Here is a 57,671-nt window from a genome sequence, read left to right as displayed (position 1 = left end):
AAAGATCGCCGCGACCACCCCGTGGTGCATGTGTCATGGCATGATGCGCAGGCCTACTGTGCGTGGTCCGGCACCCGCCTTCCGGACGAAGCCGAATGGGAGTATGCCGCCCGTGGTGGGCTCCTACGACGGCGGTACGCCTGGGGCGACGAACTCACCCCGGGTGGCAGACACATGTGCAATATCTGGCAGGGCGACTTTCCCCGCCACAACACCGCGGACGACGGGTACGTGGGCACCGCCCCGGCGAGGTCCTTCCCGGCCAACGGGTACGGGCTGTTCAATGTGGCAGGCAACGTCTGGGAATGGACAGCGAGCCCGTGGGCCCAGTCCCCCGGCCGACCCGCGCCGGATGTGTGGACCATCCGCGGTGGTTCCTACCTGTGCCATGACTCCTACTGCAACAGGTACCGGGTGGCCGCCCGGACGTTGAACGCCGGTGACTCCTCCTCCGGCAATACCGGCTTCCGAATCGCCGCCGACGTTCGCTGAGTGACCCAGCGCCACCACCGTGCCGAGATGCGACGCCGGATGTGCGACTGTGTGCGACTCCGTGCTTCTTCATCCGGCCCTGCCTACTGTGTGACCCACGACACCGCGCTGCAGGCCGATGTACCGCATGGACCAGTAAGGACGCTGATGCGACCCGATCGCGACACCACCACCCACTCCCGGTTCCGCTACGCGGCATTGGCCGCCGCCGTGGCGGTGGTCATCGGACTGGGGGCATCCACCCCGGCCGTGGCCGCCGTCCCCGAACTGACCAACCCCACGTTCGCCGATACCAACGGCGATGGCCACCCCGACGGGTGGGGCACCTGGAACCCTGCGGGCGCAGCCACCGTCGAGGCCGTGCCGGATGCCGGCCCCGAGGACGGGCCTGCTGTCTCGATCACCTCCGAGTCCGGGCCCGACGCCCGCCTGGCCCTGACGCAGCGGATCACGGTCACCCCCCAGACACCACGTGAACTGACCGTGACCGCCCAGGTCAAGGGTGAGGAACTCTCCGGGGGCTTCAGCATGCTGCGTGTGCAGGCCTTCGATGAAGACGGCGTCGCCGTCGTGCCCGCACGGCCCGGCCCCTACCTGACAGGCACCTTCGACTGGCGCACCTACGAGTCCCGCATCGAACTGCCCGCGGAAGCGGTGCAACTGGCCGTGGAACCGATGCTGGACCGCGCCAGCGGAACAATCTGGTTCGCCGACGTACGGATCGCCGAAACCGTCGACCAGGCGACCTTGACCGCCTCGGCCACGTCAGCCGGCCCGGTTCATCTGTTCTGGGAACTGACCGAGGACGACGACGATGCTCACGCGTATCGTGTCTACCGCACCGAGGGGAGCGAGGCGCCGGAGCCGTCCGAGGAAACCTTCGTGCGCGAAGCCCACGCCCTGACGACCGCGGACACTGGGGCCGAACCCGGCACCACCTACACCTACGTCGTCGTCGCCCACGCCGCCGATGGTTCCGTGATCACCACCACTCCCCCGGCCACCACCACGACGCCGGAGACGTTCGAGCGCGAGCAGGTCATCTCCACCCTGACCGCACTGGAGACCGAGGACGGTGCCAGGGTGGCCTGGTCCCTGCCCGATGATGCCTCAGCGGAGGGCCTCGCCTTGGCCACCGAGAACGGACGTGAGTCGGTGTCTGGCCAGCAGGGGGCCGTCGTGGTCGACGCCGCACCCGGCGAGCGGGTACGACTGCTCGCCGGCGACAGTGAGATCGCTACCGCCACGGTTGGTGCTGCCGAGCACCCAAGGTCGATCAGCGAGGACGCGATCGACCGAGTCCGCGCGCACCTGGACGCCGAGCAACCCACCGTCACCGGTGCATGGAACAACCTCATGACCCGCCTGGACGCTGGCGATGACGGCCCCTACAACCGCCCCGACGGCAGCGCAGGCCTCTACCGCGGCCGGGACGCCGCGTTCGCTTATCTGGTCACCGGCGACGAGCAGTGGGCGCAGGTCGCCTTCGACGCGGTGATGAGCGCGGCCGACTTCGTCGTCGCCCGCGATGTCAACATGGGTCTGGAACTGGGCCGGGCGAACTTGTTGTTAGCACCGGTCTACGACTGGGCCTACAACGGATGGGACACCGACCAGCGCGCCCAGGTACGGATCCTCATGACCCGGGCGGTCGACCTACTCTCCACCTATCACCACGACGCCCTGTTCGATACCGAGAAGACCAGTAACTGGGTCGGGGTGACCCGCGCGCCGGAACTGCAGGTTCTCCTCGCCGCGCGCGGAGATGGCGACTTCGGGATGTATGACGACCGGATCGCCTATGTCACCGACCAGGTCGCACAGCACTTGGACCAGGGGTACACCGACCACGGGTACACCCAGGAAGGCTGGGACTACCTGCACTACACCGGCCTGTACATGCTTCCCTCGATCTACTTCGCCCAGAGCGCCGGTCTCCAGGTGCTCGACCCGCACGTAGAGCGGCCGCAATGGTGGAACCTGGCGCTCCACGTTGCCTCCTCCCGCCCGGACGGCGATGTCGCCCAGTTCGGTGTCTCCGGTCCGAACGGGCAGGTGTCGGGGCTCTTCCCCCTGTTGTTCCCGCTCACACCGGAGGGCGCGCTCCCCGGGCTGCGCCACACCTATGACCACGTCCAGGGAACCGAGCATCCCCGGCCGCAGTTCGACCACCTGCACTCGATGTGGACGATGCTGTACTACCCCACCGAGGTCAGCAGCGACCCGGCGCAGATCAGCGCGCCGGAGGCGTTCACAGCGATCCTGGACGATGAGCCGGGGTTCTACGCCTTCCGCTCCGGGTACGCCGACACCTCTGATGCGATCATCGCCACCTCCAACCGGAACACTCAGCACCGCGGCTGGTCGGCCGCGGAGACGTTCTCCCTGTCCTGGATGGGGCACGGGACCACCTGGGCGACACTCGGAGCCCGCGCGGCCACGGAACCGAACCTGTGGAGCAAGCCACTGGTGGACGGGGAGTTGGAACCGTACCGTAATCAGTACGAGACACTCACCGGTGACGGCGTCACCCTGGAGTCGGTCAGTTACGCCGATCAGGGTGGCGGATATCTGCACCTGGACGGATCCGGAAACTTCGGCGTCAACCTGGCCGAGCGGCAGCAGGTCGTGGATCTCGCGCCCGGGCACGACGCCGATGCGATCGTGGTCATACGGGACCGGTTCGCCGACGATCAGTCACGGACGTGGGATTGGCAGTTGCGCCCCGAGCAGGGCGTGCGAATCGAGACCGCAACCGATCCCGGCAGCGGATCACCCGATTTCACCTTCAACGACGACGAGGGAGCGGCGCTGAGCGGATTTGTCCTGGGTCCGGACGCTCCCGAACTCGTGATCGATGATGGGACCCTACGGATCTCCACCGAAGGCGAGTCGGCCGACTTCCGGATCGTGCTGGCCACATCCGCCTCCGGACAGTTGAGCCTGACCGAGGCCGACGACGGCACGGTGGTCCTGGACGGCAGAGTGATCGACTTCGACACCCTCGACACCGGTACGGCCCTGCCCACCGAGGACAGCGACGACGGCGCCACCAGTGCCCCGGGCGTGGGCGTCCTGGGGACCACCCAGGGACGGGCCCATGGCCTGCGGGACGGCTACTTCGATGTGTCCATGAACATGTGGTGGGGCGAGAATGCGGGCACCTTCCGGTTGTACGAGAACGATGAACTGATCGCTACCGAATCCCTGGAGATGGACAGCCCGAACGCTCAGAACGCAGAGGTAAGGATCCAGGGCCGCCCGAACGGCGACTACGTCTACACCGGTGAACTCGAGAACTCCGCCGGCACCACCGCTACCCGACCCGTGACCGTAACCGTGCGGGACGCCGAGCCAGGCGTTCCGCAACTGAGCCACGACAACTGGAGCCGCTCGCCCGCCTTCACGGTTGATCTGAACATGTGGTGGGGCACGAACGCCACGGAGTATGTCCTCTACGAGGACGATGCGGAGATCGCCCGGGGAGCACTGGAGGCCAACACACCACAGGCGCAGCAGGTTCAGATCGCGGTCACCGATCGCGATCCGGGTACTTACTCCTATCGAGGCGAACTGATCAACGAGTTCGGCTCCACCACCGGCCGGACGATCACGGTGCGGGTCGATTCCTGAGCACGCCAAGCGGCGCCTTGTGCGGCGCGGCACGGATCATTGAAGATGATCTGATGATCCCGGCGGAGCGTCGCAACCATATCCTGCGGGAACTCCGGCTACACCGTGCGGTCCGCGTCGGAGAGTTAGCCCAGAAGTTCGGTGTCGCGGCCATGACCATCCGCCGCGACTTGGAACTGCTGGAGGCTGACGCACACCTCCAACGGGTGCATGGCGGCGCAGTCCCCCTCCGCCCACGTCAGGGCCGGACGAGCCGCCAGGGCACACCACCACTGGCGACCGTGGGTTTGGTGGTCCCGTCCCGGAACTACTATTTCCCCGAAATCATCCGAGGAGCTCACGTCGCCGCCGGCGAGTCGGGGGTGCGTCTGATCCTGGCTATCTCCGGGTACTCCCGCGAGGTGGAGCAGCAGCAGATCAGGCGCCTGGCGGCCACCGGAGTCGATGCGTTGCTGGTCACGCCGGCGGACACCGTGGCGGCGGATCCATCCACGTACCGACTCCTCAGTTCCCTTCCTGTCCCGGTGATCATCGTGGAGCGATCGCTGGACCGTGCCGATCCGGGCATGCCCCTGAGTTCGGTCCGTAGCGACCAGCGTCACGGCGCTGAGCTCGCCGTCCGGGAACTGGCAGAGCGTCACCATGACCGGTTCCTGCTGGCCTGGCGGGCCAGCCCCACCGCCGAGGCGGTCCGCGCCGGGGTGCGCCGCGCGGTGCGGGCCCTGCGGCCGCGCGGGCATCTCGCTGAGGTACAGATCCTGCTGGCTAGCGCCGACCCAGCCAAAGCCCTGCTGCGAGCGGGCGAGGTCCTTGACGCCGCGGTGGACCTGAACATCGGTGCGCTCTTGATGTTGCCGGACGAAGCCGTCATAGCCCTGCTTGAAGTAGCGCAGGACCGCGGCATCCAGATCCCCCAGGACCTGGAGATCATCGCCTTCGACGATGAAGTCTCCGCGCTGGCGCCCGTTCCGGTCACCGCAGTCTCACCGCCCAAGTTCGCCGTCGGGCACACCGCGCTGACCTCCTGCCTCGCGCACCTGAACACGCCAACCCCTGCAGGTCCGCAGCGCACCGCGCTGCTACCCACCCTCAGGGAGCGAATGTCCACCCAGCCCCTCGCTCAGCCACCTCCACGGACCGTCGACTAGGACCTCGGGGAAGGTGCCGTGATGACCGCGACGCTGCGCCTGTCCTTGCACGACGTCATCTACGAGGCCGCTGAGCACGTCAGGCCTGGCCTTGTCTGGCGAATGATCCGCAGCCAGGTTTCGTTCTTGCACTTCACGCGGAGCATCAACCCGCCCCCACTCCCCCGGGATGCGTTCCCCCAATTGAGCTCTGACGACCGGAATCATGACGCAGTCGAAGAACCAGAACGTCTTCGTCCTCGGCCTGGACGAGGCAAACCTCGAGGTCCTGCACGCCGTGCCCGGATCGGAGGACCTCACCTTTCACTACCTGCTCACCCCGGAGGAGTTGCAGGAAGTAGTGAAAGGTGAGCATCCCTGATCTGCTGGACCGTGCGGAGGCACAACTGGAGGCCTTCCCCGGCTCCGTCGATGCGATCGTGACCTACTGGGACTTCCGGGCCAGGATGATGGTGCCGATCCTGTGCCAGCGCCGCGGCCTGCCCACCGCCAGCCTGGACGCCGTCGTGCGCTTGGAGCACAAGTGCTGGAACCGCTTGATCCAGGCCCGGGTGATCGACGCCCTGCCGGCCTTCGGGCTTCTGGACCTGGAGGCCGAGCCACCGCACCTGCCCCGGGGAGTTGACTACCCGGAACATCTACGGCCTGGTCGATTCCACCTCCTACCCCGGCAGCGCCAGTTTCCAGCGCTACACCTACCCCTCCAGCGAGCCCGACCGCGTCGTGGAGCAGGTTGCCGGCGCCTCCCGCAAGGTGATCCAGGCCTCCGGTCTGGACAACTCCACGTTCAACATCGAGTTCTTCTGGGACCCCGGCACCAGCCGGCTTCGGCTGCTGGAGGTCAACGCCCGGCACTCCCAGGCGCACGCCACCTTGTTCGAGATGGTCGACGGCGTCCCGAACCACGCCGCGATGGTGGCCCTGGGACTGGGCCGGCGCGCGATGGTGGCCCTGGGACTGGGCCGGCGTCCGCACATCCCGGATGACAAGGGCCCCTACCCGGTGGCCGCCAAGTGGTTCCTGCGCCACTTCGCCGACGGCGTCGTGCGCCGGTGCCCACCGCGGAGCAGATCGCGCAGTTCGAGCAGCGCGTGCCGGGAACGAAGGTCGACGTCGTCGTGACCGAGGGTGTGACTTCAACTCCGTGCGCGGCCAGACCCTGTGGCAGATGGGCTTCTCCCGTGGCGACTGGGAAGCGCGCACCACCACCCGCACCGTGCTGACGTCCTCACCGACACACTTCCACCTGTACGCGGAGTTGGACGCCTGGCACGGGCCCGAACGCGTGCACTCGGCGATGTGGAGCCGGCAGATTCCGCGCGATCACGTGTAGCGGGAATCCCAGCGCGCCGCCGGGGCGGCGAGCAGATCCGCCCTCAACCATGATTCATCCGGCGCCACTGCTCCTCCAGGAATGTGCCGACCGCGGCCACGGCGTCATCCAGGTCCGTGAACACCTGGACCCCGGACTCGGCGTCGCCATCCACGCGCGCCTCGATCGAGATGCTCACCGCACTGCCAGACCGCCACAGACGCACCACGCAGGTGCCCGCCGGCCCTGCCGAGTGCTGCAAAGGCGCTGACCGAACCCCCATGCGGCCCAGTCTCACCAGGGACCGTCAAGGCAGTGTCACCGTTGCATGACCAGCCGCACCACGGTCACGAGCGCCGATCAGCTTCCTGCCCTCAGCGCACCACCGCCGACGGAACCAACGCGGCGGGTCGTTCCACCCGTGGCCCCACCTTGCCGAGGGCAAGGAGGTCCCGGAGCCGCGGCGCCGGCTCGACACCGAGTTCACGACGCAGGAGCAAGCGGTGCGCCTCGAACGCCCGCAATGCCTGGGCGCGGTTGCCCACCGCAAGATGGGCCCGGATGAGCACCTCCTGGGCGCTCTCGCGGAGTGGGTCCGCCTGTGCGGCCACCACCCCCACGTCGACCGCCTCCGCGCACCGGCCGGCACCGATCAGCCTCCGGCACATCTCCTCCAACCCGTGCAGCAGCCGTTGACGGAGCCGCTCGCGGTCGAGCAGCAACCATTCGTCGTACCACCCGGGCAGCAGCTCGAGGCGCTCGACGTCCCACGAGGGGTAGGCGAGGTCGTGCGGGCTGACGGTGCCGGAGATGATCCGCGCCGCCCACGCACCGAGCAGATGCGCATCCACCTGCACGTCGGTGGCCAGCCGCAGCGACGTCCGGGTCGCGTCCACGAGGTGCACCCCGACCGCGTTGACCCGCCACAAGGCGGTGCGCAGATTTCCGGCGGCGTGGACGTCATCGGCGTCGGGCCACAACTCCGCGGCGGCGAGATGCCGATCGATCATGCCCCGGTGCAGCGACACGAACGCGAGCAGGCGCATGCCGCTGTCCACCAGGCGGATCTCGGCGTCGTCACGGCTGACCCGGGGGTGGCCGATGAGATGGACAAGGGGCGCACCGGCGCAGGAATGGGCGGCCAATGCGCTCACCAGTCCGATGGTCATTTTTCAACCCAACCCCGTGCGCTCCCGAGAGGTAGCCACAGGCTACTCCTTGCGACAGTGAAGAAGTACTGGCCGATCGTCACCGGACCGTCACGGCACTCGGGCGCCGCGAGGGCGGGCGGGATGATCAGTCCGCTCGTGCGGCGACGATCCGCACCGTCACCTTCTCCGAACCGGTATTGGTCACCACGATCGATCGAGGACCACCGGTCACGAGCGCGTCCAGCAGGCCCGGGCTCGCGGCGGCGAATCCCCCGCTGACCGGCAGCGGGTCACCGGTGTCGGAGCCGTTGACCGGCCTCAGCGTCACCTCCGCAGCCTCCCCGCCGGCAGTCCGGGCCGTCAGCGCGAGCAGCACCGCCCTGCCGCCGGAGGCGAGCAGTTCGGCGGTCTGCTCCGGCGCAGTGCCGCCCGCCTCATCGAGTTGCAGGGTCGACTGCGCGACCGTCTCGGGTTCGATCTCGTTGCTGAGGGAGAGGCGTGGTCCGTCCTTGACCGTCACCCAGGTGGATACCGTGACCTTGGTCATCTTCTTTCCTCCACGTCTGCGCGCACGCGCGTGTGCCGCATCCCGAGAGCGTCGCCTCCGAACGTCACGGCGCCGTCACGCCGGCGGCTCCTTCTCGACCGTGATGACGCCGTGACGACGAGGTGACGCAGCATCCGGATCCTTACCCCTACCTGCGACCTTCGAGGAGTTGCTATGCCAGCCACGCTGACCTACCCGGGCGTGTACATCCAGGAGATCCCCAGCGGCAGCCGGACGATCACCGGCGTGGCAACAGCGGTGGCGGCCTTCGTCGGTTCTGCGCGCCGTGGTCCGGTGGACCGACCGATCGCCATCACCTCCTACGCCGAGTTCGAGCGAACCTTCGGTGGGCTCAGCCGCGACAGCGGCCTGGGCTACGCGGTGCGCGACTACTACCTGAACGGCGGCTCCCAGGCGGTCATCGTGCGCCTGGCCGGAGGTGCCCGGCCTGCGACCGTCGACGTCGACGGCGCGGTTACCCTTGAGGCGCTCGGCCCCGGCACCTGGGGCAATCGCCTCGAGGTGGAGGTGCAGCACGCCGTGAACGCCTCCGCCGAGGATGCCGCCCTGGTCGCCGCGGACCAGGGCGTGGCGGTGGAGGACCTCTTCCACCTGACCGTCCGCGAGGGTGACGTCACGTCGCCGCGGCTCGTCGAGACCTACCTCAATGTCACCCTCGCCGACGGCCCGCGACGGCTCGACACCGCGCTGCAGTCCTCCCAACTCATCCGGATCCAACCCGGCCTCACCCTGCCGGCAGACGTGGTCCCGAGCGAGCGTCACCGGGATCAGGATCCCGCGGCCTTCTACGCGGCGGGCGAGTCCGGCGGGGGCACCGACGGCACCGACTCGAACGCGCTGTCGCTCCAGGACTACATCGGGGGCGACGGCGACTCCTTCGTGGCAGACAAGCTGGGCCTGTACGCCCTGGTGGACGCCGACCTCTTCACGATCCTCTGCTTGCCACCCTCCAGACCCGACGGCGAGACTCCGCCGGCGTTGTGGAGCCCGGCCCTGCAACTGTGCGTGGAGGAACGAGCCATGCTGATCGTGGATCCGCCGCCCGGAAGCACGGTGGCCGACATCCGGGATTGGATCGACGCCCGCAACCTCACCGCGAACGGTCGCAACGGCGTCCTGTACTTCCCCCGCATCCGGCGCGCCGACCCACTGCGCAACGGAGCGATCGGCACCTTCGTCCCCTCCGGAGCCGTCGCCGGAGTCATGGCCCGTACCGACGGCGCACGCGGGGTGTGGAAGGCGCCGGCTGGACTGGAGGCCGGCCTCGTCGGTGCCAACGGACTCGCCGGCGTCCTCACCGACGGCGAGAACGGCCGGCTCAACCCACACGGGGTCAACTGCCTACGCACCTTCCGCGGCGTCGGCTCGGTCGTCTGGGGTGCGCGCACCCTCCGCGGTGCCGACCTCCTGGCCGACGAGTACAAGTACGTGCCCGTTCGCAGGCTCGCCCTCTTCCTCGAGGAGACGCTGTACCGGAACACGCAGTGGGTGGTCTTCGAACCGAACGACGAGCCGCTCTGGTCACAGATCCGGGCCTCGATCGGCGCGTTCCTGCAGGACCTGTTCCGCCAGGGCGCCTTCCAGGGCACCACACCCCGGGACGCCTACTTCGTTCGCTGCAACTCCGAGACCACCACCCAGTACGACATCGACCGCGGCATCGTGAACATCGTCGTCGGCTTCGCCCCGCTGAAACCGGCAGAGTTCGTCGTCGTGAGCATCCAGCAGAAGACCGCCGCCGCGCAGACCTGAGAAGGACGACGCCATGGCCCAGTTCACCGTCAACGCCACCCGATTCGACCCGTACAAGAACTTCAAGTTCCGGCTCAAGTGGGACGGGCGCTACGTGGCCGGCATCAGCAAGGTCAGCGTGCTCAAGCGGACCACAGAGGTGGTCACCCACCGCGACGGCGGCGACCCGAGCAGCAGCCGGAAGTCACCCGGACGCTCGGAGTTCGAGGCCATCACCCTCGAGCGCGGCGTCACCCACGATCTTGACTTCGAGCAGTGGGCGAACAAGGTCTGGAACTACGGATCCGGGCTCGGCGCGGAGAGCTCGCTGAGGGACTTCCGCAAGGACGTGATCCTCGAGGTCTACAACGAGGCCGGCCAGCTCGCCCTGGCCTACACGGTGTTCCGGTGCTGGGTCTCGGAGTACCAGGCGATCCCCGAACTGGACGCCAACGCCAACGTCGTCGCCATCCAATCGATCAAACTCGAGAACGAGGGGTGGGAGCGCGACTACGACGTCGCTGAGCCGTCGGAGCCCTCGTTCGTAGAACCCTGACGAAACCTCGGCGCCCGGAGGGTCTGGCGATGGTCACGGTCGACGAGTCATGGCTCCTGCGGGCGTGGGAGGCAGCCGGCGCGGTGCCGCGCGCCGCCCGTGGAGCGGTGTTCGCCACCGAGGCGGGCGTCACACCCGACCTCGACGCGGCCCTGGACCTGCCGGTCGCCGGGCTGACCGTCCTGCTCGCGCGCCTGTACGCCGAGCAGTTCGGCCCGACTGCCGCCGCCGTGCTGGACTGCACGGCGTGCGGACTCACCCTCGACGTCCAGGTCCCGGTCGAGTCCGTCACGGCGGACGACGGCGGCGCCCAGGTCACGGGACAGGTCACCAACGAGGTCACGACAACCCCGGGACGGCGGTGGAGCGTCCGGGTGCCGACGACGCGGGACCTGCTGGCGGCACGGGAGGAGCCCGACGTCGTCTCCGCCCTGCTGGCCCGTTGTGTCAGCGATCCGGACGCTCACCACAGCGCCGGGACCGACGTGCAGGCAGACCCGGTCGCCCTGACGGCCGATGCCGGGGCGCTCGACGCCGCCCTGGCGGAACTGGCCGGAGCGGCCGCGGCTACGGTGGAGGCCCACTGCCCGGAGTGCGGAGCAACCACGAGCGCCGCTGTGGACATCGCCACGTTCTTGTCCGCCTCGATCGATCGCGACGCACCGTCCCTGCTCGCTGAGATCGCCGACATCGCGGCAGTATTCGGCTGGTCGGAGGCCGAGATCCTGCGCCTGGGCCGCGCGCGACGGACCGCATACCTCGCGCTCGTGCGGGGTGAGCGACCATGACCGGTTTCCTGGCCGTGCTGGCCGCTCGCGCGGTCGGTGAACCGCCGGCGCTGCGACCCCGCCACGTCCACCGCTTCGAGACCGCCGCGAGTGCACCAGGCAGCCAACTCGCTCGCCCACCCGAAGAGCCTGCTCCCACGAACCTCACCGCCGCCGCGCTCGAGGCACCTGATCGCCGCCTCGTCGCCCCGCTCGGCGCACCGGACCGCCGCCCCGCCGCAGACGCCGCCCGGCAGCGTGACGTTCCCGCACCGGAACCTCCGGACCCGACCATCGGGGAGAAGCTGGTACGGCGCACGGCGCGCCAGGCCGCTGTCCAGGCACACGACCAGGCGGCCCGCACAGGCCCGGGCTCGGGGAGGTCCGCTGCGTCGCCGGCCCCTCCCGAACAGCGCACTCGAACGACCGGCACCGGCGATGCTGCGCCCGGCGCCACCGCCAAGCCGGGGCCGCGCGCCTCCCAGTCCGTGACCGGGCCTGCGCCCACCGTCCCAGCCACCCACGGCGCCGCTGCCGTCCCGCAGCCCGAGCGTACGGACTCGCCGCCGCAGGAGCTGCCGCCGCACGCCGCCCGTGCCCGTCCTGAAGACCCCGGTGCGGGCTCCGATGCTGAGGCCGCCCGCGAGCGCACGGACGCTGCCCCGCTGCCGGAGCCTCCTGACCCGGCAGCAGCACCACGTCCGCACACCCGCTACTCCCCCGCCCCTCCGGCCATCGACGTCGCCGCGATCCTGCGCGAGGAGGTCTACCGGGCGCTCGTGGCCCAGCAGGTCCTCACCGCCCGCGAGCGCCCCGTCGTCGCCGAGCCGGGCCACGCTCGCCATCGCCCGGCCCAGGGCGCTGCGGTGCTGCGCGCCGACCGGGTCAGCACCGTTCCCCAGGACGGCCAGACCGGTACGGCCGGCGCCCAGGCCCCCACCGTGCAGGTGAGCATCGGCCGCGTCACGGTGACCCGCGCTCCCGCTGCGCCCCAGCCCCGGGCCGCAGCCCCCGCGCGAGGGCTGGTCGACCATGCCGCCTACCTCGCTCGCCGCCGGGACCACCGATGAGCAACTCCCTGGCGATCGCCGCGGTGACGTCCTCGATCCGCTACGTCCTGGACCGCTCACTCCAGCGCCCACACCCGGGCCCGGTCGGTGGTGCCGGCGTCACGACCCTGCACCCGGGCGAACTCTCCGGAACCGACCTCGCCGGCGACGCCGGCCTCAACGTCTACTGCTACCTCGCCACACCCAACCACGCGTGGAACCTCACCGACCTGCCCACGCGCCGGGCCGATGGGACCACCGTGCAGCGTCCGCTGGCCGCACTCGACCTGCACTACCTCATCACCTGCTACGGCTCGGAGGCCACGCTCGAGACCCAGCGGCTGCTGGGCCGGGCCGTGGCAGCCCTCTCGGCCACATCGGTGCTGGGCCGCGACGTCGTCTCCGCCGCCCTCGAGCTGTACGCCGCGCACTCCGAGACCCCGTTCCTGGCCGACTCCGACCTCGCCGCCGAACTCGAACTCGTGAAACTGGCACCGGTCACGCTGTCGCTGGAGGAGATGTCGAAGCTGTGGGGCGTCCTGGATGTGGCCTACCAACTGTCGCTGACGTACCTAGCGACGGTCGTGCTGGTGGCCGCCGAGGCGTCGCCGAGTCGTAACCTGCCCGTGCGCTCCCCCGCGATCGCGCTGTCGACCTCCGGTCCCATCCACCTGCACGCGGTCACTCCCGAGGTGCCGGATCCGGCGAACGGCGAGCATGGCGTCCTCGTCCTGCGTGGCAGCCGGCTCCTCGCGCCACCGGGCGGGCAGACCCACGTACGGATCGGACCCGCAACCCTGCCCGTCGAGGACGCACGCGCCACCGCAGCCGAACTCCGCATCAGCCTCACCGACGCCGTCCCGGCCGGAGTACACGGCTTGCAGATCCTGCACCGGTCCCCCGCAGGCAGCGCAGATCCTGCACCGGTACGGACCACGTCGGCATCGAACGCGGTACACGTCGTCATCCGTCCGCAGGTCACGATCACCGCGGTCTCGGCGACCGAGGTCACCCTCGGTGTGCGCCCGTCACTGCGGCCCCGGCAGCGCCCGAGTGTGCTGCTGCGCCGCCTGTCCGGCGGGGCCGGCGATGACCAGCAGAGCCTCACCATGGAGTTCCCCCCGGTTGGTCCCGACCAGGACGCTGTCGCCGAACTGACCTTCAGCCACGGGGACCTTCCGGACGGCACGTGGCTTGTACAGCTGCAGGTCGACGGCACCGACAGCATCCCCACCGCCACCGATCAGACCTATGACCAGCCGGCCCTGACGTTGCCGCCGCCATGACGTGGGAGGAGGCGAACCGGGACGCGATCGTGGCCGAGCTCAGCCTCGTGCGGGCCCGGCTGCGCGGTGCTGCCTCGGCTCGCGGAGCCGGCACGGCGCCTTCAGGACAGAACCGGGCACCGAGGAGTGCGCCGGATGCGTCCGCGCACACGGCGCTAGCCGAGGCACGGTCCCGGCTCCACCGGGACTCGAGGTTGGACGAGATCGCGCAGGGATTCGGCCTCACCGAGTTCGAACGGTCGCTCCTGCTGCTCGCCGCCGGTCCGGAGATCGTCGCGGGAACCGCAGCCGATCTCGCGTTGTCCGGCGTGGATCGTGTGACCTTCGGTCTCGCCCTGTCCGTCCTTCCCGGCGCCCACTGGGGTGCGCTGACGCCCAGGGCGCCGCTGCGGTACTGGCGGCTCATCCACCTGATCGACCCGACGTCACCCACGCACAGCCCGATCGTGGCCGACGAGCGGGTGCTGCATCATCTGCTCGGCGCCGGGTATCTCGATCCGGACCTCGCCGCCCTGGCGTGGTCGCTGCCGAACCAGACAGAACTGCCACCGACCCTGGCCACGTCGGCCGCTGCCCTGGTGAGTGCGTGGGACCGCGGCGCCCTAGCCACCATCGCGGGACCGCAACACGCAAACCTGCTCCCGGTCGCCTCGGCGGCCGCCCACCGGATCGGCCATGACCTCTTCGTCCTCGATGCCGGGGACCTGCCGAGCAACGCCGAAGAGCGTGCCCGGCTGCGGCGGCTGATGGAGCGTGAGTCCGTGCTCTCCAGGAGCGCTTGGGCCATCGACGCGACCGGCACGGCGGAGCCCGCGGCCGCGCTACGGACCGTGCGGGACGTCGAGGCCCCGACGGTCGTGGTGCTGGACGAGGGCGGGTCCGTCCGGGGCGAGCCCGGTTCCGACGTGGTGCGGGTGCCGCGGGTCCCCGTGGCCGAGCGACGTGAGGTGCTCGCGGCCGCGTTGGCCGTACGCGGCGAGCACCACGACCGTGGTCGCAGCGTCGAGAACGGGGTCGACGCCAGTTCTGCCGCCGGCGCGTTCGACCTCGCCGTGCCCGACCTGCACGCAGCCGCCCTCGCAACGCGCCGCGGCCAGCCATTGTGGGAGGCGTGCCGGGAACGGGCGAGTAGCCGGTTCACCGGCCTCGCCGCGGTCATCGAGCCGCGGGCGAGCTGGGAACTTCTCGTGCTGCCGGAGGCGCAGGTGGAGCAGTTGCGCGCGCTCGTCGCGGCAGTACGGCACCAGGAGATCGTGCTGGACACCTGGGGCTTCGCCGGGCGATCGGCCCGCGGCCTGGGCACCGCGGCACTGTTCGCCGGGGCGAGCGGGACGGGCAAGACGCTCGCGGCCGAGGTCATCGCGACGTCGTTGCGGCGGGACCTGGTGGTGGTCGACCTCAGCCAGGTGGTGAGCAAGTACATCGGGGAGACGGAGAAGAACCTGCGGCGAGTGTTCGAGGCCGCCGAGGACAGCGGCGCGGTGCTCCTGTTCGACGAGGCGGACACCCTGTTCGGCAAGCGCACCGAGATCCGCGACTCCCACGACCGCTACGCCAACCTCGAGGTCGGCTATCTGCTGCAGCGGATCGAATCGTTCCCGGGCCTGGCGATCCTGACCACCAACGCGAAGTCGGTGCTGGATCAGGCGTTCCTGCGCCGGCTGCGGTTCGTGGTGAACTTCCCCTACCCCGATCCGGTAGCGCGGGAGCGGATGTGGCGCCTCGCCTTCCCTGCGGGCACGCCGCTGACCGGGGTCGACCCGGCCCGGCTGGCCACGATCGATCTGCCCGGCGGCGGCATCGCCGCCGCTGCGCTCACCGCCGCCTACCTCGGCGCGAGCCGCGGTGAGGTCACCGCCGAGGACCTCAGCACCGCCACCCGCTGGGAACTGGCGAAACTCGGGCGGTCCGTCGCCGGGCGGTGAGTGGCCGCGCCGTCCTTGGGCCCCTAGAGTCCACGGCCCGAGAAGATCTGCTCGATCTCGTCCTGCTGGGTGGCCGCGGTCTGCCGTATCACGGACTCCGAGGGCAGCATCTGAGGATCCCCGCGGGCCGCTCCCACGTCGGAGGCATGATCTGCTCGTACGGCCTGGACGGTGCGGTTCACGGCACCGTGGGCGAGGGTACGGAACGCGCGGAGGGCGATGGCCGAACTGTCCCCGAACCTGACCACATCCGCCTCCGGCGTCCTTCCGACGCGACCTCTGATCCGTGCGACCAGCGACAGATCGCGGTTCGGACCGAAGTCCTTGTTCGCCCTGGCCTCGCGGTAGATCAGCACGGTGTGCATCTCGTTGTACTCGGTGTTCGTCACTGCCGGAAGGCCCGCGACCGAGAGCACCGAGCTGATCATCGACCGGGGAATGACGTGCTCGGACCACAGACCCGGACGCGGGGATGGCTGATCCTTGTGGGGAGCCACGTTTCCCACCGGACCCGCACCTGGCTTGAGTGCGTCGGTCGTCTCCTGAGCGTCCGGGTTGATGCTGCCCCGGACCGCCCACCGTTCCCCCGCCGCCGTGAGTTCAAGGGTTCGTAGCCGGTGGCGCCGGCGGATCTGATCGAGTGTCGGCTGCAGGACGCCCGCCGCGACCGGTTCTGAACCGACCCGGTTCGCGGCGTCCACGGCTTCGGCCATACCGGCATCCAGCCGTGCTTGTTTCTCCTCGGCGCTGCCCTCATCGTCTGCGTCCTCTCCCCGCCCCGCTCCGAGGGCGTCGAGCGCCGCCCTACCCAGTCGCAGCGCCTGGGTGATCAGCCAGTCGACCGCCTGCTCCACCATCTGGCGCAGGCTCTGGATGATCTCGACGATCCTCTCCGGGATGTTCCCCAGGCCGACCTGGTTGGCCAGGAAGCCGATCGCCACGGGGATCGCGGCCGCCAGGGCCCGCTCGATCCTCTGTGCGCCCGGGGTGATGTTCCCCGCCGCGACGGCAGCGAGCGTCATCACGTACATGTTGACGATCTCAAGGATCTCTCGGAAGTACTCGATCGCCGACTGCACCGCGTCGAAGAACGCGACCACCGAGTTGACCACGGCCATCACCCCGGTCGGGTCCAGCATCGAGATCAGCCGTGCGGTGACCGCGGTGACCACGCGAGTCATGATCCACTCGCGCGCCTGGGACAGCACCGTGTCCCACAGCCCGCTCAGCCGGCTCACCACGTAGTCCCAGATCGCCGCCAGGCCCCGCTCCTGCACGCCTCGGATGAAGGTCCACGCCCCGGTGAGCATCCCGATCGCCTCGCGGACCTGCGCTACCCGCTCCTCGCCGATGTGTTCGCCGAGTTTGCGCCAGAGGAACTCGCTGCTCAAACCCAGGACCTGCAGCACCAGGTCCAGTGCGGAGGCGAGCGTCCACTGGGTGGGGACGGTGACCCCGATCTGCCCGAGACCGCGGAACAGCCACGCCGTGAGTCCCTCCAGCAGGTAGTTCCCGATGCGGTCGAAGAAGCCGAGGAATCCGGCCTTCAGCGCCTCCAGGAGGTTGATCAGGAAGGCGACCGGGTCCCGTTTGATGTCCTCGATAGCAGCGACGGTGTGGCTGATGATGCTGCTGAGGAGATCGCTCGGGAAGTTCATCAGCCGCAGTACGAGCGTGATCACCACCTCGATGACCACCCGGATGAACCGGAATATCCGGGAGATCGGGTCACCGAACAGGTCGACGATCCGCCTGAAGGTCTCCTGCGGCGTCAACAGGCTCTGCAGGGTGACGTTGTCCCAGACGCCGAGGAAGGTGGAGATGATCAGCGACGGCGTGATCCCGAGGGCGCTCATCTCGTTCTCGATGCGCGTCGCGGCGTCGGCGATGACGCCGGACTCCGCCAGGCTCTGGTAGGTCGCCGCACCACCGGGAAGCAACGTGATGAACCCCTTGATGAGGTTCTCCGCCGTCCTGGGCACGACGTCGCCGGTGAACGGATTCTGCTCGATGATCACGGTGATGAGGTGGAAGCCGGGGACCTGGTGCGCGTGCTCGCTGAGCCAGCCGAGCAACGAGCTCTTCACCAGTTCGAGCACCTTCGCGATGACCGTGAACGCGAATGACGCCACCCCCTGCACCAGCCCGAACGCCTGGGCGGCGAGGGTGGGCAGCGTGCTGAGCAGGTTCGGCAGGTTAGCGGGCTGGATCGCCGCCCACGCGGCGGCGAACAACGCACCGAGTTGGCCCAGCAGACCGCGGAAGGTCCCCACCTGGGTGTCCAGCCAGTCCGCCGTGGCCTGCAGCGTCCCCCGCTCGCGCATCTGCTCCACGACCGCGCCCTGGCCGATGAGTCGCAGGAAGTTCGCGAGGATCTCCACGGTCGGCGCCTCGACCTCGACTCCGCGCAGCGGATCGCGGTGCAGCACCTGCTTCGTCAGGTCCCAGACGGGTTTGATCGCCTCGATGGCCAGGAACGGCTCGGCGAGGTCGACGACGACGGCTCGGACGATGGCGATGACCCGGCCGGCCATCTGCCGGACGACGTTGCGCAGGTCGGTGCAGAAGGCGTCCAGGTAGCGCCGGACGATGGCCAGATTGGCCGCGATCCCGGCACTCAGGGTGAACTCATCGAAGGCGGCGGCGATGTCGGCGACGACGCGCCGGCGGGTCAGCCGGTTGGCCTCCAGCCCGGCGGTGAGGGCATCGAAGACGTGCCCGATCACCTCGGCGGCCTCGAGCACGGCGGCAACGGCGGGCCCGAACGGACCATAGGTCAGCAGCGTCTCGACGAGGGCGTTGCGCTCCACCGTGACGGCCTCACCCGTGATCGGGTCGCGGCCGATCACCTGCGCGACCATCGAGTACCCGGGCAGGTCCCGGGCTCGCGAGCGCACGCCGTCGAGCACCCAGTCGAAGGCGCCCTCTCCCACCTCTCCGACCGCGCGGAGCGCGGCCCCGCCGGCGCCGGCGACAGCACCCGCGGCATCGGAGACGAACCCGGGGACCAGGTCCCCGGCAGCCCAGCACTGCACCCCGAGCGGGGCGCAGGAGATGTGTCCGGCCAGGACGGCGGGAGGTCCGCGCGCCGACCCGGCACCGGTCAGCGCCGGCATCGCCTGCTGGCGCACGTGCACGAGTTCGTGCGCAAGCACCACCGCCCGGGCCACCGGACCGCCCTGCTGTGCCGCTCGCCCGAGCACGACGTGGTTGCCGAACGTGAACGCGTGCGCCTTCCGGGCTGCGGCGGCCTTCCTAGCGGCCGGCCCGTCGTGCACCCGGACTCCGGACAGGTCCACCCCGAGCGCCGGTTCGAACCGCGTGCGCTCGGCTGGTGGCAGTCTCTGCCCGGGCCCGAGGCCGGGGTCGGGTCGCGGGGCCTGCCGGGCCACCAGCGTGGGAGCACGATCGGCGCTGCGGGGAGTCCGCCCCCGCGCAAGTCTCGGACCGAGCGTCCTGGCCTCGCGTTCATGCCGGCCGGCCGGACCGCGCCACAACCGCGGCCGGACCTCTGCCCGCACCGGCACCTCGGCGGCGTCGTGCGTACCGACCACCGGGCTCACGGTCCGGCGCCGCACGCCCGCGGTGTTGGCTGCGGCTCGCCGGGGTCGCGGTGCAGCGGCCCGCTCCGGGCGCCGGACCGGCTCTCGCGCGAGGGTCTCCGGCATCTACTGGGCCCCCACGTAGAACCACTGGACGAACTGGCCGCCGGTCACCTCATCGTCGGTGGGCAGGTCCAACCGGGTGTGGCTGCCGTCGGAGGAGGCGTTCGCATGGGTATTGAGGTGCACCTGCGGGTCGTCCTGGCCGATGATCGCCCAACCGTCGATGATGAACCGGGCGAGAACCAGACCCTTCGGTACCGCCTCGGGGAAGCCGCGGTGCAAGCGCTCCACTCGCTCGCCGAACGTGAGCAGCCAGCCCCTGGTGATCTCGGTGGGTTGCCACTCGATGGGAGCCGTCTCGGTCCCGACCTCACCGTCGAGCCGGGTCGCTCGGAACCCGACCGGCTGGTCCGACCAGAACCGCGCTTCGCCCTCGGTGGGCCACGGCAGGTCGAACTCGACCCGGGCCACGGGCTTTCCCTGCACGCTCTCCTGCAGGACCGGCGCGTCCAGTTCGACCATGATCCCGCTGGCCAGCGTCTCGAGGGTGACCACCTCGTCGTTCAGGAACTCATTCCCGTCCCCGAAGTGCAGGTGCGTGATGTGGATCCCCGGTGGGCGTCCTCCACCGCCCTGCACCGCCCGGTGGGCGCTCACCCGGATCGGCGCGGGCTCGGCGCCCTTGCTGACGATGTCCAGCACATCACTCGGCTGCTTCCGGACGTCCGGCTGCCACCAGAAGGCGGCCACGCCGTCGGCTCCGGTGCGCGCCCGGGCCGAGGACGTCGCTCCCGTCCCGCTGAGGCTGCCCGGGTCCGCCTCACCCGGCTCTGCGGGGACGACGAGACCGCGTTCGCTCGCCTCGGCAGAGACCGCCTGCCCCTCGAGGGGCCCGCACGGGCTGTCCAGGACCACCCGGACCTCACGCGGAACCGTGGCACCCGGCTCGCGCACCTGCTGCCCGTCCCCACCGAGCAGGCGCAGGTCCGCGGTGGTCGCCAACCGCCCGAGCGCGTCCTGGACCGTCGTCGCCCCGGCCATGCCCTCGCAGGCCGGCTGCCAGCCCACCTGGGAGGCGAGGCTGCGCCGGGCGGTCACCCTCACCTGCGCCCCGACCGGCGCACCGGAATCGTCAAGCAGGACGGCGCTGAGCACGTGCGCATCGGGCGCACCATCGAGCAGCCAGCGCACCTGGGCGTGACCGTCGGAGTCGGTCGGCACGGGGATCTCGGAGGGGTCGCCGCTGGTCGGCGGCGCCCCGGGCCCGGGCGCTGAGGGGTCGGAGGCACGCAGGTGGTCGCCATCGGAGGTGAACCGCACGTTCGCACCGGCCACCGGCACTCCCCCGTTGCGCACGGCCACCCGCACCGGCTCCGGCAGCGGCTCACCGGGCAGCGACTCCTGCCCGTCCCCGCCGAGCAGATCGATCGTCACCAACTCGGTCAGCGGCGGGGTGAGGCGCCGACAGTCCGAGACCAGCGTCCACTGCCCGTCGGCGTCACCACCGGTCCGCTCCAGCACACCGACGACGGTGCGCCGCAACTCCGGACCGAGGGGCGGCTGCGCGGCGGGGACCTCGTCTCCCCCGGCGTCGGTCGTCGTCGGCCACTCGATCGTGCCGGACAGGGCCGAGACCCCGTACACCAGCCGCACCGTCCGCGCCGGGATGAGCCAGTAGTCCCCGACGCGGAAGTCGCCACCCCCGAACGTCACCTGGATCCCGTCCTCGAGGTCCTGCGCTGAGGGGCCCACCGGCGCCGGGCCGCCTTCCCAGCGCCGCACGAGCGGCGCCTCACCGAGTTGGCTCATGTCGCCGGCGGCCGGGTCCGAACCCGAGTTGCCGATCCAGGTCACCGGCAGCACGAGCCCGTCCGGAGCGCCGGCCGTGCCGAGCAGCGCCGGCAGGGCGCGCAGCTCACGGTCCCGGCTGGTGATCTCCACCACGTCGCCCTCACCGAAGGACAACTCCTCATCGCGGCCCTCGCGGTCCAGGTGCAGGTTGACGTCCGGCCCGGGCACGGTGGGCTCGGTGATCTGCCGCAGGGCGGCCACCACGCTGCCGTTCTCCCTGGACCACACGTAGTGCGCGGTCCCGTCACCCGCCACCGCTGAGACCTGGACCCGGTACAACTGGTTCTCCAGCCGCCGGTACCCCGCCGACGTGCTGATGAGGCACGGGTCCGACTCCGGGGGCACGTCCGCCAGAGTGGCGGTCATCGTCGGTGGGGTGCGGGTCAGCCAGGCCGCCCCGGCGAGGCCGGCGCACGCATCGGTGTCAGCGACCGGGTGCAGCACCACCTGCCAGACGACCTGGGTGCGGGTGGTGGTGTCCGGCCCGCCGAGCGCGGACTCCAACAGCGCGGGCTCCTCATCACCGGTGACCTCACGGGTCCAGACGTCCAGGACGACGGCGTAGCGGCCGTCGTCGGTCGGCTCCGCCAGGCCGGGCAGGTCCCCGACCGGGCGCAGGAACGGCTGGTCCGTCAGCGCCGGGCCGAGGCCGGAGCCCGGGACCTCCGCGAGGACACCATCGAGGTAGAACCGTCCGCGGGACAGGTGCAGTTCCTCCCACGCCGTACCGGCGGGCGGGTCCTGCGCGGCGTCGGTGAGGGCGAACGCCGCCCCGTCGGCCGGTCCACCGGCACGTCCGATGATGTCGCGGGTGCGCACCTCGTCGTGCCGGGCGGTGATGGCGCCCTGCTCGTTCCAGTCCGCGTCCAGGAGCACCCGACCCTGCTGGAGCAGGACCGAGCGGTACCCTGCGGCAGGGTCGAAGGTCCAGCGGCTGAGGTCTGCGTGCATGATCAGCTCCCGAAGATCCCGATCTCCGACCCGACCGGTAGGTACGGGCCGATCTGGCGTTCCGCTGCGCGCCGGCGCAACGGGCGGTACTGATGGTGGTGCGCGCCCATCTCGGACTCACGCTCGCCGCCCTCACGGATCGCCGGCGCGCAGGACGCCGAGAGGACGAGGTAGGCCGGTGAGGCCGGGTCGGTGGAGACGTACACCGGCTGCGGCGTGCCGTCGGAACCGTCGGCCGGGACGCACCGGTACCGGCGCGGCGTGTGCGACTCCGGACCGACGTAACTGAACCGCACGCAGCCGATCTGCCGGCGGGCCACCTCGACCCGGCCGTCCAGCAGGCAGTTCGAGGCCTCCAGGGACCTGCTGCGGACCTGTCCGCGGATCGTGGTGCCTTCCAGGTCGGCGTGCGCCCCCGGCAGATCGAGGGCCGCGGTGCCGGCGGGCAGGCCCTGCGGGTCCAGCACACAGTCCACCGCGCGCAGCAGCGGCACCGATGGGCCCGCCGCCACCGCGCCGACCGCGGCCCGTTCGAGTCGGACCTGCAGGGTCGCGTTCGCGGCCTCGGGTTCGGAGCGCACCTGCACCGATCCGGTCAGGGTGGTGTGCGCGATGGTGAGCGAGCCCAGGTCTCCGGGTTCGATGACCAGGTCCCCCTCGAGCAACAGTCCGTCCAGCACCAGGCTCGACCCTGGACCGCCGGTGACCTGCACCGTGCCGCGTAGGTGTGGGCGCAGCCCGTCCGGGGTGTACCGGCCCGGCGCCGGTGCCTCGACGTTCCCGTTCGGCAGCACCCGCTCGCGCCAGCGCGCCGCGACGAGGACGAGCCGGGTTCCGGGTGGTACCTCGACCGCCAGGTTCGCGGGGTACCGGGCACTGTCGGCGATCGAGACCGTCGCCGTGGCACCGACCGCAGTGCCTGCCGGGTCCGACCACGCCGCCTCGATCGACGTGAGGCCGGAGGCGACGTCGGCCACGGTCAGCGGCATGGCCGGGTCGGCGCCGGAGTCCACCGAGACCTGGACGTCCCGCGGCGCGCCAGCACCGGTGCTGACCGGTGGTGTCCAGGTGTCCGAACCGAGCAGATCCGTGTGCCGCGCGGTGCGCCCGTAGGGCCCGGCACCGATGTCCGCGGCAGCGCCGTAGGTGTACCGGACGAAGACTGTGCTCGGGACGTAGTGCGCGCCGTTGCGGTAGGCGCGCAGCCGGCCGGCGACGGCGTCGATCAGCACCTGCGGGTCGTCGCCGGGCGCGAGGTCCTCCAGGTGGCAGACCCGCAGCCGCTCCGGCCCCAGGTCGGTGCCGGTCGGTCCGATCCGCACCCCGACCGGCAGGGCGGCGGGGTCCAGATCGCCGGCGCGGGCGGTGCGCAGCAGTTCCAGGAGCCTCCGGGGACGCAGCGGCACCGGCAGGTCCTCCTCCTGTGCGTGTGCGGCGAGAGCCGGCTGCGGGCGAGGCGGGGCGAACAGCGGTGTCGGCCGGCCGAGGGGGTCGAGGTGGTGCCATCCGCCGCTCGCCCGGGTCCGCGACCACCCGCCCGCCGGTCCGCGCGGGGTCTCGGCCTCCGACGTGCTGCCCACTCCAGCGGCACCGATCAACTGCGCGTGCACCGGGAAGGGATACACGGCGATACTCCGGATCCCGTACCGGCCACGCCTGCGCGCCGTCCTTCGGACCTCGGCGGTGTGCATCAGCGGGTCCAGCGCCTGCGTGGCGGCGGGCGGGCTACGGACGGCGCCCCGCTCCAGAACGACCGCCGGACGAAGCGCCGCCACCGCGGCACGGCCCAGGCGTACGTGGTTCAGGTGCGTTGCCGCGACCAGGAGCGGGTGGTGCTCGACGGCGCGGGTAGGCCAGCCGGTGACGTCCCGGGTCACCTGTCCCAACACCCCCAGCGTCCCTTTCCGCCGCCGGTAGGCGACCGTGTTGGCCACGAGCGCCCTCCGGCTCATCGCCGTCCCGAGGTCGGGTGGCACGTCGCCGAGCCCGATCAGGTCCGCGAGGTAGGGCACGAGCCATTCCTCGCAGGTCTCGATGAACCAGCCGTCCCCGAGCCGGCGGACGTCCTCCTCGAGCACGTCCAACTCGCCTGCTACGGCTGTGAGCAGGGCGGTCAGCGGGCCCGGTGGGCCCTCATCCAGGTCCGGCTCCTGGGCGAGGTGGTGGACCGGCAGCAGATCGCGCAGCCGGGTGACTGTCTCACCGGTGCTCACAGCCTCATCACCCCCAGGTGCACGGCGCCGGGTTCCAGTCCGGCCACCTGCGCGGGCACGATCTGCGCCGGTGGGCCCTTGTCCCAGCGCGCCGGCAGTGCCCCGAGCACGTCGACTCCCGCCGACTGTTCGGCCGGTGCCCCGATCGGACTGGTCACGCGGGAGAGCAGCGGCAGGGTGCACGCCCGGACACCGGGCACGGAACGGATCGTCACCAGCACCCGGGAAGCCGTCACCGGTACGGCGAAGGGCACCGCGGGCACCGCGAAGGCCGACGCCAGGGCCGCCCGCACGGCGGCCTCGACGTCGGTGCGCACGTGCGCGTGCTCGACGGCGATGTCCACCCGGACGCCGAATCGCACCACGTCCCCGGGCAGGACCATGAATCCGCTGCCGACCTCCCGGGCCGCGAGCAGCGAGGCCGTCAGGTCACCGATCAGACCTTCGCCCGCCTTCTGGCCCCCCGCATCGAGGACGCTGACCACGACGACGTTTCGCCGTCCGTCCCACACCGCGTCGGCGCGGGCGAGGCCGATACCGGCGAAGGATGCGGCGAGGTCCTGGTGGTCTGTCACGGACACCGCACGCTCCAACGTCCGGGTGTGCAGGGGTGCCCTGGTGCGCGCCTCGCCGAGCCCTTCGGGGTCGGCCCAGGAGTGGGTGTGCGCGGGATTGATCACGTCCCGGATGCCGTACGGGCGCTTCGGCAGCACGCTCAACTGCCCGGCGTTCAGCGCACCGGGGGATCCGACGCCGACGCGGAAGGTGGCGCGGACGTTCTCCGAACCCGTGGGTACCCGTGCACCGTGTGCACCGTCGCCCATCGTCACCGTCACGGTGCCGTCCGGTTGTCCGCGGGCGGTGTACACGCGCTCGGTGGGGCCGGTCAGGTCGAGCGTCTCGACCTCTTGCCAGGTCACGTCATCGATCGAGATCTGTAGGGTGCTCTTCGTCCCGGACGGGGTCGGGGCACGTAGGTGTGTCAGGGGCCCGCGGCGCGGGCTCATCCGCTGGAACTGCACCCGGGCGTCACCACTACCGAGGACCGCGTCCCGGATCGTCTCCCCGTGCGTCGCCGCGGCGACGTTCCCGCGCACCCGGACCGAGGCAGGGTCATAGCGGTGGGTGAGTTCGTCGGTGAACCAGACGTCCATCCACCGGTCGTGCACCTCGCAGGCCGCCACGACCGTCGTCTCGGCCAGCGGCGGGAGCACCGCCCGGGCCGCGATCGGGTCCTGCGGCATGGTGCCCGGTGCGAACCCGGTCACCATGACGCGCCGGCCCACCGGCAGGGGCGGGTCGGTGGCCTCGAGCCGAAGCAGCCTCGGGGTGGCCTCCTCGGGCACGGGATGCAGCACCGGGCGCAGGCCTCCCGGAAGGTCCCGCGGCTCACAGTGCACCACGCTCCGGCGCCGCCCGAAGGTCTCCAGGTTCTCCCTCATGTCCACCCGGACCTGGGTCACCCTGCCGCTCGTCCCGAACCGGGTGGTCCCGGCCGGCGCGGCACGTTCCACCCCGTAGAGCTCGGTGTAGTCCGACCGCTCCAGCACGATCCACGAGCCGGGCACGATGCGCGCCTGGTCGCCGTCGACCTCGATGACGTCCGGGACAGCGGCGCCGTCCTTGCCGGGTGCGCGGGGATCATCGATGCCGTCCCACTCCCAGGTCCCGTTCTGCTGCGTGACGCCGGGCGGTGCGGTGCCGTCGCGGACCAGCAGCGCCGGATCCGGTGCCTGCGCCCCGAACAGCGCCGCCCGCCGCCCGAAGGTGTGCACCGTCACGTCCTCCTTGGGCGTCAGCGGGGTGCCGGACCTCCATCCGACTCGCCGCTGCAGGACAACCCGGGTCCAGCCCGCCGGGGCGTCCGGCGGCTCGTGCACCTCGATGATCATCCGGAACTCCCAGCGTTCGTCGTCGCCGCGTTGCAGCGCGGCGGTGCGGGAGTGGTCCGGGGTGCGCCCGAACCGGCGCCGTTCCTCCCCGAGAATGAGCACGACGTCACCCGGCTGCAGTCCCAGCGAGGTCCCGGCCAGCCACAGGTCCCGGTCACCGAACAGCGTGGTCGCCGGCTCGCTGGTCGCACCCGGGATCGCGTTCCACGCCACGTCCGCCTCCAGGTCCGCGCTCGTCTCGAAGACCTGGGGCAGTTGGTCCTGGACCGGGATCGACTGCACCGGTGTGCCGGCGGCCACGATGGTGGCAATGGGCGCGCCCGGGGCTTCCTCGAGGCCGAAGGCCAGTTCCGTTGCTGCGGCGACGCCCGGCCGCAGTTCGTAGCCGATCGTCCGGGCGAGCATCTGTACCGACTCTCGTTCGGTGGCGGTGCGCAGGTATCCCTCCTGGGCGATGCGCTCGGTATAGAAGGAAACGGTGTCGGCGACCACGGCGAAGGCGTCCAGCAGAGCGACAGCCGGATCGTCGGTCCCGTTGCCGGCCAGGGCCCGCACCGGGGGCGCCATCGCGGGGCCGCCGAGTGTGGCGAGCAACCGGGCCATGGCGTGGGAGTGCGGTGCGGCCCGCCAGACGAGCGTGTCCTGGGCCGGGGCGTTCCGGACGGTGGGCTCGGGGGCGAGCAGCGGGTCGCAGTCGCAGCCCCGGTCATGGCAGGTCATGTCCCACCTCGTAGCACCACATCGAATCGGCCGTTCTCGGGCAGGCTGGGGTCGCTTTCCGCCCGCAGCATCTCCCGCGGCTGCGCCTGGATCCGCCCCCGCTGGACGTCCTGGGCGCCCGGCCGGCCCATCCGCCGGAACCGCAGGCCGGTGTGCTCGGAGTCCTCGACGTCCACCCAGGTCACTCCCGGCACGGTCATGATCGCGGCGACCAGGTCGGAGACGAACAGGGACTGCCCGAAGGTGAAGTTGTCCGGGTGGAAGAACCCGCGACTGCCGGTCAGGGTCCGGGCGGACATCACGCGCAGCAGCGCGGCGCGCACGTCCGCACGCAGATGACCGTCGGCCACGCAGACCCCGACCACGATCTCCAGCGGGACGAAGACCGGCGGGGTGAGGGCGACGTCCACGCCGGTCATGCGACGCGCCTCCAGTAGCGCGTGGACCTCCCGGGTCACGGTGTCGTCGCCGGCATGGGCACCGGTGACGTCCAACGTCACCTCGTGGGAGTACCAGGATCCCGCCCAGCGGCGGCGGGCGATGGCGTCCTGCACACCGCTCACCCGGTTCGCGGCGGCGGCGTGGTCGGCGGAGGTGACGGCGCGCAGTTGCGAGCGGAAGGCGTACGGCGCGAGTTCGGCCACGGCCTGCAGCGGTTCGGGTTCCTGTCCGCCGGCGGCCGGCAGCGGGTTGCTCACCTGCACCCCGCCGGGGGCCGGGGTCGTGGCTGTGGACAGGATCGAGGTCAGCACGTCGGGGCCCACGTTGCCCGCCGCTCCCCCGCCCACGCGCACGTACGCGACGAAGGTGTCTCCCGCGGCCGGGCTCCGGCCGCTGATCCCGTCCCCGAACCGCAACTGCACCTGCCGGGACTCCTCCGGCTCGGCGACGAAGGCTGCGTCCAGGCGCGAAGAGGACAGCAGGTCGCTTGCCGCGCGCCAGGTTCTGGCGCCGTCGTCGAGGAGGATCTGGGCGCGGGCGCGGCGCGGATCCACCCGCAACGCCGAGGCGGCGCTCGCCGGATCGACCTGCTCGTCCGTCCACGCGACTCCGGTGGCATCCAGGTGCGGTTCGTACCGCCGGCCCTGCGGCACCTGCGCCGGATCGAGGGCCGTGGACGGCAGGGTGGCGGCATGCTCGGCGAGCACCACGTTGGCGAGCGCCCGTGCGGCCACACCGGCCGTGCCGTCGCTGCGGCGCCGGCTGATCGGCAGCGGGTAACGCAGCGCGTCGGCCGAGCCCCACCGGATCTCCAGCACCTCGGCCGGCCCGCCGTCTGCGGCGGTGGCGTACGGGTCCTCGCGGACCAACGGATCGGTGACCAGCCGCACCGCCTGCCGCCGTGCCTGCTCCCCCGTCACCGTCGTCTCGTCCTCGTCCACCGGTGTGAGCACCAGGACGTCACCGGCGGCCAGCCCGGGGTCGGCCCCAGCCGGGTGCGCCAGGAACGCCGTGGTCGTCCCCGCGGGCAGGCACGCCTCGACGTCGCCCCAGGAGTGCAGGGCGAGGGCGTTGCGTGCCGGGGTGAGGTGGGCGGCGTGCATGGTCTCGAAGACGGTGCCGCCCGCGTGCAGGGCATCGACCGCGCTCACCTCCCCGATCCCGGTGGGCAGGGTGGGCAGGGCGGCCACGGGCGTGCGCGCGGCGAGTGTGATCGCTTCGCCCATGGGTGCCTGGAACGTCAGCCAGGTACGGGCTGCACAGCCCTCGTGTACGCGGTAGTCCAGCAGCCGCGCGTGCCGGCGCACCGACGGGCGTCGCCGTGCCGTCGGCAGATACGCCTCCCCCGCAACGGCGTCCTGCCAGAGGGTCAGCCGGTCGCCCAGGTAGGCGAACAGTTCCAGGAGCGTGACGGCGGGATCGGCTGCGCTCGTGTCGCGCCAGTTCGGCACCAACTCGGCGAACCGGTCGAGCAGCCGGGTGCGCAGGGCCGGGTAGTCCCGCGCGAGGTAGTCCAGCTGCGGGGTGGTGCCCGGCGGCGGCGGGCACTCGGACCGGCAGCCGCAGTCGAGCGGATCGGGGCAGTCGACGGTAAAAGTGAACGGCTCCCGGGACAGCAGTTCGTCGAACCCTGGGGGGTACCCGTGGCCACCGGGACCCAGCAGCGCCAGCACATAGGTGGACCAGTCCCCGGACGATGAGGTGCGCACCACCAGCACCCCGTCGCGCCGTTCTGCTCCCAGGGCCTGTGAGACGAGCGTCCGATCCGCCGCCGAGACCCCTTTCAGTCCGGTCACCGGTGACGTGCCGGGACCGCCGGCGACGTCGAGGGCGGGGTAGGCCCACGTCACCCGGACCGGGTTGAGGCGCGGGTCGGCCCGCACGCCGCCGAGAACGCGGATCCGGTCGGTTCCCAGATCTGCCGGGACGGGGCCGTGCAGGAGGTGGACCAGCAGGGTCCGCTGCTGGGGCGCCAGGGGGACGTGCCCCGCGGTCCCACGGTGGTTGGAGAGGACCTCGACGATGTCGATGCCGTTGCGCGGTGGCGTCGCGGCGCGGACCAGCGCCCGGCGGGAGTCGAGGTCGGGGCCCCGGCCGGAGTCCGCCGCCGGGGGCGTCACGGCGAGGCCCCCGCCCCCGCCGTGACGGTCATACTGCGCCGCTCGGGGCCCGGTGCGTTGCCGCTGAGGGGCAGGTAGAGAATGGTCACCCGGAGGGTGGCCTCGTCGGCCTCCACCGCGACGTCCTCCACCCGGACCAGGTCGCCGAGTGCTCTCTGCAGGGCACCGTGCACGAGGGCCTTCGTCGACTCCGCGAGTTCCCCGCCCCCGGGTGCGAACACCAGGTTGTCGACGCCGCTGCCGAAATCGGGCCGGTTCACCCGTTCACCCGGCCGGGTGAAGATCACGACCTCGACGAGCCCCCGCAGGTAGGCGTCGTCGTCGGCCAGGGCGGTGCGCCGCTGCCGGGTGACCCGCAACGGGAAGGCGACATGGTCCGGAGGTGGGCCTCTCATCGCTGCCTCACGCATCCTGAGCGTCTGCATCCTGACCACCTCGCGGCGTTCATGTCGCACTCACCCGTGGCTGGACCACGGTCACGGTGACCGGGACACCGGTGGGGGCGCAGGTGGCCATCCCGGTGGCGATGACGAGCGGCTGCCCCTGGGAGGTGACGCGGGTGGCCGCCACGGTCCACATCGCGGTCACGCACGGACCACCGGAGTTGGGTGGGAACGGGCAGCCCGCGACTGTCCACGGCGCCGACATCTGTATGGTGGGCTGCTGGCCGACCAGCACCCGCGGATTGGGCACCGTCGGCGTGACCTGGCCCAGGTGGGCACATTGGACCATCGCGCCGACGTGGACCAGGTTCCCCGGCATTCAGATCACGTCCAATGCGCCGTTGTTCAGGGAGACTTTGGCGGCGTCGAGTGTGATCGAGGCCGCGCCGGAGGACAGTTCGATGCCTTGTGCGTTCAGGGCGAGTTTGACCGGGACCGCGACGGCCGGCGCGCCGACCTCCACGGTGATCCCGCCGGCGCCCGGCATGGTGTTGACGGTGACCGTGATGCCGTCGGCGGCGAACATGAGGATCTGTGGAAGCCCCGGGGCCGGCGATTCACCGGCCCCCCAGCGGCACCCGGCGAGTATCGGGTAGTCGGGATCGCCGTCCTCGAACTGCACCCAGCACGCTGCTCCCACCGGCGGCACCGCGAAGGTACCGACCTGATCGCCCGCGTACGGCACGCAGGGCTCAGCCCACGCGAGGCGGCCATCGCCGAGCACGGCAGGCACGCTGACCTGGACCCGCCCGAGCGTGAGCGGGTCGAGGTTCGCCTCGACCTTCCCGCGATAGGTGCCGTAGAACTGCCGACTCATGAGGCCGCCCTCGGCAGTACCGGGCTGACCGATCCGTGGCCTTCCCGGGTCAGGGTGAAACCGACGGTGTAGGCGCCCATCGTGAGGGTGTGCTCAACGCGCTTGGCATACCACAGGCCGTCGTGGTCCCACCCCGCCCCGCGCAGCCCTACCAGCCCCCGGGCACGCAACACCGACCCGTACCGGACACCATCGGCGCTCCCCTCGGCACTGACGTTGTCCGCGGCGACCTCGACCTGGCCCTGCGCACGGGCCTGGGCGGTGACCGGGTTGCTGCTGCCGTCCCGGAGCCGCCGGGTGCGGATCTGCTGCACGTTCGTCGCCGTGAACGGCACCGCGGCGAGCGGCGGGCGCAACGAGACGGGTGCGTGCACCGGTGTCTGGACGCCGGTACGCCGGTCCATGACGTTGCCGCTGACCGTGGTCGGGGCGCTGGCCTCGGTGCGGAATGAGATCTGCTTGACGTTCGAGTCGTGCCCGAGGTCGACAGCGAGCGCCGGCTGCGGCGCGCCGAGGCGCACCGGCGGTCCCCAGTAGAAGAGACTGGTTCCCGGGACCGGGCCGGGGGTGGCGTAAGCGACGTAGCCGTGCCGACCGGCGAGCGCGCTCAGGTGCGCGAGGTCGGTGCCGTGCTGGGTCGGGATCCGGTCGATCGGCAGCGGCGGATCCAACGACGGTGGCGGGATCACCTGGGGCAGCAGTCCCTGGCCCGCGTAGGGCGCGAGGATGGTCAGCACCGCCGGGTAGTCGTCGAGGCCCGCGTGCTCGACGTCCCGCTCCTCGCGGTCCAGGAGGTTGCCGAGGTCCTCGCCGGTGATGACCCAGGTGGACTTCCTCCCGCCGGTGCCCGGTTCGAGGCGGCCCTCGGTGACGATCCCGTCGAAGAGCACGTGCGGTACGGCGCCGACGGTGAGCACCAGGACGGCACGGGAGAACGCCGCCAGCGGTGAGGCACGGTTGAAGGGCGTCAGCACCGCCGGGCCGGCTGCGTCGAACACGATGGAGAACGCCGAACGCTCCTCGTCGCTCTCGGTGACGGTGACGGAGCGGACGCGATCGGCCAGCGGGAACGGCAGTGGCACCGGGAGCGTGTGACCGGCGAGGATCGTCAGGCGCAGGCCGCTGGTCAGACTCATCGCACGCCCTGTTGTGTGCACGCACCGGGCGCACCGGGGCGGCCCCGGCGGATGTTCATGGTGCGGCCCGCGGGAACGGGATGACCAGAACGTCTCCCTCGGTGCCTTCGGCGGTGAGTTCGTCGGGGTCGAGGGCGAGGTTCGCATCCGCCACCTGCCACGCGGCGAGCGGGTCGCCCAGGTACCGGGCCGCGATGAGGTCGAGTCGGTCCGCGGCACTGACGCGGTGCAGCGCGAGCGGCTGCACGTCCCGCGGGTCGGGTAGTCGCCGTCGTCGCAGGTAGCGCACGGTACGGCGGCCACCGTGCGTTTCGGTGATCTCGACCTCGCCCTGTTCGGCATTCTCGTACCGGCCCGCGTTCACGGTTCAGCCACCGACCATCTCGGCCGCGGTGCGGCCCGCACCGGCCACGGCAGCCGCGGAAGCCATCACCTCCTTGGCAACGAGGTGCGCCAGCGAGAGGCCGAAGGCCACGTGTGTGGGGGACACGTCGTCGTAGGTGAGCACGTCCGCGCTGATCTCCACGCTCGCCCGGATGGGCGACAGGCCCGGCGTGAAGGCCTGCTCGGTGACGGCGAGGGTCGTGATCTTGACCGGCAGGACCCGCCCAGGTCCCCAGGCCAGCACGGTGAGCGGCAACTCGATCGGAAGGAGTTCGATGGTACCGGCCAGCAGCAGCGCGCTGTTGGTGATGACACGTGCGCTGCTGGGGTGCAGGAGCATCTCCAGCGTGGCCAGTTGCGGGGCGATCCCTATCGCCGCCGCTGCGGGATCGGCGGCCTCCAGTTGGTCGGTGGCGTCGAGTTCGACGGTCAGGGACAGAGACTCCTTCGGCGCACCCCAGGTTCTGCCGGAACCCTCGGAGGCCGACTCCCTGCCCGCGGGCTCCAGGGTGCGGGAGAACTCATCTGGGTTGTACTGGAAGATGACGGTTCGGGAGATCGGGCTGACGGGGTCCACGGCCACGATCGCACCCCGCAGTGTTCGCGGCGCGCTCGTCAGGGTTCCCATGCCCCCACCCCACCCCGACCTCGTCACCGCCCTGTCACACCGACATCACGTGGTCATCATCCGGATCGGGAATCCTCAGCCCGCCGCCGGGGCTGCGAGCAGGTCCACCAACGGTTCGGGCGAGGATCACCGGACGGGACACGGTCAGGGCCGCAAGGGCGTCCCACAGATCCACGTGCCGCGACCCGCTGACATGAACCAGCAGCGCGCGACCGACCTGTCTATTCCACGGCACGAAGGGCTGCGCCGATGTCCAGGCGCATCGTGGCCCCGGCCCAGGAAACCTCGGCTGTCTCGGCGCCGAAAGGCAGATGTACCGCGGGATTGTCCAGGTGCGGCTCGACCGCCGGGTATCCCTCAGGGCATACGTCCGCGGGCCGGCCGTCGATGAGGAACGAGGTGTCGAAGGTGCATTCCAGGCGTGGGCCACCGGGCGGGACGAGAACCACGCCCGGGTCCTGCGGGCCACGCGGATGCCAGGCTAGTGCGCCCCGCTCCAGGTCTTGCACCCACTCCTCGAACGGTCCATCCACTGCAGTGCGGCCGACCACCGCTATCCAGGCGGCACCACCGTGCACCGGCTCCCACTCCTGCCAGGCGGTCTCCCCCGAGCGCACCGGGCGCACACCGGCGGGAGTGGCGAGCGCCACGTAGCCGGAGCCGCGCCGGGCGGCGATCCAGTCACCCTTCTGCACCCACTCGTCGACGTGCGCCACCGGCAACCACAGGTGGGTGGCGGCGATCGGGTCGGTGGGGGTGAACCGCTGCAGGTGCACCAGGGCGCCACGGTGCTGGTGGACCCGAGGTAGCACTCGGTGACCCGCCCAGGCGTTCGGGCGGGCGGAGTTGCCGGTGTCGGAGTTGGCCGGGTGAGTGATGAACACCTGCGTCTCGGGTCCCAGAGTGGCGCCCCAGACGTGCTCCTGCAGCCCGGGCAGACCCGAGCGATAGTCCTGCACGCTGGCGAGCATGACATCAGGGGTGCGCCAGATCCGCAGATCCGAGCGGTAGGGGCGCTCCAGCAGGTCACGTTCGAACGCCAGATCACCGCGGTAGACCTGCCGTGCCCACCACTGCTCCGGCTCGCTGCCGGCCAACTCCCGCAACACCTGGGGGATGCGGTACTTGTTGGCCAGTGCGAGCACCGTGGCCGGGAGCAGTTCCTCGTTCAGTGTGCCTACGCCGGCGATCAGCCGAAGGATCGGCGAGGTGTTCTCGAACCTGGCACTGCGCAGGCTGTGCACGTAGGCGCGCCCGTGCGCGGTGCCGTGGATGCCGCGCCAGGAGTTCGTGGCCAGGGTCAGCAGGGTCTTGTCCAGCAGCGTACGAGCCGCAGTAACCAAAGCCTCGTCTTGGCTGAACTCCACCAGGGTGGCCAGGGCCAGGGTATCGATGGCCAGATAGGCATTGGAGTCGAACTCCGAGTAACCTCCGCGCAGTTTCCGGACGAGCCAACCGGCGGCGCGGTCCCGTCCGACCCGGGAGTGCGCGGATCCGGTGCGCTGCTCGACGGCGAAGGTACTGTCGGCGAATGTCTGCCCGGCCAGGTGCTCGGCTGCGTGCCAGACCAACTGGTGGTTCTCCGTGAAGTAGCACATCGCGTCCAGGCCGGGCTGGGTGATCCAGTACTTCATCCCGACGAGCGCCTGGGCTACCGTCTCCCGCAGGCCCGGTTCCCATTGCGCGGCGGGGATTCGGTGCCAGACATGCAGCAGTGCGAGGATCTCGAAGTCGGCGCAGTCCCCGCGACTGGTGATCAACTCCAGAGCTGCTGCCAGGTCGCGGCGCTGCACGGTGATAGCCGGATCCAGGGCATGACGGGCCAGCACTCCGACCACTCCCCTGCCCTGTTTGCCGGCGGTGGGGTGGGCGGCGTGGGCCAAGAGTTCGCGTTGCCAGTCCGCCGGGTCCCCATGGGGTCGGGTGCGAAGGTCCGCCGGAAGCAACGCGACGGGGAAGGAACGCACCTGCGGGCAGCGCTCGTCGTCGACCTTCGCCTCGATGACCTGCTCACCGGTGGTCAAGAGGGAGGCCCCGGTGCCCTCGGAGCCCTCGGCTGACCTGCTCGGGCCGGCCAGGTCGTGGGGCTGGTCCGCGTCGCTCGGATCCACCGGATGCTCACCTGGGCTCGGGGCACTCCCGGCACCGGACAGCGGAACCGGGACCGTGCCGTCGTCGTCGGCTCGCACCCGCTGCCACCGCTGCCCAGCAACCCGCACCTGCAGGCCCACACCGGGGGGCGCGGTCAACGTGGCCACGTCCGAGTGCTGGGCCCAACTGGGTGAGGCCACGTGCTCCAGGACGGTCTCGGCGATCCGGGCGGCGGTCTCATCGGCCCCGGGGGAGGGTATGGCCACCCGCACCGGGAGACCTGCGACGCGCAGGCGTGCGACGTGGCGGCACTCGCGGAAAGCGACCTGCCAGGTGGCCAGGTGCACCGATGTCGTTCGGGACGGCAGGCGCAACCGGATGCGCTGGGTTTCCGGTTCCATGTAGGAGACCCGGGTCCCGCGCAGCACCTCCACGCCGTCCAGCCAGAGCACGAAGGGTCCGGTGCTGGACACCTCGAGGGTGCGCCACTCGGCCTGGTCCACTTCCAGCACCGTGGCGGCCAGGGCGTACCGGTATTCGGGGGTGAAGCAGAACTGGGACCAATCCACCAGGCCGTCGGTGCCGGTGCGGACGCGGCGCCACTCGTCCTCACGCTGGGCGGCACCTGCCGTCCAGACCAGCGGACCGCCCTCCACGGGCTCGGGCAGGTCCTGGGAGCCATCGATCGGGTGGGCTGCCGCAAGACGCTCTTTGAGTTCGGCTACATCCGGTCCGTTGGTGAGAACCCAGCGCCCGTCCCACGGATCGCCGTCGGCACGCAGGAAAGCCTCGAGATCGTCGGCCGGTGTGCCGTGCACCGGGCTGACGAGCCAGTCACGCACCGTGCCGTCGGCTTCCGTGGTGTGCACCGTGCGCCCCGAGGGCGCCAACAGGTCCTCCATCGTTGGTTCCTTCCCATCTGCCGCTAAGGGCGGCACGTCGCTGTGGCGTTCGACGACGACAGGTGCCGAACGTGGCAGCAAGATGCCGGACTCGGCGCAGGCTACTTGATGCCAGTGTTGGCGATGCCGGTGGTGATCTGCCGTTGGAAGAACAGGAACAGGATGATCACCGGCAGGATCGTGACCACGCTCATCGCCAGGATGAGGTTGAACGGGACGGTCTCCTCGGCGTTGAACCGGGCCAGAGCCACCGGCAGGGTGTACACGCTCTCGCTCTGGGCCACTACCAGGGGCCACAGAAAGTCGTTCCAACGCCACATTACCGACAGGATCGCCACCACCGCCAGCGCCGGGCGGCACAGCGGCAGGACGATGCGCAGGAACGTGCGGAACTCCCCGGATCCATCAACCCGGGCGGCCTCGATGAGTTCATCGGGAATCCCCAGCATGTACTGGCGCAGGATGAACACCCCGGTGGGGGTGGCGGCGGCCGGGATGATCAGACCCCACAACGTGTTCACCATCCCCAGGGAGGCCACCACCTGGTACACCGGGATGAGGATGACCTGCAACGGGATCATGATGGTAGCCAGCGTGAGCAGGAACAGCGCGGTGCGGCCACGGAAGTTGTACTTGGCCAACGCATATGCGGCCATCGCGTTGATCGCCAGGGTCAGCGCGGTGGCGCCGACCGTCACGATCACGCTGTTGCGGAGATAGACCGTGAAGTTGAACCGGCCCAGGGCATCCACGTAGTTCGCTAGCCCCCAGTTCTCCGGAAGGATGGTGATCGGACGCTGGGCAAGTTCGCTCGGGGTCTTGAAGGACCCGAGCACCGTCCAGATCACGGGGATCAGTGCCAGCAGCACGAACGTCATGAGGATCACCACGCGCAGGGCATCGGTCGAGGTGACCCTGCGACTCTTCGTCGTAGCCCAGGTGCGCGGGGATCGCCGCGGTCCCATCGTGGTCCAGTCGTCGTCCGCTTGATCCGCCGGCTGTGTCGGCGCGCTCATACTGCCTCCCTCCTGCGGCCGATGATCCAGTTGATGACCGTCAGGGTGAACACCGCGAAGAACAACAGGACGCTGCCGGCGGTGGCCATTCCGTACCGGATCGGGGAGACGAAGCCGTTCTCGTAGATGTACTGCACGATCAGGGTGGTGGCGCCCACCGGTCCCCCACCGGTGAGGGTGAAGATGAAGTCGAAGGCTTGGAAGCCGTGGATGGTGGACAGGATCACCACGACCATCACGCTCGGTTGCAGCAAAGGCAGCGTCATTGACCAGAACTGGCGCCAGGTAGTCGCTCCGTCAATCTGGGAAGCCTCATAGACATTCGGGTCGATGCCTTGTAGGCCGGCGAGCAGGATGAGCATGTAGAAGCCCAGTTGCAGCCACACCCCGACCCCGATCACCGATAGCAGTGCCAGCCGCTGGTCGATCACCCAGGCCACCTCGTTGACTCCGAATACGCCAAGGATGGAGTTGACCAGGCCCCCGCGTCGTTCCAGCATCCAGTTCCATACCAACCCGGCCACCACCGGGGAGATGAGCACCGGCACGAAGAACGCCGAGCGGAAGAACGCCCGGCCGCGTACCTGCTGGTTCACCAGCACCGCGAGCATCACCCCGAGCACCACCGACAGCAGCAGATAGCCGGCGGCGAACAGGCCGGTGTTGACGACTACGCCCCAGAACTCCGAATCGGTGAGGATGCGCTCATAGTTGCCCAGCCCCTCCCACCGGAACCTGCGGCCGTCGGAGGAGGAGTACAACGAGATGTTGAATCCGTTGATCGCCGGCCAGATGGTGAACAGCCCGAAGATCGCCATGTTCGGGAGAAGGAACAGGTACGGGGCCAGACGCAGGCCCCACGGGACTTTTCGCCGTCGGGGTTGCGCCTGCTCTGGTCGCTGCGCGGTCGCGGCCGTCACGGGTGCGCCGTTAGTGCAGTTCGTCGATCAGCGACTCGACACTCTCCCGAAGGTCAGCCATGGCATCGGGGAGATCCTTGTTGCCGGCGACGACCTGGTCCAGTTCGCTGATCAGTTCATCGGCCGAGCCACCGAAGGCGGGATCCCCGTTTGCGGCGTACCCGATATCCGGGGTGCGCACCAGGTCGGCGAGGAAGATGTCCATGTCCTCCTGACGGTCAGGAAAGTCCACACCGTCGTCAGCCAGGTCGGCCCGGGTGGGCAGGAAGCCGCCGGCTGCCACGAACGGTTCCTGATTCTCGGCGGAGTTGACGTACCGGATGAATTCCGCAGCCAGGGCCGGGTTATCGCTCGCATCGAAGGCGGCCATGTACTTTCCGCCCGGGAATCCTCCGCACTCCACGGCGCACGGGTTGGGGGCGGCGGCCCACTCGAAGTCGGCGTTGGCGGCGAACTGACCCACCTGCCAGTTGCCGGATAGGTACACCGGCACGTCCTGGGCGAGGAACATTTCATTCGCACCCTCGTACCGCGAACCGGCACCGAGCCAGAAGTCCCGGGACATGACGTCCTCGTCCATCATGTCCACCAGGGGCGACAGTGCGTCCACGGCGGCGTCCACATCCAGAACGGCCTCGCCGTCGGCCACCAGTGCGGTGCCGTACTGGCTCAGGATGGTGGACAACCGGTGCCCGGACTTGTCCATGGCGAAGGCGTATGGAGCGCCGGTGGCATCCCGCACCTCGTTGGCGGCATCGACCATTTCCTCCCAGGTCCACGGATCGTCGACGTCCGGGACCTCCACGCCGGCCTCATCGAACATATCCAGGTTGATGAACGGGCCGTTGAGGGTCAGGTCGGACGGAACGGCGAGGATTTCACCATCGGGACCGAGCGCTCCGGACATCGGCCCAGCCAGGAACTCATCGGCATATTCTTCGCCCAGGTATGGGCGCAGGTCCAACAGGTCCAGGCGGAAGTCGGACAGACCGGTCAGCCGCACCACGTCGGGGGCGTCTCCGCCGGAGAGGCGGGCCTGTACCGAGGTGACCAGGTCGGCGTAGGGCAGGATCTCGAGGTTGACGGAGACGTCGTACTCGGCCTCGAAGTCGGCAATGATGTCCCGGGTGGCCTGCTCATCGGGTCCATCGGTGAAGTAGACGTAGTTCAGCGTCTCTCCGGCGTGCTCGGCTGGGTCGAACTCATCGACCTCAACGGGTTCGTCCGGGGCTTCCTGGTCCCCTTCGACTTCCCCGGGGGCGCAGGCAGCCAGCAGAATGGCGGCACTCCCAACGGCGATTCCCGCTCGTAGGCGATTTCTCCAAGCCACGAGAGCCCTCCTTCATTGGTGGTCGAATCGACCAGATGGGTGTGTATTCGATTGTACGAGCGGTGCGCGAAGCATGCCAAAGGGGGAGAGGCACCGAAAAGCGCGCGCGAGACATGGCAAAGAAGTCGTGCACATCGTCCGACAGGACCTGCAGAATCCCAGCGCCCTCCTTCATTTCCGGAGTTGTCAACTCCATACTCACGGCGATACCCCACCCGGTTCGTCGGCGAAAGCGCGCTGGACGTCCTCGGTGAACGCACCCATCGAGGGGTACTCGGCCTGGTAGTCCCATCCCCCGGCGAGTTCGGGTGTGGCCCCCCAGCCGGGTCGATCGTGGCGGCGGTTGATCCACACCGAGTCCAGCCCGTGCCGCTTGGCGGGCACGTGGTCGTGGAACAGGCTCTGCGCCACGTGCAGCAGTCGGTTGCGCTCGATGCCCAGGTCCCCAAGCGTGGTCTCGAGCGCCTCGAAGTGCGGATCGGCCGGCTTGTAGGCACCCACATCCTCGGCGGTGATGACCGCGGCGAAGTCACCGCGCAACTGCTCGTTGCTGCCGGTGAATCCGTCCCGGTGCACGTTGGAGAGGATGATCAACTCATACCGCTGGGCCAGGTCCGCGAGCGCCTGCGCGGAGTCCTCGAACGCCGGCCACTGCGGCACCGAGTTCCCCAGCCGGTTGGCCCACCCCTGGGAGACGGTGCGCTTGAGGTCCACACCGGTGCGCCGGAACGCCTCGGCCAGCACCCTTGGGTAGCGCCAGCTGGGCTCCTCGCGCGCAACGGCCGCCTCGTTCGCGGCGTAGGAGACCAGCAATTCCTCTTCGTTCAGCGCCAGTCCCTGGGTAGCGGCCCACGGGGTCAGCACATCGGCGATCCCCGCCTCCCAGTCGATCAGCGTGCCGTAGACATCGAAACTCAGTGCTCGGTAGTGGGTCAGGTTCACATCTCTCCCTCGGTTGCACCGCGCCGGGGTGCCGGCTGGGCATCCTCCGGCCCGATCGCGGGTTCGGTGCGGTTCGGCACCAGCAGGCTGATCACCACCAGCGACCCCAGCGCCACCGGCAGCGACACGATCACCGCGTTGACATCATAGGGCTGGCCCATCTGCTCCCACACGATCGTGACCACTACCCCGAGCAGCATCGAGGTCAGCGCTCCGGCGGTGGAGGCACGCTTCCAGAAGAAGATCGCCAGCACCGGCGGTGCGATCGCCACCCCGTAGACGGTGTAGGAGTACATCTGCAACTCCAGCACCGTGGGGAAGTACCGGCCCAGGATGTAGGCCAGGATGCCGATGCCCAGCACCGCCAGGCGGTGGGTGCGCAGCCGCTGTTGGCCATCCAGTTCCTTACCGAACAGGCGCTGGATCGCGTCATAGACCACGTTGCCGGCGCCGGAGAGCAGGAACGAGGAGCCGGTGGTGATGATGAACGCCAGCGCCCCGGCCAGCAGCAGTCCACCGATCAGGGCCGGCAGCACTCCCTCGGAGGCCAGTGACAGCACCGCGGTATCCGGGACGATGTCGGGGAACAGCACGATCGCGGCCGACCCGAGCAGGGCCACCGGCACGGTGACCAGGAAGGAGGAGAAGAAGAAGCCGGCCGCGCTGGAGCGGGCCTCGTTCTCGTTCTTCGCGGCCCCGAACCGCTGGTACATGTTTTGGTCGGCCAGGATGAGCAGGAACAAAGGCAGGAAGAAGCCCAGCAACTGGAGAGCGCTCAGCCCGCCGGAGAACGTGTTGTGCGTCTCCGGCATCTGCGACCAGTAGTCGCCCCAGCCGCCCAGTTCACCGCCGAAGATGATCGGCAGCGCGACCATCAGGCTGATCACGATCACCAGCGCGGACAGGAAGTCACTCCAGGCCACCGATTTCAACCCGCCCGCGAAGGCCAGGAAGGTCACCAGCACCGCTACGACGATTGCGCCCTGCGCGGCGCTCAGCGGGGTGATCACGCTGATGATGTACCCGCCGCCGGTGAACTGGTAGGCGGTGATGCCGATGTAGGCCAGCAGCGTGATCAGCGCGGCGATCAGCCGGACCGAGGGCCCGTACCGCTTCTCCAGCATCTCCGGCACGGTGTAGGTGCTCAACCGGCGGATCCGCCTGGCCAGGAAGTACAGCACGACGATCCCGATCGGGGTGCCGGCCAGGAAGAAGATCGAGGCGAGCGGTCCGTACTCATAGGCGAAGGAGGCACCGCCGATGATGGTGCCCGACCCCACCCAGGTGGCCAGCAGCGTGCCCACCATCACCGGACGCGGCAGCGAACGGCCGGCGAACATGTAGTCATCGCCGGTGGCCATCACCTTCTTGCGCGAGAACCACGCGCCCACACCCACCATCAGCGCCAGGTACAGGATCAGGATGATGATGTGGACGGTCTGCATGGAAGAGCACCTTTGCCGATCGGGAGGGTCGCTGGGACGCCGACCCCTCCATGAAACCTCCGTTCACTCAGAAGTGCAATAGATGTTGCAGTGATCGGGCTTCGCGATCCGCAGCACCGGGTGCTCACCAGCCCCTGGAGGCGCCGGGCCACCGCACCATCCGTGGGGATCACAGGGCCAGGGCCGCCGTCACTGCCCCGGCGGCGGGAACAGGTCGAAGTCCTCCCACCGGCCCTCGATCCGATCACTGGCCCTCGCCGCACCCTCGGCGTCCAGCCCCACCAGCGCAGCCACGATCGACTGCACCACGGTGATCGCCGCCACCAGGGAGGGGAACATGCTCGCACCTTCACTGGGCACCAGGAGCGTCTCGGTGGCACGCTCGGCGAACTCCGGGCGCACGTGGTCGGCCACCACCACGACCGCGGCCCCGGTCTCGGCAGCGATCGACGCGGCGTTGAGCACCTCCCGCGGGCTGCGCCACAGGTGGAAGACCACCAGCACATCGCCCGGGCGCAGCAGCGTGGCGGCGTTGACCAGGGCCGTCCCGCCCACCTGGTGCAGACGTACGTCGTGGCCGATCGTCTGGGCCAGGTGCGCCAGTTGCAGTCCCGGGGCGGCGAAACTTCCCGATCCCAGCACCAGGGTGACCCGGGCGTCGGCCACCAACTGGGCCACCCGGATGATCTGGTCCTGATCGATCATGGTGGACAGTGCCTGGAGGTTGGCCAGTTCACGCAGCACGGTGGCCCGCGCCGGCCCCTCGGAGGTGGGGTCGTGCTCGGAGAGCACCTGCGCGGCCGAGAGCCCGGAGAGGAACCGCGAACGCACTTCCGCTCGCAGCGCCGGCCAGCCGGAGAACCCCAGCAGTTGGGCGGTGCGCACCACGGTGGCCACGTTCACCCCGGCCAGCGATGCGGCCGCTGCGGTGCTGGCATAGGACATCTCCCGCTGTTGCGTGCCCAACAGGGCGAGCACCTTCGCCGCGCCGCGTCCGGGTCGGCGCCCGGCCACCCGGGCCTGCACCCACCCGGGCCACGTCGCATCTTCGTCCATGGCGACCAGTATGCCGAGTTCTGCAACAAATGTTGCTGTTCGCGGGGTTTCGTTGCGAAGATGAGAGTGGACACCACGGCGGGCACGGCACACGACCACACGACCGGCACCGACCCGCACCGATGCGAAGGAGGATCGCGATGACCAAGCAAACCCTGTGGATCCGTGGGGGCAGTGTGTGCGATGTGGCCGCCGGCACCTCCGGCCCGGCCGACGTGCTCATCACCGACGGGATGATCACCGAGGTGGGCAGCGACGTCAGCGCGCCGGAGCACGCCGAGCAGATCGATGCCACCGGGAAATTCGTGGTGCCCGGCCTGATCGACTCCCATGTGCACGTCAGCGCCGGCACCGCGAACCTGGGCGCCCAGGCCGAGGACTCCCCGTTCTACGTCGCCGCCCAGACCTCCCGCATCCTCGGTGCGATGCTGCGCCGCGGATTCACCACCGTGCGCGATGTGGGCGGGGCCGACTTCGGCATCGCCGCGGCCGTGGCCCAGCGACTCTGGGAGGGGCCCCGGGTGTTCTTCGGAGGCAAGGCACTGTCCCCCACCGGTGGGCACGCGGACATGCGCGGCCCCGGCCGGCAGGTGCTGGACAACCACACCTGCTGCCCCAACATCGGGCACGTGTGCGATGGGGTGCCCGAGGTGCGCCGGGCCGCCCGGCACCAGTTGCGCACCGGGGCCGACCACGTCAAGGTGATGCTCTCCGGCGGGGTGGCCTCGCCCACCGACCGGATCGACTCCCTGCAGTTCTCCGCCGATGAGATCCGCGCCGTGGTGGAGGAGGCCGGCAACGCCGGGCGTTACGTGACCGGGCACGCCTATACCGCCGCCGCGGTGAACCGGGGCCTGGAACTGGGGGTGCGGTGCATCGAGCACGGCAACCTCATCGATGAGAGTTCGGTGGACCTGTTCAACTCCACCGGCTCCTTCCTGGTGCCCACGCTGGTGACCTACTCCTACCTCAAGAGCGAGGGGGCCGAGGCCGGGCTGCCGCCGGAGAGCCAGGCCAAGGTGTCGATCGTGCTCGACGCCGGCCTGGAGGCCCTGGACCTGGCGAACTCCGGCGGGGTGAAGATCGCCTTCGGCACCGACCTGCTCGGCGCGATGCACCCGCACCAGAGCGAGGAGTTCACCATCCGCGCTCAGGTGCAGACCCCCACGGAGGTGCTGCGCTCAGCCACCCTCACCGGCGCCGAACTGATCGGCGCCGAGGGCAGACTCGGCGTGATCGCACCCGGCGCCCACGGCGACGTGCTCGTCGCCGACGCCGATCCGCTCACCGACGCCACCGTCCTGGCCGACCCGCAGGCACACCTGTCCGCCGTCATCAAGGCCGGGCGCATCGTGCCCGCGGCCACGAGTCCCTCGGAGTTCTGACGATGGCGCTCATCCTGCCCGGGGCCACCTACTGGGACGGGGAGTCCTCCGGCATGCGCACCGCCGACATCGTCTGCTCCGCCGGGGTGATCACCGAACTCGCCACACCCGGCAGCACCCACGCCGGAGCGGACGATGAGGTCCTGGAGGTGCCTGACGCCGTCGTCCTTCCCGGGTTGGTGGACGGGCACGTGCACCTGGTCTGGGACTCCTCCCAGGACCCGGCCGCCCAGGTAGCGGCCGACGGCGAACAGGTCACCGCGATCCGGGCCGTCACCCACGCCGGGGCGCACCTGGGCGCCGGGGTGACCACGGTGGCGGACCTGGGCAGCAACTGGGACGTGTCGTTGGCGGTGGCCCAGGCGGTCCGCGAGGGATACGTGACCGGGCCGCGCGTGGTGGCCACCGGCCGCACCGTGGTGATGACCGGTGGGCACGACCCGTTCTGGGGCAACTTCTGCGACGGCCCGGACGACGTGGTGCGCGGAGTGCGCGAGCAGATCTTCGCCGGTGCCCGGATCATCAAGACCTGCGCCACCGGCGGGGTGTACGGACGCGCGGTCGGTGAGGAGGTCGGCGCCTCGGAGTACACCCGGGCCGAACTCGCCGCCCTGGCCGGTGAGGCACACCGCCGCGGGGTCCGGGCCACCGCGCACGCGCTGGGCACCGAGGGGATCCGCAACGCGGTGCTGGCGGGTATCGACGTCATCCAGCACGGGGTCTTCCTGACCGAGGACGTGGTGGCCGCGATGGTCGAACGCGGCACGGTCCTGTCCCCGACGCTCGCGGTCTACCGGACCATCGCCGGCGGCAGTGCGCCGGAGTACGCGGTGGCCAAGGCCGCCGCGGTGGTACGCGCCCATCGCGAGAGCGTCCGGATGGCGATCGAGGCCGGGGTACCGGTGATCGCGGGCACCGACTCGGGCTCACCGGGCATGCCGCACCCGGCCCTGGACCGGGAACTGGCCGCGCTGGTCGATGTGGGGCTGGCACCGGTGGAGGTACTCAAGGCCGCGACCTCCCGCGCCGGTGATGCCCTCGGGGTGGACGCCGGCCGGATCCGGGTGGGATCGCCCGCGGATCTGGTCGTGACGACCGGGGACCCGCTCACCGACCCCGTCGCCGCGACCCGCCCGCGGCACGTGGTGCTGGGCGGGCGGGTGGCCGGCGGCGCTGCGCTCGATGGTCCCGGACCCGGTCGCGCCGAGGCCGGCAGGGTGCCCCGGTAACGGTTGCGCTTCGTGACGCGCCGCCGGACTCAGGATGCGGCGCGGGCGGCCTTGCCCACCGGCCACCAGACGAAGGCGGTCATGGCCAGGGCACTCATCGCCAGGAGCACGAAGCCCAGCGTGTAGGCCCCGGTGAGGCCGTGTACGGCGCCCATCACCAGCGGGGGGAAGAAGCCACCGAGACCGCCCGCGGCGCCCACCACGCCGGTGACCGAGCCGACCTGCCCGGTCGGGGTCATTCGCGAGACCAGTGCGAAGCAGGCACCCGCGGCCCCGCCCAGTGTCGCCGCCAGCCCCAGGAAGGCGACGGTCCCGACCGGGAGCAGCTCCAGTCGCATCGCCGCCAGCGCCGCCATCGCGGTGGCGATCCCGAAACACCAGGTCAGCACGGTGACCGGGTGGAACTTGTCCGAGAGCCAACCGCCGGTCGGGCGCGCGACCACCGCGAGCACGATGAAGCCGGCGGTACGCAGTGCCGCATCACCGGCCTCGAGTCCGTAGTCGTTGACCAGGTAGGTGGGCAGGTAGACGCTGAAGGCGACGAACCCCCCGAAACCGAGGGCGTAGATGAGTGAGAGCTGCAACGTGACGGGCAACTTGAGGGTGTTCCAGGTGCGCGCGAGCATCGACCCGGACGCCGGCACCCGTCCCGGCGCGTCACGCAGCAGCAGCCAGGCCAGCACCGCATAGATCAGCAGCACCGCGGAGACGAGCACGAACGGCGCCTCGTGCCCGAACGCCTCGCGCAGCGCCACGGTGGTGAAGGCCGCTACCGCGGTGCCGGCGGTGCCCATGCCGAAGATGCCCAGCGCCAGGCCCCGGCGGGAGGGCGGGTACCAGGAGTTCACCAACGGGATCCCGATGGCGAAGGATGTGCCGCCGATACCGAGGAAGAAGCCGCCGATCACCAGGGTGGTGAAACTCCTGGCGCCCAATCCCACGTACAGGGTCGGCAGGATCGCGAGCAGGCTCACCAGGGGGAACATCACCCGCGCGCCGAGCCGATCACTCAGCGCGCCCACCGGGATGCGCCCGAGCGAACCGACGACGACCGGAACAGCCACCGCCACCGCGACCTGGAACCCGGTCAGTCCGAGTTCGTCACCATAGGTGTTGCCCAGTGGGCCCAGCAGCGCCCAGGACCAGAAATTGATCAGGAATCCCACCGTGGCCAGCACCAGCATCCGGGCGGCCAGGCCTCCGCCGGTCGCTGCGGGCGCAGGCGGCTCCGGGGCGCTTGGGTCGTCAGCCGATCCCGTTTGCCGCGTCGTCCTCGCCACAATCGCTCCCCTGCGTGTACGTGGAGTCGATTATGGCCTCTCGCGGCCACCGGCGCAGGACCAATGCGGCACGGATCCGCCCTGTTGCCGTCCGCGTCGCCCCGGCGCCCTTTATTCGGACCGGCGCGCGGTGGCCAGGAACACCGAGTACCGCGTCCCGTCCCGGTCGATCCGGGTAGCGTCCTGCATCCGGACATCGGTGAATCCGGCGCTGGTGAGCCGGTCGGTGAGTTCGCCGCGGTCGAAGCCGTGGTGGCCGTCGAAGTCGTGATCATGGAAGGACCCGTCCTCGGCGTCCAGGTCCGCGACGGCCAGGTAGCCACCGGGCACGAGCAACTGGGCGAAGCCGGTCAGGACCGAGTCCAAGTCCCGCACATGGTGCAGCACCAGGGATGTGACGATCAGATCGAAGGTCTCGGCGGGAACCGGTCGAGCCTGCAGGTCCAGGTCCCAGACCCGGGCGTTCATCAGGGCACCGGAGACGATCTTGGCCTGCATCACCGCGCGCATCCCGGCGGAGTTGTCGGCCAGGGTGAGCGGGCCGACCGAATCGGCGAGACCCTGGCTGACCAGCCCGGTGCCCGCACCGTACTCAAGCAGCCGCATGCTGCGGTTCAGCGGGACCGCCGCACGGATCGCACCGGCCACCTCGCCCGCCTGAGTGAGTTTGTCCGGGTCGGCATCCCAGGTGGCGGCTTTGACGTCGAACCTCTCGGTGCTCATGGCACTACTCTGGCACGCCTTCACCCGGCCCCCGGCCGGCCTCCACACCTGCGCGATGCACCCGCACGTGCCCTACCTCCCGCCCGATGCACCACCTGCCGCGGATTGGATAGGAGACCGGTGAAATGGTACAGTCCATTGCTGTCCGATAGGCACACCAAAACGCAGTGCCAACGAGGGCAAGGCAAGACCATGCGTCTGCCAAGTGCCGGTCAGGACCTCGCAGCGATCGCCCCATGACGGAGAGCGACCGAGGCCGCTGGACTTTGCCTGCTGCGCCGCCGCGACGACTACCGTCGAGCCGCTGCGCGCCTGCGTGCCGATCGGGCGCATCCGACAGCAGAACACTTTCACAAGGAGACACCGCTTTGGGCGATCCAGAACTTGTCCAGTTCGGGGCGATCACCGTCATCGTGCTGATCATCCTCTTCTACGGAGGCACCTTCTTCGTCTCCACCCGAATCGCCAAGAAGCGGGAGAACGCCGACGGGTACATGACCGCCGGGAACAAGATCGGGTTCGGCATCTCCGCCGCCTCGATGACGGCCACCTGGATCTGGGCCTCCTCGATGTACGCCTCGGCGACCTCGGGGTACACCTACGGGATCTCCGGTCCGATCCACTACGGGCTGTGGGGTGCGCTGATGATCCTGTTCATCTACCCCTTCGGCGAGCGGATCCGCCAGGTGGCGCCCCGGGCGCACACCCTGGCCGAGGTGATGTTCGCCCGCCACGGGCGCTCCAGCCAGTTGATGCTGGCCGGTTCCAACGTGGTGGGGAGCGTGATCTCGCTGATGTCGAACTTCATCGCCGGCGGTGCGCTGGTGGCACTGCTGTCCCCGTTCACGTTCCTCCAGGGCGTCTTCGCCGTGGCAGGTGGCGTGCTCCTCTATACCCTCTGGTCGGGATTCCGGGCCTCGGTGCTCACCGACTTCATGCAGGTGATGGCCATGCTGGGCGCTGTGGCCGTGATCGTGCCGGCGATCTTCTTCGCCGCCGACTTCCCCACCGCCTTCACCGCCGGCGCGGACAACCTCACCGCCCAGCAGTCCAGTTTCTTCTCCTCCGAGGCCTTCCTGCGCCAGGGGGCGCCCTACATCGCGGCCGTCCTCGCCTACGCGATCGGGAACCAGACCATCGCCCAGCGCCTGTTCGCGGTGCGCCAGGACCTGATCAAGAAGACCTTCATCACCGCCACCGTGGGCTACGGGGCGATGGTGATCGGGGTGGGCATGCTCGGGGTGCTGGCGCTCTACCTGGGGCTGGAGCCGATGGGCGGGGATCCGAACAACCTGATACCCCAGATGGCCGCCTCCTACCTGCCAGCGGCCCTGCTGGTGTTGTTCTTCGTCATGGTGATCGGGGCGCTGTCCTCCACCGCCGACTCGGACCTGTCCGCGCTCAGCTCGATCGTGATGGCCGACATCTACGGGCAGAACGTGGCCGGCAAGGAGCGGGCGAACCCGAAGGTCATGATCATGGCGGGCCGGCTCACGATGATCCTGGCGACCGCGATCGCGGTGACGCTGGCCAGTTTCCAGATGAACATCCTGGACCTGCTGGTCTTCGTGGGCGCACTGTGGGGCGCACTGGTGTTCCCCGTGATCGCCAGTTTCTACTGGGAGAAGGTCACCAACCGGGCCTTCACCACCGCCGTGATCACCGCACTGGCGGTGTTCATCCCGGTGCGCTTCGGCTGGGTCCCGATGACCGGGTTGACCGGCCTGATCAGCGACGTGCTCGCCGTCATCGGTGTCGGAGTGGTGCTGGGCCTGATGGCCTTCGGGTTCTTCGGAGCCCGGGTCGCCAAGATCGTCGGCGCCGCGGGCACCCTGATCACCGCCCCGTTCGCGATCGGCTTCCTGCACGATTACGCCACTCTGAGCGCCTCCCTGATCGCCTACGCCGTGTCCACGATCGTGTGTGCGGCGATGTCCTGGCGCAGCAAGCAGCGCTTCGACTTCTCCGTGATCAAGCACCGCGTGGGGGACTTCGACCCCAGCGACGACGACGCACTCCCCTCTCCCGGAACGCCGGCTCGGGCCGGGCTCACCCCGGACGTCGCCGCCCTGCCCCATCCCGATGACGATCCCGACCAGCAGCCGGCCCCGGCCGGTGCCCGCTGAGACGGAAGGAGCAACCGATATGCCTGTGTGGTTACTGACCGCCTACGTCCTCATCTGGCCCGTGCTGGTGGCCGGAGTGATGCTCGTGGTCTTCCGGGCCTTCATCCGCGAGTGGCTGCAGGCCCGACGAGAGGGCCGCGGCATCATCTGACAGCATCCGCCGGGTGCGCGGGACAACGGACAGACCGTCGGTACGTTCCACCCAGCCACCCAGCCACCCAGCCACCCAGCCACCCAGCCACCGGTGAATCCTTCCAAGTCAGCATTGATCGAGGCTAACCCCAACCACAGCCGAACAATCGCGGCTTCGCGGGCCCTCCGATCCTGAACCTGCGCGAGAGAAACCGGGGGCGCTGGGGTTACTTCCCGTCGACCATCTGGGGCAGGCCGAGCGGGTTGGCGTCCTGCAACTCGGCCGGCAGCAGGTGCTGGGGCAGGTTCTGGTAGGCCACCGGGCGCAGGAACCGGTTGATCGCCGCGGTCCCCACCGAGGTGGTACCGACCGCGGTGGTGGCCGGGTAGGGGCCACCGTGCTGCTGGGCGTAGGTCACCGACACCCCGGTGGGCCACTGGTTCCAGATCACCCGGCCGGCGATCTCGGTCAGCACCGCCAACAGCGGCTGCACGGGGCAGTCGTCCTGCCCGAACACCCCGGCGGTGAGCTGGCCACCGTAGGTGCGCGCCACCTGCACCGCCTGATCCAGGTTCTCGTACTCCACGACCAACGCGGTGGGACCGAAGCACTCGGCCTGCAGCGCGTCGGGGTCGGCCAGCATCGCATCGGCGGTGGTGCGCAGCAGGGTGGGAACCTGGCCCTCCGGCCCGTCCTGACCCTGTGCCAGCACCTCGACCTGCGGGTGCCCGCTCAGTTCGCTCAGCGACTCCGCGTGGCCCTTGCCGATCCCCTCGTTCAGGAAGTCGTGCACCGCCGGAAGCGTGGCCGTCTGGAGTTTCTCCACCAGGCCCGAGCCCACCGGAACGAACAGGGTGCCCGGCTTGGTGCAGAACTGGCCGGTGCCCATGGTGAAGGAGCCGATGAAGCCCTCGGCGATCTCATCGGCCCGCTCGGCCGCGGCAGCCTCGGTGACGAAGACGGGGTTGTTGCTGCCCAACTCGCCGTAGAACGGGATCGGCTCGGGACGGGCATTGGCCAGGTCGAACAGGGCGCGCCCGCCGGGGATGGACCCGGTGAACCCGGCGGCCTTGATGCGCCGGTCCTGGACCGCCGCGGTGCCCGCCTCGCGCCCGTACACCACGGCGAAGACACCCTCTGGCGCGCCGGCGCGGCGCAGTGCCTCGGTGACCACGTCACCGGTCATGCGGGAGAGTTCGGGGTGACCGGAATGGGCCTTGACCACCACCGGGTTACCGGCGGCCAGGGCTGAGGCGGTGTCGCCACCGGCCACGGAGAAGGCGAAGGGGAAGTTCGAGGCGGAGAACACCAGCGCCGGCCCGATCGGACGCAGGTACCGGCGCAGGTCCGGGCGCGGGGCACCCATCGGCCAGTCGGCGTCGGCGTGGTCGATGCGCGCGTCCAGGTGCCGGCCGTCGCGCACCACCTCGGCGAACAGCCGCAACTGGAAGGCGGTCCGCTTCAACTCGCCCTGCAGGCGGCCCTCGGCGAGGTTCGTCTCACGCATGCCCACCGGGATCAGTTCGGGCCCGGCGCCCTCCAGGGCGTCGGCCACGCCCTCCAGGGCACCCGCGCGGTCCTCGGCGCTCATGGCCGACCACTCCGGTGCAGCCACGGCAGCAGCCTGCAGCACCCGGTCGAGTTGGGCGTGATCGGTGGTGCTTCGGTAGTTGGCGACTGGTGCTGTCATCTCTGCTCCTTCGTTGCATTCGAGTGCGGGTCGGATCCGCGGCGCTCCCGAGCGGGCGGCGCAGCGGTGGAATCGGCCATCGTGGTGAACGTGACGGGCATGGCGACCGGACGGCGCGCGGTGGAGATCAGGGCGTCATGAGCGGGGGGCCTAGCGCGAGTATCCGCCGTTGCGGCGCCCGCAGCAAGGTGAGGGCCGCCCCCGTTCGCTGCCGGCGCACCCTCGCCGTGCTTCCCGGTACCCCTGCCGGCGGCTTCCCTCGACGGGCTCCCGCAGACCGCGGCGAGTGCGCACATCCGCCCCTGGCACCAGCCCATGCCGATGCGGGTGGTGCCCTTCAGCCCGCGTGGTTCGGCGGCTCCCAATTCTTTACCGGCCTCGCGGGCCCGGCTCCACGGCACCTCCTCGCAGCGGCACACGATGGTGTCCGCCTGCAACCAGTCGGTCCAGGCCGGCGGCAGCGGGTGCGCGCGATGCATCGCCCGGGCGAAGGCGCGGTGCTGCCGGCGCACCAGCCGGTCCGTGCGCGAGGTGCCAGTCACGGTGCCGTGGGCCAGGGACGCCGCCGACGCTCCGGCGATCCGCCCCTCGGCAACGGCCGCGGCCGCGCCGGCCACGCCGGTGATCTCCCCGGCCAGGAACAGTCCCGGGACCGAACTGCGCTGGTCCTCCTCGACCGTTCCGACCAGGGAACCGTCCAGGTCCACCCGGGTGCGGGCGCCCAGTTGCAGCAGCAACTCGGCCTGCGGGGTGAAGCCCCAGCCGAGACCGACGACGTCGATCCCCCCGATCCGCCGGGAACTGCCCGGGCGGATGCTGCCGCGGGAGTCCACCTTGGCAATGGTGACGGCCTCAACCCGGTGCTGACCGTGGACACCGGTGATGGCGGTGCGGGTGCGGTAGGGCACCCGGTGGCGGGCCAGGAGGGCGGCGTAGGCCACACCCTCCTTCAGTTTCGATGGCACCGCCAGGCCGGTGACGCCGCGCGGGAACCAGCCACGCAGGGCCGCTGCCTCGGCGACCCCGCGCACCTGTGCCCCGGCTTGCAGCACCGAGGCCGCCGCGGAGAGCAGGAACGGACCGGTGCCCCCGAGGAAGACGCGCGCGCCGGGTGCCACCCCCTGGGTCTTGATGAAGGCCTGCACTCCCCCGGCCGCCATCACCCCGGGCAGCGTCCACCCGGGGACCGGCACCTGCTTGTCATAGGCGCCCGGGCACAGGATGAGCGTGCGTGCCCGGACGTGACCGGTTTCCGTGGCGGGCGCGGTTTCGGGGACGGCCGCGGTGCTGATGAGGTACCCCGGTGCGACCATCCCGGCGCCGCCGTCGGTGCGGGTGATGGACCACACCTGGGTGCCGGGACGGTAGATCACCTGCCCCGCATCGATCGCCGCGCGCACGTTGGTGGCCAGGCCGGTGTAGGTGCGCCAGCCGTGGTGCCAGCGCGAGGGGTCGCCCGTCTCGGTCGCCTCGTCGGCGTGGCGCCAGTACTGCCCGCCGAACTGGCGGGCAGCGTCGATCAACAGCACCCGCGCACCGGACCGGGCCGCGGCATCGGCCGCGGCCAGCCCGGCCGGGCCGGCACCGACGACGGCGACGTCGGCAGCGTAGGAACCGTCGCCGGTCTGAACGCTCATGGCTGCCCGCTCCCCTGGTCGTCGCTCTCCTCGCGAGGTGCGGCCCCGTCGTCGTCGGCTGTGCCGGTCCGGACCACCATGCCCTCGGCCGCCTGCACCAGGCAGGCGCGCATCGACGGGCGCCCATCGATGCTGACCAGGCAGTCGAAGCAGACCCCGATGCCGCAGAACAGCCCGCGCGGTTGCCCGGCGAAGCGGGTGCGCCGCCAGGCCATCCGGTCCGTCTCGGCCATCAGGACCGCCGCCACCGTGCGGCCCGGTGGCACCTGCACCGCCTGCCCGTCCACGGTGATGGTGAGGTCGCGATCCGGGCTCATCAGGAGGCCTCCTGGTGGTGGGCGTCCGCGGCGGCGCCGAAGCGGTGCGGAGCGAACGGCGCCAGGTCCAACTCGGGGCGGGCGGTAAGGGACTGGGCGATGAGTTTGCCGGTACCCACCGAGAGTCCGATCCCGGCGCCCTCGTGCCCGCACGCGTGCCACAGCCCCTCGGCACGCTGATCCGGGCCGATGACGGGTACGTGATCGGGGCTGTAGGGACGGAATCCGAAGTAGTGGCGCAGGATGCGCACCTCGGCCAGGAAGGGGAACAGAGCCAGCGCGTTCGCCGCGATCAGTTCCAGTGCCGCGGGGTTGGGCCGCTCGTCGAACCCGACCCGCTCGCGGGAGGACCCCACCAGGATGGTGCCCGAGGGCGTGCCCTCCACCACCGGCGAGGCCTGCAGCCCGCTGTCCGAACTACCCACGTTGTCGATGTACTCGGCTGCGTAGACCTTGTGGAAGACCCGCGGCGGCAGTGGTTCGGTGACCAGCACATAGCCCCGCCGCGGTGCCACCGGTACGTGCACCCCGGCCAACTGCGCCACCTGTGCCGACCACGGCCCGGCGGCATTGACCACCGCCGCCCCGGAGAAGGTACCGCGCGTGGTGCGCACCCCGGTGATGCGCTCGGCGCGGTCCCGCACGAAGCCGTGCACCTCGGTCTCGGCGACCACGCTGGCCCCGTACCCGGCCGCCATCCGCAACAGGTGTGCGGTCAGCAGCATCGGCATCACCTGGCAGTCGTCGGGGTAGAACGCTGCCCCGACCGCCTCGTCGCTGATGTGCGGTTCCAACTCCCGCAACGCCGCCACGTCGATGTCCTGCACCCGGATCCCGTGGCTGCGCTGGGCCTGCAGCGCCCGTTGCAACGAGACCATGGAGGAGTCCCGGGAGGCCACGATGATGCCGCCCTTGGCCTCGAACTCCCACAGGTCCGCGAACTCGGCGAGTTCGCCGTGCCACAGCGACAGCGAGAAGTTCGCCAGGTCCAGTTCGGGCCCGCGTTCCTTGTCCGAGACCAGGATGTTGCCCTCGCACCGCGAGGACGTGGCACCTCCCGGGCGGCCGCGGTCCAGCACCGTCACCGACAGCCCGGCCCGGGCGCTGTAGTAGGCGACCGCGGCCCCGACGGCGCCGGCGCCGATGACGATGACGTCGCTGGTCCCGGCGGTGACCTGCGCAGGGTTCACTGAGTCGGCCACCGTCACCCGGAGCCGCTGCCCGGCCCCTCCATCAGGGCCGCGGCGGTATCAGAGGTCGTGGACGCCGCAGGGGTCTCGGCCGGCTCGCTTCCCACGCCCTGGGCCCAGAGCCGGGAGACGTGCCCGATGTGGGTCACGATCAGGTCGTAGGTGCCGGCCGCGTCGCCGGCCTCCATCAGCTCCAGCAGCTGGGTGTGCTCGCGGGCGGAGTCCACCAGCACGCCGGCCTCGGCCAGCGGGCGCAGGGCCTTCAGGCGGGTCTGCCCGCGCAGCCGGGTGGCCAGCTCCACCAGCAGGGTGTTCCCGGAGCAGCGCAGCAGGTCGGCGTGGAACTTCCGGTCCCCGCTGAGGTAGGTGCGCAGGTCCCCGGCCTCGGCAGCGGCGGTGACCTCGTCGGCGAGCCGGTGCAGGCTCGCGTAGTCCGGGGCCGGGATCGTCCCGGCCAGGTCGCGCACCACCGGGGCCTCCAGGAGCGTGCGTACCTCGGCCATCTCCTCCAGGTCACGCGGGGTCATCACGGTCACCCGGAACCCCTTGTTCTTGACCGAGATGACCAAACCCTCCCCGGCCAGGTCCATCATGGCCTCGCGCACCGGGGTGGCGGAGACCCCCAACGGCTCGGCCAGCGCAGGCGCTGAGTAGAGCCGGCCCTCCTCCAGGTCCCCCACGATGATGGCAGTGCGCAGCGCCTCGGTGACGCTGGCGCGCAGGCTCTTGTACTGCTGGATCGTGTGGAGCGGAATGTCCTGAGCCGACGTCATAGTGGTCTCCTGCTGGTCACTGATAGGTAACGACACACTCAACGGTGAGCCGTGTGCCGGTAGCCTACATCGGCGCAATTGCACAGCGCGGTCACAACTCGAATCCTTCGGGATATGGGTCGGAGGGATCCAGGAAGTACTGCGCAGTCCCGGTGATCCAGGCCCGGCCGGTCACGGTGGGCACCACCGCGTCCACGTCGCCGACCTTCGTGGTCCCGGTCAACCGGCCCACGAAGCGGGAGCCGATGAAGGACTCGTTCACGAAGTCCGTGTTCAGCGCCAACTCCCCCTTGGTGTGCAGCTGCGCCATCCGGGCGCTGGTACCGGTGCCGCAGGGGGAACGGTCGAACCACCCGGGGTGGATAGCCATGGCGTGCCGGGAGTGCTTCGCCGTGGAACCCGGGGCCTGCAGGTACACGTGGTGGCATCCGGTGATGTCGGGGCGGGTGGGATGCACCGGGGCGTCGGTCTCGTTGATCGCCGCCATGATGGCCAGCCCTGCGGAGAGCAGTTCGTCCTTGGCCGCCCGGTCGAACGGCAGGCCCAGGTCTTCCAGTTCCACCACGGCATAGAAGTTGCCGCCGAAGGCCATGTCGTAGGTGACCTCGCCCAGGCCGGGAACCTGCACGCTCGCACCGGTGCTCAACGTGAAGGAGGGCACGTTGGTGATCGTCACCGAGGTGGCCGAACCGTCCTGCACCGCGACCTGCGCCACCACCAGGCCGGCCGGGGTGTCCAACCGGATGGTGGTGACCGGTTCGGTGACCTCGACCATGCCGGTCTCCACCAGCACGGTGCACACGCCGATCGTGCCGTGCCCGCACATCGGCAACAGACCGGACACCTCGATGAACAGCACGCCCCAGTCCGCGTCGTCGCGGGTGGGCGGCTGCAGGATCGCCCCGCTCATCGCGCTGTGCCCGCGCGGCTCGCGCATCAGCAGCCGGCGCAGGTGGTCGTTGTGCTCGGCGAACCAGAGCCGCCGCTCGGCCATCGTGGCACCCGGGAACACGCCTACCCCGCCGGTGATCACGCGCGTGGGCATGCCCTCGGTGTGTGAGTCAACGGCGTGGTAGACGTGTGAGGTTCTCACGAGTGTTCCTTCGTGGTCCCGGGCCGCGGTCCCTGGCGGTTCCGCCGCGCCTGGTGGCTTACTTGTAACCCTTGGCCAGGGCCGCTTCGGTGTCGGCAGTGATGCCCTTGCGCATCCAGTCTGCCAGCGGACCACGCGGCGGACGGGTGGGGCCGCCCTTGAGACCGTAGATGTCCATGGAGAGTTTGATCGCCTGGACGAACTCGGTCTTGGTGTCCCACCGCAGCAGCGAGTGCAGGTCGGTGTAGATCTCACGGGCCTTGAGGAGGTCCTCGGCCTTGCCGGAGGTGGACAGGTTGAACAGTTCCACCGTGGTCTGCGGGATCGCGTTGGTGTAGCCGGCCACCCAGCCCACCGCGCCGGCCAGGCCGGTCTCCAGCAGGGTGTCGTCGGTGCCGATCAGGATGTCCATCTGCGGGCTGAGCTCCTTGATCGCGTACGCGCGACGCACGTCACCGGAGAACTCCTTGACGCCCACCATGTTGCCCTCGTTGTGGATCCGGGCGATCAGTTCGGGGGTCAGGTCCACCTTGGTGTCGATCGGGTTGTTGTACCCCACCACCGGCAGACCGGCCCTGGCGGCCAGGCGGAAGTGCTCCACCACCTCGTCATCGTTGGCGCGGTAGGTGTTCGGGGGCAGCAGCATCACGGCCTGAGCGCCGGCCTCGGCCGCTTGGTTGGCCCACTTCTCGGTCTGCAGGCCGCCGTAGGCGCCCACCCCGGGCATCACGGTGAAGCCCTCCGGTGCAGCGGCCACGGCGGTCTCGACCACCCGGGCGCGCTCTTCGTCCGACAGCGTCTGGTACTCCCCCAGCGATCCGTTCGGCGCGACCCCGTGGCAGCCGTTCGCGGCAAGGAACTGCACGTGCTCGCCGTATGCGTCGTAATCCACCGACAGGTCGTCCTTGAACGGCAGGGTGGTCGCGACGATCACACCGTGCCAGGGCTTGCGCTCACTCATGAGAGGTCTCCTCTGAATCCCACGTTCGTGCAGAAGGCCTCTGCACACTGGCGCCAGTGTGCTCTCATCTTCGCCACGTGTCAACTGTGACATTGCACTGTATGTATAGTGCGGGATGGACCGTGACCCAGCGACGCAATGAGGCACTGATCATGACGACATCCACACCCCCGGCCGGGCCGGGTCGCACCACGACCAGTGCAGCCGAGGCGTTGCGGGACCTCTATGCCCAGGAGTGGGCCTGGCGGACCGGGGAACTCGGCCCGTTGACGATGACCCAGCCCACCGAGGTCGTCGGCTTCCTGCCCCAGGTCGACGAGGCCAGCCAGGAGCGACGCCGGCAACGCTGGGAGCAGACCCTGGTGGCACTGGAACGGATCCCGCGCTCCGAACTCACCGAGACCGAACGGCTCGACTACGACGTCTACGCCCAGCAGCTGCAGACGCTGGTGGCTTCTCAGCGGTTCCGGCTGTGGGAGCGCCCGGTGAACGCCGATTCGGCGTTCTGGCGCAACCTCACCTTCGGCGCGATGCGCCAGGTGCTGATGACCGACGACGACGCCCGCAGCTACCTGGGCCGGCTCGCCCAGATCCCGCGGTACTTCGCCCAGCA

Annotated in this window: 47 protein-coding genes (2 of these 47 cut by a window edge); 17 read left to right on the top strand and 30 right to left on the bottom strand. The window is 70.2% G+C overall.

The window, feature by feature from the left end; genetic code table 11:
- The 6 genes from ACO0LV_RS09975 to ACO0LV_RS09950 form a co-directional block, all read left to right on the top strand.
- Positions 1-492, top strand: partial view of a formylglycine-generating enzyme family protein gene (locus ACO0LV_RS09975; protein WP_424787741.1) — the 3' portion only. 441 nt of this gene lie to the left of the window's left edge; only the last 492 of its 933 coding nucleotides appear in the window; the start codon falls outside the window, past its left edge; its stop codon occupies positions 490-492.
- A gap of 147 nt (positions 493-639) precedes the next feature.
- Positions 640-4,125 carry a hypothetical protein gene (locus ACO0LV_RS09970; protein ID WP_424787740.1) on the top strand — a complete coding sequence of 1,162 codons (3,486 nt, stop codon included), beginning with the start codon at positions 640-642 and terminating at the stop codon, positions 4,123-4,125.
- A 53-nt stretch (positions 4,126-4,178) separates the two neighbouring features.
- Positions 4,179-5,273: a substrate-binding domain-containing protein gene (locus ACO0LV_RS09965; RefSeq protein WP_424787739.1), complete on the top strand. Its 1,095-nt coding sequence runs from the start codon at positions 4,179-4,181 to the stop codon at positions 5,271-5,273.
- Between the two features lie 205 nt (positions 5,274-5,478).
- Positions 5,479-5,634: a hypothetical protein gene (locus tag ACO0LV_RS09960; RefSeq protein WP_424787738.1), complete on the top strand. Its 156-nt coding sequence runs from the start codon at positions 5,479-5,481 to the stop codon at positions 5,632-5,634.
- A 260-nt stretch (positions 5,635-5,894) separates the two neighbouring features.
- Positions 5,895-6,395, top strand: a complete 501-nt coding sequence (locus ACO0LV_RS09955; RefSeq protein WP_424787737.1) for a hypothetical protein — start codon at positions 5,895-5,897, stop codon at positions 6,393-6,395.
- A 22-nt stretch (positions 6,396-6,417) separates the two neighbouring features.
- A complete protein-coding gene (locus ACO0LV_RS09950) occupies positions 6,418-6,606 on the top strand; it encodes a hypothetical protein (RefSeq protein ID WP_424787736.1) in 189 nt (62 codons plus the stop codon).
- 43 nt (positions 6,607-6,649) lie between these two features.
- Here the strand turns inward: ACO0LV_RS09950 and ACO0LV_RS09945 are convergent, their stop codons facing one another.
- The 3 genes from ACO0LV_RS09945 to ACO0LV_RS09935 form a co-directional block, all read right to left on the bottom strand.
- Positions 6,650-6,784 carry a hypothetical protein gene (locus tag ACO0LV_RS09945; protein WP_424787735.1) on the bottom strand — a complete coding sequence of 45 codons (135 nt, stop codon included), beginning with the start codon at positions 6,782-6,784 and terminating at the stop codon, positions 6,650-6,652.
- Between the two features lie 175 nt (positions 6,785-6,959).
- On the bottom strand, positions 6,960-7,754 hold the full coding sequence (locus tag ACO0LV_RS09940; protein ID WP_424787734.1) for an AfsR/SARP family transcriptional regulator: 795 nt from the start codon (positions 7,752-7,754) through the stop codon (positions 6,960-6,962).
- 127 nt (positions 7,755-7,881) lie between these two features.
- A complete protein-coding gene (locus ACO0LV_RS09935) occupies positions 7,882-8,283 on the bottom strand; it encodes a hypothetical protein (protein WP_424787733.1) in 402 nt (133 codons plus the stop codon).
- Between the two features lie 174 nt (positions 8,284-8,457).
- Between ACO0LV_RS09935 and ACO0LV_RS09930 the strand changes: the two genes are divergently transcribed.
- The 6 genes from ACO0LV_RS09930 to ACO0LV_RS09905 are packed head-to-tail and all read left to right on the top strand — an operon-like array spanning position 8,458 to position 15,618.
- Positions 8,458-10,056: a phage tail sheath C-terminal domain-containing protein gene (locus ACO0LV_RS09930; RefSeq protein WP_424787732.1), complete on the top strand. Its 1,599-nt coding sequence runs from the start codon at positions 8,458-8,460 to the stop codon at positions 10,054-10,056.
- 13 nt (positions 10,057-10,069) lie between these two features.
- Positions 10,070-10,591: a phage tail protein gene (locus tag ACO0LV_RS09925; RefSeq protein ID WP_424787731.1), complete on the top strand. Its 522-nt coding sequence runs from the start codon at positions 10,070-10,072 to the stop codon at positions 10,589-10,591.
- A 29-nt stretch (positions 10,592-10,620) separates the two neighbouring features.
- Positions 10,621-11,379, top strand: a complete 759-nt coding sequence (locus ACO0LV_RS09920) for a hypothetical protein (RefSeq protein WP_424787730.1) — start codon at positions 10,621-10,623, stop codon at positions 11,377-11,379.
- Positions 11,376-12,428, top strand: coding sequence for a hypothetical protein (locus ACO0LV_RS09915; RefSeq protein ID WP_424787729.1), 1,053 nt, complete (start codon positions 11,376-11,378; stop codon positions 12,426-12,428). The genes ACO0LV_RS09920 and ACO0LV_RS09915 overlap by 4 nt, the downstream gene beginning before the upstream one ends.
- The gene (locus ACO0LV_RS09910) at positions 12,425-13,693 is read left to right on the top strand and encodes a DUF4255 domain-containing protein (protein WP_424787728.1); all 1,269 of its coding nucleotides are present in this window, start codon (positions 12,425-12,427) and stop codon (positions 13,691-13,693) included. The genes ACO0LV_RS09915 and ACO0LV_RS09910 overlap by 4 nt, the downstream gene beginning before the upstream one ends.
- Positions 13,690-15,618 carry an ATP-binding protein gene (locus tag ACO0LV_RS09905; protein WP_424787727.1) on the top strand — a complete coding sequence of 643 codons (1,929 nt, stop codon included), beginning with the start codon at positions 13,690-13,692 and terminating at the stop codon, positions 15,616-15,618. Before ACO0LV_RS09910 ends, ACO0LV_RS09905 begins: the two co-directional genes overlap by 4 nt.
- Before the next feature lie 23 nt (positions 15,619-15,641).
- Here the strand turns inward: ACO0LV_RS09905 and ACO0LV_RS09900 are convergent, their stop codons facing one another.
- The 18 genes from ACO0LV_RS09900 to ACO0LV_RS09815 all read right to left on the bottom strand — a co-directional run bounded on the left by ACO0LV_RS09900 (position 15,642) and on the right by ACO0LV_RS09815 (position 42,521).
- Positions 15,642-19,172, bottom strand: coding sequence for an eCIS core domain-containing protein (locus tag ACO0LV_RS09900; protein ID WP_424787726.1), 3,531 nt, complete (start codon positions 19,170-19,172; stop codon positions 15,642-15,644).
- A gap of 114 nt (positions 19,173-19,286) precedes the next feature.
- Complete coding sequence (locus ACO0LV_RS09895) at positions 19,287-22,025, bottom strand: DUF6519 domain-containing protein (protein WP_424787725.1); 2,739 nt, start codon at positions 22,023-22,025, stop codon at positions 19,287-19,289.
- Between the two features lie 2 nt (positions 22,026-22,027).
- Positions 22,028-24,238: a phage tail protein gene (locus ACO0LV_RS09890; protein WP_424787724.1), complete on the bottom strand. Its 2,211-nt coding sequence runs from the start codon at positions 24,236-24,238 to the stop codon at positions 22,028-22,030.
- Positions 24,235-26,850 carry a putative baseplate assembly protein gene (locus ACO0LV_RS09885; protein ID WP_424787723.1) on the bottom strand — a complete coding sequence of 872 codons (2,616 nt, stop codon included), beginning with the start codon at positions 26,848-26,850 and terminating at the stop codon, positions 24,235-24,237. The genes ACO0LV_RS09890 and ACO0LV_RS09885 overlap by 4 nt, the downstream gene beginning before the upstream one ends.
- The gene (locus ACO0LV_RS09880) at positions 26,847-29,411 is read right to left on the bottom strand and encodes a baseplate J/gp47 family protein (RefSeq protein ID WP_424787722.1); all 2,565 of its coding nucleotides are present in this window, start codon (positions 29,409-29,411) and stop codon (positions 26,847-26,849) included. The genes ACO0LV_RS09885 and ACO0LV_RS09880 overlap by 4 nt, the downstream gene beginning before the upstream one ends.
- Positions 29,408-29,806, bottom strand: a complete 399-nt coding sequence (locus ACO0LV_RS09875) for a GPW/gp25 family protein (protein ID WP_424787721.1) — start codon at positions 29,804-29,806, stop codon at positions 29,408-29,410. Before ACO0LV_RS09875 ends, ACO0LV_RS09880 begins: the two co-directional genes overlap by 4 nt.
- A 49-nt stretch (positions 29,807-29,855) precedes the next feature.
- The gene (locus ACO0LV_RS09870; protein WP_424787720.1) at positions 29,856-30,173 is read right to left on the bottom strand and encodes a hypothetical protein; all 318 of its coding nucleotides are present in this window, start codon (positions 30,171-30,173) and stop codon (positions 29,856-29,858) included.
- On the bottom strand, positions 30,174-30,671 hold the full coding sequence (locus tag ACO0LV_RS09865; RefSeq protein ID WP_424787719.1) for a phage baseplate assembly protein V: 498 nt from the start codon (positions 30,669-30,671) through the stop codon (positions 30,174-30,176).
- Positions 30,668-31,807 carry a hypothetical protein gene (locus tag ACO0LV_RS09860; protein ID WP_424787718.1) on the bottom strand — a complete coding sequence of 380 codons (1,140 nt, stop codon included), beginning with the start codon at positions 31,805-31,807 and terminating at the stop codon, positions 30,668-30,670. Before ACO0LV_RS09860 ends, ACO0LV_RS09865 begins: the two co-directional genes overlap by 4 nt.
- Before the next feature lie 55 nt (positions 31,808-31,862).
- Positions 31,863-32,171: a LysM domain-containing protein gene (locus tag ACO0LV_RS09855; protein ID WP_424787717.1), complete on the bottom strand. Its 309-nt coding sequence runs from the start codon at positions 32,169-32,171 to the stop codon at positions 31,863-31,865.
- Between the two features lie 3 nt (positions 32,172-32,174).
- Positions 32,175-32,819 carry a hypothetical protein gene (locus ACO0LV_RS09850; protein ID WP_424787716.1) on the bottom strand — a complete coding sequence of 215 codons (645 nt, stop codon included), beginning with the start codon at positions 32,817-32,819 and terminating at the stop codon, positions 32,175-32,177.
- 221 nt (positions 32,820-33,040) lie between these two features.
- The gene (locus tag ACO0LV_RS09845; RefSeq protein WP_424787715.1) at positions 33,041-35,812 is read right to left on the bottom strand and encodes a hypothetical protein; all 2,772 of its coding nucleotides are present in this window, start codon (positions 35,810-35,812) and stop codon (positions 33,041-33,043) included.
- 101 nt (positions 35,813-35,913) lie between these two features.
- Positions 35,914-36,828 (bottom strand): carbohydrate ABC transporter permease, encoded by a 915-nt coding sequence (locus ACO0LV_RS09840; protein ID WP_424787714.1) that lies wholly within the window; start codon positions 36,826-36,828, stop codon positions 35,914-35,916.
- Entirely contained in the window at positions 36,825-37,748 is a 924-nt protein-coding gene (locus tag ACO0LV_RS09835; RefSeq protein WP_424787713.1) for a carbohydrate ABC transporter permease, read from the bottom strand. The genes ACO0LV_RS09840 and ACO0LV_RS09835 overlap by 4 nt, the downstream gene beginning before the upstream one ends.
- 10 nt (positions 37,749-37,758) lie before the next feature.
- Positions 37,759-39,078 carry an ABC transporter substrate-binding protein gene (locus ACO0LV_RS09830; RefSeq protein WP_424787712.1) on the bottom strand — a complete coding sequence of 440 codons (1,320 nt, stop codon included), beginning with the start codon at positions 39,076-39,078 and terminating at the stop codon, positions 37,759-37,761.
- Between the two features lie 198 nt (positions 39,079-39,276).
- Positions 39,277-40,020 (bottom strand): HAD-IA family hydrolase, encoded by a 744-nt coding sequence (locus ACO0LV_RS09825; RefSeq protein ID WP_424787711.1) that lies wholly within the window; start codon positions 40,018-40,020, stop codon positions 39,277-39,279.
- Positions 40,017-41,465, bottom strand: coding sequence for a sodium:solute symporter family protein (locus ACO0LV_RS09820; protein ID WP_424787710.1), 1,449 nt, complete (start codon positions 41,463-41,465; stop codon positions 40,017-40,019). Before ACO0LV_RS09820 ends, ACO0LV_RS09825 begins: the two co-directional genes overlap by 4 nt.
- 189 nt (positions 41,466-41,654) lie before the next feature.
- The gene (locus ACO0LV_RS09815) at positions 41,655-42,521 is read right to left on the bottom strand and encodes a MurR/RpiR family transcriptional regulator (protein WP_424787709.1); all 867 of its coding nucleotides are present in this window, start codon (positions 42,519-42,521) and stop codon (positions 41,655-41,657) included.
- 140 nt (positions 42,522-42,661) lie between these two features.
- On the opposite strand from ACO0LV_RS09815, the gene ACO0LV_RS09810 reads away from it, so the two are divergent.
- Both ACO0LV_RS09810 and ACO0LV_RS09805 read left to right on the top strand, forming a co-directional pair.
- On the top strand, positions 42,662-43,906 hold the full coding sequence (locus ACO0LV_RS09810; protein WP_424787708.1) for an amidohydrolase family protein: 1,245 nt from the start codon (positions 42,662-42,664) through the stop codon (positions 43,904-43,906).
- 2 nt (positions 43,907-43,908) lie between these two features.
- Positions 43,909-45,135: an amidohydrolase family protein gene (locus ACO0LV_RS09805; protein ID WP_424787707.1), complete on the top strand. Its 1,227-nt coding sequence runs from the start codon at positions 43,909-43,911 to the stop codon at positions 45,133-45,135.
- A 29-nt stretch (positions 45,136-45,164) separates the two neighbouring features.
- Here the strand turns inward: ACO0LV_RS09805 and ACO0LV_RS09800 are convergent, their stop codons facing one another.
- Positions 45,165-46,415, bottom strand: coding sequence for an MFS transporter (locus tag ACO0LV_RS09800; protein ID WP_424787706.1), 1,251 nt, complete (start codon positions 46,413-46,415; stop codon positions 45,165-45,167).
- A 111-nt stretch (positions 46,416-46,526) separates the two neighbouring features.
- Positions 46,527-47,138, bottom strand: coding sequence for a class I SAM-dependent DNA methyltransferase (locus ACO0LV_RS09795; RefSeq protein ID WP_424787705.1), 612 nt, complete (start codon positions 47,136-47,138; stop codon positions 46,527-46,529).
- Positions 47,139-47,506: 368 nt separating this feature from the next.
- Between ACO0LV_RS09795 and ACO0LV_RS09790 the strand changes: the two genes are divergently transcribed.
- Both ACO0LV_RS09790 and ACO0LV_RS09785 read left to right on the top strand, forming a co-directional pair.
- Positions 47,507-49,264, top strand: coding sequence for a sodium:solute symporter family protein (locus tag ACO0LV_RS09790; RefSeq protein ID WP_424787704.1), 1,758 nt, complete (start codon positions 47,507-47,509; stop codon positions 49,262-49,264).
- Between the two features lie 19 nt (positions 49,265-49,283).
- A complete protein-coding gene (locus ACO0LV_RS09785) occupies positions 49,284-49,415 on the top strand; it encodes a putative transporter small subunit (protein WP_424787703.1) in 132 nt (43 codons plus the stop codon).
- 208 nt (positions 49,416-49,623) lie between these two features.
- On the opposite strand, the gene ACO0LV_RS09780 is transcribed toward ACO0LV_RS09785, so the two are convergent.
- The 7 genes from ACO0LV_RS09780 to ACO0LV_RS09750 form a co-directional block, all read right to left on the bottom strand.
- Positions 49,624-51,087: an aldehyde dehydrogenase (NADP(+)) gene (locus ACO0LV_RS09780; RefSeq protein ID WP_424787702.1), complete on the bottom strand. Its 1,464-nt coding sequence runs from the start codon at positions 51,085-51,087 to the stop codon at positions 49,624-49,626.
- Entirely contained in the window at positions 51,084-52,724 is a 1,641-nt protein-coding gene (locus ACO0LV_RS09775) for an FAD-dependent oxidoreductase (RefSeq protein WP_424787701.1), read from the bottom strand. The genes ACO0LV_RS09780 and ACO0LV_RS09775 overlap by 4 nt, the downstream gene beginning before the upstream one ends.
- Complete coding sequence (locus tag ACO0LV_RS09770) at positions 52,721-53,041, bottom strand: (2Fe-2S)-binding protein (protein ID WP_424787700.1); 321 nt, start codon at positions 53,039-53,041, stop codon at positions 52,721-52,723. The genes ACO0LV_RS09775 and ACO0LV_RS09770 overlap by 4 nt, the downstream gene beginning before the upstream one ends.
- A complete protein-coding gene (locus ACO0LV_RS09765; protein ID WP_424787699.1) occupies positions 53,041-54,231 on the bottom strand; it encodes an NAD(P)/FAD-dependent oxidoreductase in 1,191 nt (396 codons plus the stop codon). Before ACO0LV_RS09765 ends, ACO0LV_RS09770 begins: the two co-directional genes overlap by 1 nt.
- Positions 54,232-54,245: 14 nt before the next feature.
- Positions 54,246-55,004 carry a GntR family transcriptional regulator gene (locus ACO0LV_RS09760; RefSeq protein ID WP_424787698.1) on the bottom strand — a complete coding sequence of 253 codons (759 nt, stop codon included), beginning with the start codon at positions 55,002-55,004 and terminating at the stop codon, positions 54,246-54,248.
- Positions 55,005-55,095: 91 nt separating this feature from the next.
- Entirely contained in the window at positions 55,096-56,097 is a 1,002-nt protein-coding gene (locus ACO0LV_RS09755) for a proline racemase family protein (RefSeq protein WP_424787697.1), read from the bottom strand.
- 58 nt (positions 56,098-56,155) lie between these two features.
- A complete protein-coding gene (locus ACO0LV_RS09750) occupies positions 56,156-57,058 on the bottom strand; it encodes a dihydrodipicolinate synthase family protein (RefSeq protein WP_424787696.1) in 903 nt (300 codons plus the stop codon).
- Between the two features lie 152 nt (positions 57,059-57,210).
- Between ACO0LV_RS09750 and ACO0LV_RS09745 the strand changes: the two genes are divergently transcribed.
- Positions 57,211-57,671: the start of a DUF885 domain-containing protein gene (locus tag ACO0LV_RS09745; protein ID WP_424787695.1), read on the top strand. 1,252 nt of this gene lie beyond the right edge of the window; 461 of the gene's 1,713 nt are visible here — the first part of the coding sequence; the start codon lies at positions 57,211-57,213; the stop codon falls past the right edge of the window.

Source organism: Pseudactinotalea sp. Z1739 (assembly GCF_049725055.1).
In the GTDB taxonomy this organism is placed as follows: domain Bacteria; phylum Actinomycetota; class Actinomycetes; order Actinomycetales; family Beutenbergiaceae; genus CALKWS01.
The sequence above is the reverse complement of the archived record's forward strand: the minus strand, read 5'-3'. Positions and strand labels throughout refer to the sequence as shown.

Excerpts from the sequence above, each read along its gene's own strand:
- ACO0LV_RS09760 (WP_424787698.1), bottom strand. The coding sequence starts at position 55,004 with ATGACGTCGGCTCAGGACATTCCGCTCCACACGATCCAGCAGTACAAG.
- ACO0LV_RS09785 (WP_424787703.1), top strand. The coding sequence starts at position 49,284 with ATGCCTGTGTGGTTACTGACCGCCTACGTCCTCATCTGGCCCGTGCTG.
- ACO0LV_RS09960 (WP_424787738.1), top strand. The coding sequence starts at position 5,479 with ATGACGCAGTCGAAGAACCAGAACGTCTTCGTCCTCGGCCTGGACGAG.
- ACO0LV_RS09930 (WP_424787732.1), top strand. The coding sequence starts at position 8,458 with ATGCCAGCCACGCTGACCTACCCGGGCGTGTACATCCAGGAGATCCCC.
- ACO0LV_RS09970 (WP_424787740.1), top strand. The coding sequence starts at position 640 with ATGCGACCCGATCGCGACACCACCACCCACTCCCGGTTCCGCTACGCG.
- ACO0LV_RS09910 (WP_424787728.1), top strand. The coding sequence starts at position 12,425 with ATGAGCAACTCCCTGGCGATCGCCGCGGTGACGTCCTCGATCCGCTAC.
- ACO0LV_RS09850 (WP_424787716.1), bottom strand. The coding sequence starts at position 32,819 with ATGGGAACCCTGACGAGCGCGCCGCGAACACTGCGGGGTGCGATCGTG.
- ACO0LV_RS09820 (WP_424787710.1), bottom strand. The coding sequence starts at position 41,465 with ATGCAGACCGTCCACATCATCATCCTGATCCTGTACCTGGCGCTGATG.
- ACO0LV_RS09840 (WP_424787714.1), bottom strand. The coding sequence starts at position 36,828 with ATGAGCGCGCCGACACAGCCGGCGGATCAAGCGGACGACGACTGGACC.
- ACO0LV_RS09795 (WP_424787705.1), bottom strand. The coding sequence starts at position 47,138 with ATGAGCACCGAGAGGTTCGACGTCAAAGCCGCCACCTGGGATGCCGAC.
- ACO0LV_RS09885 (WP_424787723.1), bottom strand. The coding sequence starts at position 26,850 with ATGACCTGCCATGACCGGGGCTGCGACTGCGACCCGCTGCTCGCCCCC.
- ACO0LV_RS09845 (WP_424787715.1), bottom strand. The coding sequence starts at position 35,812 with ATGGAGGACCTGTTGGCGCCCTCGGGGCGCACGGTGCACACCACGGAA.
- ACO0LV_RS09915 (WP_424787729.1), top strand. The coding sequence starts at position 11,376 with ATGACCGGTTTCCTGGCCGTGCTGGCCGCTCGCGCGGTCGGTGAACCG.
- ACO0LV_RS09815 (WP_424787709.1), bottom strand. The coding sequence starts at position 42,521 with ATGGACGAAGATGCGACGTGGCCCGGGTGGGTGCAGGCCCGGGTGGCC.
- ACO0LV_RS09940 (WP_424787734.1), bottom strand. The coding sequence starts at position 7,754 with ATGACCATCGGACTGGTGAGCGCATTGGCCGCCCATTCCTGCGCCGGT.
- ACO0LV_RS09810 (WP_424787708.1), top strand. The coding sequence starts at position 42,662 with ATGACCAAGCAAACCCTGTGGATCCGTGGGGGCAGTGTGTGCGATGTG.
- ACO0LV_RS09895 (WP_424787725.1), bottom strand. The coding sequence starts at position 22,025 with ATGCACGCAGACCTCAGCCGCTGGACCTTCGACCCTGCCGCAGGGTAC.
- ACO0LV_RS09965 (WP_424787739.1), top strand. The coding sequence starts at position 4,179 with ATGATCCCGGCGGAGCGTCGCAACCATATCCTGCGGGAACTCCGGCTA.
- ACO0LV_RS09750 (WP_424787696.1), bottom strand. The coding sequence starts at position 57,058 with ATGAGTGAGCGCAAGCCCTGGCACGGTGTGATCGTCGCGACCACCCTG.
- ACO0LV_RS09875 (WP_424787721.1), bottom strand. The coding sequence starts at position 29,806 with ATGAGAGGCCCACCTCCGGACCATGTCGCCTTCCCGTTGCGGGTCACC.
- ACO0LV_RS09870 (WP_424787720.1), bottom strand. The coding sequence starts at position 30,173 with ATGCCGGGGAACCTGGTCCACGTCGGCGCGATGGTCCAATGTGCCCAC.
- ACO0LV_RS09935 (WP_424787733.1), bottom strand. The coding sequence starts at position 8,283 with ATGACCAAGGTCACGGTATCCACCTGGGTGACGGTCAAGGACGGACCA.
- ACO0LV_RS09860 (WP_424787718.1), bottom strand. The coding sequence starts at position 31,807 with ATGAGTCTGACCAGCGGCCTGCGCCTGACGATCCTCGCCGGTCACACG.
- ACO0LV_RS09780 (WP_424787702.1), bottom strand. The coding sequence starts at position 51,087 with ATGACAGCACCAGTCGCCAACTACCGAAGCACCACCGATCACGCCCAA.
- ACO0LV_RS09920 (WP_424787730.1), top strand. The coding sequence starts at position 10,621 with ATGGTCACGGTCGACGAGTCATGGCTCCTGCGGGCGTGGGAGGCAGCC.
- ACO0LV_RS09805 (WP_424787707.1), top strand. The coding sequence starts at position 43,909 with ATGGCGCTCATCCTGCCCGGGGCCACCTACTGGGACGGGGAGTCCTCC.
- ACO0LV_RS09925 (WP_424787731.1), top strand. The coding sequence starts at position 10,070 with ATGGCCCAGTTCACCGTCAACGCCACCCGATTCGACCCGTACAAGAAC.
- ACO0LV_RS09770 (WP_424787700.1), bottom strand. The coding sequence starts at position 53,041 with ATGAGCCCGGATCGCGACCTCACCATCACCGTGGACGGGCAGGCGGTG.
- ACO0LV_RS09865 (WP_424787719.1), bottom strand. The coding sequence starts at position 30,671 with ATGAGTCGGCAGTTCTACGGCACCTATCGCGGGAAGGTCGAGGCGAAC.
- ACO0LV_RS09775 (WP_424787701.1), bottom strand. The coding sequence starts at position 52,724 with ATGAGCGTTCAGACCGGCGACGGTTCCTACGCTGCCGACGTCGCCGTC.
- ACO0LV_RS09905 (WP_424787727.1), top strand. The coding sequence starts at position 13,690 with ATGACGTGGGAGGAGGCGAACCGGGACGCGATCGTGGCCGAGCTCAGC.